Annotated in this window: 53 protein-coding genes, 1 tRNA gene and 2 pseudogenes (1 of these 56 running past the window's edge); 23 read left to right on the top strand and 33 right to left on the bottom strand. The window is 60.4% G+C overall.

Annotation, left to right across the window (positions count from 1 at the left end; translation table 11 throughout):
• Positions 1 to 112 precede the first annotated feature (112 nt).
• From H4P12_RS19080 to H4P12_RS16235, 8 genes and pseudogenes are all read right to left on the bottom strand, one after another.
• Positions 113 to 373, bottom strand: coding sequence for a DUF2484 family protein (locus H4P12_RS19080; protein WP_187794726.1), 261 nt, complete (start codon positions 371 to 373; stop codon positions 113 to 115).
• Positions 370 to 1,797 (bottom strand): UDP-N-acetylmuramate--L-alanine ligase, encoded by a 1,428-nt coding sequence (gene murC, locus H4P12_RS16265; RefSeq protein WP_187794725.1) that lies wholly within the window; start codon positions 1,795 to 1,797, stop codon positions 370 to 372. The genes H4P12_RS19080 and murC overlap by 4 nt, the downstream gene beginning before the upstream one ends.
• A complete protein-coding gene (gene murG, locus H4P12_RS16260; protein WP_187794724.1) occupies positions 1,794 to 2,879 on the bottom strand; it encodes an undecaprenyldiphospho-muramoylpentapeptide beta-N-acetylglucosaminyltransferase in 1,086 nt (361 codons plus the stop codon). Before murG ends, murC begins: the two co-directional genes overlap by 4 nt.
• A complete protein-coding gene (gene ftsW, locus H4P12_RS16255) occupies positions 2,879 to 4,042 on the bottom strand; it encodes a putative lipid II flippase FtsW (protein ID WP_187794723.1) in 1,164 nt (387 codons plus the stop codon). Before ftsW ends, murG begins: the two co-directional genes overlap by 1 nt.
• Positions 4,043 to 4,221: 179 nt before the next feature.
• A pseudogene (locus tag H4P12_RS16250) lies at positions 4,222 to 5,087 on the bottom strand (urea carboxylase-associated family protein).
• A gap of 45 nt (positions 5,088 to 5,132) precedes the next feature.
• Positions 5,133 to 6,032, bottom strand: coding sequence for a TolB-like translocation protein (locus H4P12_RS16245; protein ID WP_187794722.1), 900 nt, complete (start codon positions 6,030 to 6,032; stop codon positions 5,133 to 5,135).
• 119 nt (positions 6,033 to 6,151) lie between these two features.
• Entirely contained in the window at positions 6,152 to 6,895 is a 744-nt protein-coding gene (locus H4P12_RS16240) for a cytochrome c biogenesis CcdA family protein (RefSeq protein ID WP_187794721.1), read from the bottom strand.
• A 127-nt stretch (positions 6,896 to 7,022) separates the two neighbouring features.
• Complete coding sequence (locus H4P12_RS16235; protein WP_187794720.1) at positions 7,023 to 9,572, bottom strand: Rne/Rng family ribonuclease; 2,550 nt, start codon at positions 9,570 to 9,572, stop codon at positions 7,023 to 7,025.
• A 601-nt stretch (positions 9,573 to 10,173) separates the two neighbouring features.
• Between H4P12_RS16235 and H4P12_RS16230 the strand changes: the two genes are divergently transcribed.
• On the top strand, positions 10,174 to 11,070 hold the full coding sequence (locus H4P12_RS16230; RefSeq protein ID WP_187794719.1) for an alpha/beta hydrolase family protein: 897 nt from the start codon (positions 10,174 to 10,176) through the stop codon (positions 11,068 to 11,070).
• Positions 11,071 to 11,169: 99 nt separating this feature from the next.
• Here the strand turns inward: H4P12_RS16230 and H4P12_RS16225 are convergent, their stop codons facing one another.
• Positions 11,170 to 11,787 (bottom strand): inner membrane-spanning protein YciB, encoded by a 618-nt coding sequence (locus H4P12_RS16225; RefSeq protein ID WP_187794718.1) that lies wholly within the window; start codon positions 11,785 to 11,787, stop codon positions 11,170 to 11,172.
• Positions 11,788 to 12,066: 279 nt separating this feature from the next.
• A complete protein-coding gene (locus H4P12_RS16220; protein WP_187794717.1) occupies positions 12,067 to 13,116 on the bottom strand; it encodes a DUF1223 domain-containing protein in 1,050 nt (349 codons plus the stop codon).
• A 208-nt stretch (positions 13,117 to 13,324) separates the two neighbouring features.
• On the opposite strand from H4P12_RS16220, the gene acnA reads away from it, so the two are divergent.
• Entirely contained in the window at positions 13,325 to 16,093 is a 2,769-nt protein-coding gene (gene acnA / locus H4P12_RS16215) for an aconitate hydratase AcnA (RefSeq protein WP_187794716.1), read from the top strand.
• A gap of 357 nt (positions 16,094 to 16,450) precedes the next feature.
• On the opposite strand, the gene ggt is transcribed toward acnA, so the two are convergent.
• From ggt to H4P12_RS16160, 11 genes are all read right to left on the bottom strand, one after another.
• A complete protein-coding gene (gene ggt, locus H4P12_RS16210) occupies positions 16,451 to 18,262 on the bottom strand; it encodes a gamma-glutamyltransferase (protein ID WP_187794715.1) in 1,812 nt (603 codons plus the stop codon).
• Between the two features lie 69 nt (positions 18,263 to 18,331).
• A complete protein-coding gene (locus H4P12_RS16205; protein WP_187794714.1) occupies positions 18,332 to 18,874 on the bottom strand; it encodes a DsbE family thiol:disulfide interchange protein in 543 nt (180 codons plus the stop codon).
• Positions 18,867 to 19,016 carry a heme exporter protein CcmD gene (gene ccmD, locus H4P12_RS16200; protein ID WP_187794713.1) on the bottom strand — a complete coding sequence of 50 codons (150 nt, stop codon included), beginning with the start codon at positions 19,014 to 19,016 and terminating at the stop codon, positions 18,867 to 18,869. Before ccmD ends, H4P12_RS16205 begins: the two co-directional genes overlap by 8 nt.
• Positions 19,013 to 19,738 carry a heme ABC transporter permease CcmC gene (gene ccmC / locus H4P12_RS16195; RefSeq protein WP_187794712.1) on the bottom strand — a complete coding sequence of 242 codons (726 nt, stop codon included), beginning with the start codon at positions 19,736 to 19,738 and terminating at the stop codon, positions 19,013 to 19,015. Before ccmC ends, ccmD begins: the two co-directional genes overlap by 4 nt.
• A gap of 42 nt (positions 19,739 to 19,780) precedes the next feature.
• Complete coding sequence (gene ccmB, locus H4P12_RS16190) at positions 19,781 to 20,437, bottom strand: heme exporter protein CcmB (protein ID WP_187794711.1); 657 nt, start codon at positions 20,435 to 20,437, stop codon at positions 19,781 to 19,783.
• A complete protein-coding gene (gene ccmA, locus H4P12_RS16185; protein ID WP_187794710.1) occupies positions 20,434 to 21,063 on the bottom strand; it encodes a heme ABC exporter ATP-binding protein CcmA in 630 nt (209 codons plus the stop codon). Before ccmA ends, ccmB begins: the two co-directional genes overlap by 4 nt.
• On the bottom strand, positions 21,060 to 21,413 hold the full coding sequence (locus H4P12_RS16180; RefSeq protein WP_187794709.1) for an Mth938-like domain-containing protein: 354 nt from the start codon (positions 21,411 to 21,413) through the stop codon (positions 21,060 to 21,062). Before H4P12_RS16180 ends, ccmA begins: the two co-directional genes overlap by 4 nt.
• Positions 21,413 to 22,393: a protein translocase subunit SecF gene (gene secF, locus H4P12_RS16175; protein ID WP_187794708.1), complete on the bottom strand. Its 981-nt coding sequence runs from the start codon at positions 22,391 to 22,393 to the stop codon at positions 21,413 to 21,415. The genes H4P12_RS16180 and secF overlap by 1 nt, the downstream gene beginning before the upstream one ends.
• Before the next feature lie 14 nt (positions 22,394 to 22,407).
• Complete coding sequence (gene secD, locus H4P12_RS16170) at positions 22,408 to 24,072, bottom strand: protein translocase subunit SecD (RefSeq protein ID WP_187794707.1); 1,665 nt, start codon at positions 24,070 to 24,072, stop codon at positions 22,408 to 22,410.
• Between the two features lie 43 nt (positions 24,073 to 24,115).
• Positions 24,116 to 24,448: a preprotein translocase subunit YajC gene (gene yajC / locus H4P12_RS16165; protein ID WP_187794706.1), complete on the bottom strand. Its 333-nt coding sequence runs from the start codon at positions 24,446 to 24,448 to the stop codon at positions 24,116 to 24,118.
• A gap of 146 nt (positions 24,449 to 24,594) precedes the next feature.
• On the bottom strand, positions 24,595 to 25,776 hold the full coding sequence (locus H4P12_RS16160) for a M20 aminoacylase family protein (RefSeq protein WP_187794705.1): 1,182 nt from the start codon (positions 25,774 to 25,776) through the stop codon (positions 24,595 to 24,597).
• A 68-nt stretch (positions 25,777 to 25,844) separates the two neighbouring features.
• Between H4P12_RS16160 and mazG the strand changes: the two genes are divergently transcribed.
• The 3 genes from mazG (at position 25,845) to bioB (ending at position 28,407) form a co-directional block, all read left to right on the top strand.
• A complete protein-coding gene (gene mazG, locus H4P12_RS16155) occupies positions 25,845 to 26,672 on the top strand; it encodes a nucleoside triphosphate pyrophosphohydrolase (protein ID WP_187794704.1) in 828 nt (275 codons plus the stop codon).
• A 230-nt stretch (positions 26,673 to 26,902) separates the two neighbouring features.
• Positions 26,903 to 27,427: a biotin transporter BioY gene (locus tag H4P12_RS16150; RefSeq protein ID WP_187794862.1), complete on the top strand. Its 525-nt coding sequence runs from the start codon at positions 26,903 to 26,905 to the stop codon at positions 27,425 to 27,427.
• The gene (gene bioB / locus H4P12_RS16145; RefSeq protein WP_187794703.1) at positions 27,427 to 28,407 is read left to right on the top strand and encodes a biotin synthase BioB; all 981 of its coding nucleotides are present in this window, start codon (positions 27,427 to 27,429) and stop codon (positions 28,405 to 28,407) included. Before H4P12_RS16150 ends, bioB begins: the two co-directional genes overlap by 1 nt.
• On the opposite strand, the gene dusA is transcribed toward bioB, so the two are convergent.
• Together dusA and H4P12_RS16135 are read right to left on the bottom strand one after the other, a co-directional pair.
• Complete coding sequence (gene dusA / locus H4P12_RS16140) at positions 28,388 to 29,368, bottom strand: tRNA dihydrouridine(20/20a) synthase DusA (protein WP_187794702.1); 981 nt, start codon at positions 29,366 to 29,368, stop codon at positions 28,388 to 28,390. The genes bioB and dusA overlap by 20 nt on opposite strands.
• Positions 29,369 to 29,439: 71 nt before the next feature.
• Positions 29,440 to 29,515: transfer RNA gene (locus tag H4P12_RS16135), tRNA-Thr, on the bottom strand.
• Between the two features lie 153 nt (positions 29,516 to 29,668).
• On the opposite strand from H4P12_RS16135, the gene H4P12_RS16130 reads away from it, so the two are divergent.
• Complete coding sequence (locus tag H4P12_RS16130; RefSeq protein ID WP_187794701.1) at positions 29,669 to 30,562, top strand: hypothetical protein; 894 nt, start codon at positions 29,669 to 29,671, stop codon at positions 30,560 to 30,562.
• 80 nt (positions 30,563 to 30,642) lie between these two features.
• Here H4P12_RS16130 and H4P12_RS16125 read toward each other — a convergent pair whose 3' ends face one another.
• Positions 30,643 to 30,894, bottom strand: a complete 252-nt coding sequence (locus tag H4P12_RS16125; protein WP_187794861.1) for a DUF2312 domain-containing protein — start codon at positions 30,892 to 30,894, stop codon at positions 30,643 to 30,645.
• A 128-nt stretch (positions 30,895 to 31,022) separates the two neighbouring features.
• Between H4P12_RS16125 and H4P12_RS16120 the strand changes: the two genes are divergently transcribed.
• From H4P12_RS16120 to H4P12_RS16110, 3 genes are all read left to right on the top strand, one after another.
• Positions 31,023 to 31,250, top strand: a complete 228-nt coding sequence (locus tag H4P12_RS16120; protein WP_187794700.1) for a hypothetical protein — start codon at positions 31,023 to 31,025, stop codon at positions 31,248 to 31,250.
• A gap of 9 nt (positions 31,251 to 31,259) precedes the next feature.
• The gene (dtd, locus tag H4P12_RS16115; RefSeq protein WP_187794699.1) at positions 31,260 to 31,709 is read left to right on the top strand and encodes a D-aminoacyl-tRNA deacylase; all 450 of its coding nucleotides are present in this window, start codon (positions 31,260 to 31,262) and stop codon (positions 31,707 to 31,709) included.
• 360 nt (positions 31,710 to 32,069) lie between these two features.
• Complete coding sequence (locus tag H4P12_RS16110; protein ID WP_246449343.1) at positions 32,070 to 33,311, top strand: DEAD/DEAH box helicase; 1,242 nt, start codon at positions 32,070 to 32,072, stop codon at positions 33,309 to 33,311.
• Between the two features lie 39 nt (positions 33,312 to 33,350).
• On the opposite strand, the gene H4P12_RS16105 is transcribed toward H4P12_RS16110, so the two are convergent.
• Entirely contained in the window at positions 33,351 to 34,544 is a 1,194-nt protein-coding gene (locus H4P12_RS16105) for a multidrug effflux MFS transporter (RefSeq protein ID WP_187794697.1), read from the bottom strand.
• 175 nt (positions 34,545 to 34,719) lie between these two features.
• Between H4P12_RS16105 and H4P12_RS16100 the strand changes: the two genes are divergently transcribed.
• Entirely contained in the window at positions 34,720 to 35,292 is a 573-nt protein-coding gene (locus H4P12_RS16100) for a thymidine kinase (protein ID WP_187794696.1), read from the top strand.
• A 124-nt stretch (positions 35,293 to 35,416) separates the two neighbouring features.
• Positions 35,417 to 36,046, top strand: a complete 630-nt coding sequence (locus H4P12_RS16095; RefSeq protein ID WP_187794860.1) for a DUF2270 domain-containing protein — start codon at positions 35,417 to 35,419, stop codon at positions 36,044 to 36,046.
• On the opposite strand, the gene H4P12_RS16090 is transcribed toward H4P12_RS16095, so the two are convergent.
• Positions 36,043 to 36,501: an SRPBCC domain-containing protein gene (locus H4P12_RS16090; protein ID WP_187794695.1), complete on the bottom strand. Its 459-nt coding sequence runs from the start codon at positions 36,499 to 36,501 to the stop codon at positions 36,043 to 36,045. The two genes, H4P12_RS16095 and H4P12_RS16090, sit on opposite strands and share 4 nt — an antisense overlap.
• A gap of 103 nt (positions 36,502 to 36,604) precedes the next feature.
• Here H4P12_RS16090 and H4P12_RS16085 point away from each other — a divergent pair.
• From H4P12_RS16085 to H4P12_RS16060, 6 genes and pseudogenes are all read left to right on the top strand, one after another.
• Positions 36,605 to 37,752: pseudogene (locus H4P12_RS16085) on the top strand (D-alanyl-D-alanine carboxypeptidase family protein).
• Positions 37,752 to 38,348, top strand: coding sequence for a dTMP kinase (gene tmk / locus H4P12_RS16080; RefSeq protein WP_187794694.1), 597 nt, complete (start codon positions 37,752 to 37,754; stop codon positions 38,346 to 38,348). Before H4P12_RS16085 ends, tmk begins: the two are co-directional and overlap by 1 nt.
• Entirely contained in the window at positions 38,345 to 39,457 is a 1,113-nt protein-coding gene (locus tag H4P12_RS16075; RefSeq protein WP_187794693.1) for a DNA polymerase III subunit delta', read from the top strand. The genes tmk and H4P12_RS16075 overlap by 4 nt, the downstream gene beginning before the upstream one ends.
• A 3-nt stretch (positions 39,458 to 39,460) precedes the next feature.
• Entirely contained in the window at positions 39,461 to 40,270 is an 810-nt protein-coding gene (locus H4P12_RS16070; RefSeq protein WP_187794692.1) for a TatD family hydrolase, read from the top strand.
• Complete coding sequence (locus tag H4P12_RS16065) at positions 40,267 to 41,085, top strand: MBL fold metallo-hydrolase (protein ID WP_187794691.1); 819 nt, start codon at positions 40,267 to 40,269, stop codon at positions 41,083 to 41,085. The genes H4P12_RS16070 and H4P12_RS16065 overlap by 4 nt, the downstream gene beginning before the upstream one ends.
• Positions 41,082 to 42,026, top strand: coding sequence for an AEC family transporter (locus H4P12_RS16060; RefSeq protein WP_187794690.1), 945 nt, complete (start codon positions 41,082 to 41,084; stop codon positions 42,024 to 42,026). Before H4P12_RS16065 ends, H4P12_RS16060 begins: the two co-directional genes overlap by 4 nt.
• 51 nt (positions 42,027 to 42,077) lie before the next feature.
• Here H4P12_RS16060 and H4P12_RS16055 read toward each other — a convergent pair whose 3' ends face one another.
• The 7 genes from H4P12_RS16055 to H4P12_RS16025 form a co-directional block, all read right to left on the bottom strand.
• A complete protein-coding gene (locus H4P12_RS16055; RefSeq protein ID WP_187794689.1) occupies positions 42,078 to 43,031 on the bottom strand; it encodes an ABC transporter permease in 954 nt (317 codons plus the stop codon).
• A 4-nt stretch (positions 43,032 to 43,035) separates the two neighbouring features.
• On the bottom strand, positions 43,036 to 44,334 hold the full coding sequence (locus H4P12_RS16050; RefSeq protein ID WP_187794688.1) for an ABC transporter permease: 1,299 nt from the start codon (positions 44,332 to 44,334) through the stop codon (positions 43,036 to 43,038).
• Between the two features lie 58 nt (positions 44,335 to 44,392).
• The gene (locus tag H4P12_RS16045; RefSeq protein WP_187794687.1) at positions 44,393 to 45,469 is read right to left on the bottom strand and encodes an ABC transporter substrate-binding protein; all 1,077 of its coding nucleotides are present in this window, start codon (positions 45,467 to 45,469) and stop codon (positions 44,393 to 44,395) included.
• 102 nt (positions 45,470 to 45,571) lie between these two features.
• On the bottom strand, positions 45,572 to 46,642 hold the full coding sequence (locus H4P12_RS16040) for an ABC transporter substrate-binding protein (protein WP_187794686.1): 1,071 nt from the start codon (positions 46,640 to 46,642) through the stop codon (positions 45,572 to 45,574).
• A gap of 83 nt (positions 46,643 to 46,725) precedes the next feature.
• Positions 46,726 to 47,799, bottom strand: coding sequence for an ABC transporter substrate-binding protein (locus H4P12_RS16035; RefSeq protein WP_187794685.1), 1,074 nt, complete (start codon positions 47,797 to 47,799; stop codon positions 46,726 to 46,728).
• A gap of 19 nt (positions 47,800 to 47,818) precedes the next feature.
• Positions 47,819 to 48,922: an ABC transporter ATP-binding protein gene (locus H4P12_RS16030; protein WP_187794684.1), complete on the bottom strand. Its 1,104-nt coding sequence runs from the start codon at positions 48,920 to 48,922 to the stop codon at positions 47,819 to 47,821.
• Positions 48,923 to 49,300: 378 nt separating this feature from the next.
• Positions 49,301 to 50,092 (bottom strand): IclR family transcriptional regulator, encoded by a 792-nt coding sequence (locus tag H4P12_RS16025; RefSeq protein ID WP_187794683.1) that lies wholly within the window; start codon positions 50,090 to 50,092, stop codon positions 49,301 to 49,303.
• A 79-nt stretch (positions 50,093 to 50,171) separates the two neighbouring features.
• On the opposite strand from H4P12_RS16025, the gene H4P12_RS16020 reads away from it, so the two are divergent.
• The 6 genes from H4P12_RS16020 to H4P12_RS15995 form a co-directional block, all read left to right on the top strand.
• Complete coding sequence (locus H4P12_RS16020; RefSeq protein ID WP_343069847.1) at positions 50,172 to 51,716, top strand: M81 family metallopeptidase; 1,545 nt, start codon at positions 50,172 to 50,174, stop codon at positions 51,714 to 51,716.
• A gap of 44 nt (positions 51,717 to 51,760) precedes the next feature.
• Positions 51,761 to 53,326, top strand: coding sequence for an ABC transporter substrate-binding protein (locus H4P12_RS16015; protein WP_187794681.1), 1,566 nt, complete (start codon positions 51,761 to 51,763; stop codon positions 53,324 to 53,326).
• A 63-nt stretch (positions 53,327 to 53,389) separates the two neighbouring features.
• Positions 53,390 to 54,331 carry an ABC transporter permease gene (locus tag H4P12_RS16010; protein WP_187794680.1) on the top strand — a complete coding sequence of 314 codons (942 nt, stop codon included), beginning with the start codon at positions 53,390 to 53,392 and terminating at the stop codon, positions 54,329 to 54,331.
• The gene (locus H4P12_RS16005; RefSeq protein ID WP_187794679.1) at positions 54,331 to 55,206 is read left to right on the top strand and encodes an ABC transporter permease; all 876 of its coding nucleotides are present in this window, start codon (positions 54,331 to 54,333) and stop codon (positions 55,204 to 55,206) included. Before H4P12_RS16010 ends, H4P12_RS16005 begins: the two co-directional genes overlap by 1 nt.
• Positions 55,207 to 55,209: 3 nt before the next feature.
• Positions 55,210 to 56,883, top strand: coding sequence for an ABC transporter ATP-binding protein (locus H4P12_RS16000; protein WP_187794678.1), 1,674 nt, complete (start codon positions 55,210 to 55,212; stop codon positions 56,881 to 56,883).
• Positions 56,867 to 57,056, top strand: the beginning of a protein-coding gene (locus H4P12_RS15995) for a M20 aminoacylase family protein (protein ID WP_187794677.1). It continues 986 nt past the right edge of the window; only the first 190 of its 1,176 coding nucleotides appear in the window; it begins with the start codon at positions 56,867 to 56,869; the stop codon falls past the right edge of the window. Before H4P12_RS16000 ends, H4P12_RS15995 begins: the two co-directional genes overlap by 17 nt.

The raw sequence follows: 57,056 nt of genomic DNA, 5'->3' as shown, positions 1-57,056 counted from the left end.
CACGCCGGCATATACAGCCAAGGAGCAAGGCAGCTGAAAGATGGGTTTAGGCAGTTTCTGGCTGTAGCAAAAAGCCCGTCCTCCCTTCATGCCATCAGGGGTGGCTGCGTCCTTACCCCTGTTCGGTCGTCGGGCTGATCGGGTTGATCGCCCGCAGGGGCCGGGTGAACAAGGCGCAGACGCCAATTGCAAAGGCGCCGATGCCGACGCCGGGACCCCAATGCAACGTGATGAGGCCAAGGGTTGGAACGCCAAGGGCGATCAGCCCCCAGAAGGCTTGCTGGCGATATTTCACCGGCAGCCAATGGGCCAATACCACCAGCAAAAGCCAGCAGCCGATCGCCAGCAGCGAACAGATATGCGACGTGGTCACGCAGCAGCCTCTTGCAATTTGGCGGGCAGCGCATTGGCCCAGGTAGAGATCGTCCCGGCCCCAAGGCAAACGACCATATCGCCCGGTCGCGCCTGTTCGCGGACCAGCCGCGCCAGATCATCTTCGTTCAGGATGGCGCGCGCATGGCGGTGGCCGTGGGCGATCAAGCCTGCAACCAGATCATCACGCGACGCGCCCGGGATGGGGTCTTCGCCAGCGGCATAAACCTCGGCAATGGCCACGACATCGGCTTCGTTGAAACAGGTGCAGAAATCCTCGAACAGGTTCGACAGGCGCGAATAGCGATGCGGCTGATGCACCGCGATGACGCGGCCTTCGCTGGCCTGCCGCGCGGCTTTCAGGACGGCTGCAATTTCGACCGGGTGATGGCCGTAATCGTCGATGATGGTGACGCCGTTCACTTCACCCACGCGGGTGAAACGACGTCCGACGCCGCCGAATTTGGCCAGCGCGTCGCGGATCTCGGCTTTCTTCATGCCAAGGTGGCGGGCGACGGCAACGGCGGCCAGACAGTTGGACACGTTGTGATCACCCGGCATGGGCAGGGTGCAGCCTTCGATGATCTCAACCTCGCCGTTTTCATTCGGGCCTTCGCCTTGCAGGGCGATGTCGAAATGGGCGATACCGTTCTTGTAATGCAGGTTCAGGGCGCGAACGTCGGCCTGCGCGTTGAAGCCAAAGGTCACGACGCGGCGGTCGGTCAGCTTGCCGACCAGCGACTGAACCTCGGGGTGATCCGTGCAGCAGACGGCAAGACCGTAAAACGGGATGCCGGAAGCAAAGTTGTAAAATCCCTGACGCAAGGCGTCAAAGCTGCCCCAATGTTCCATATGCTCGGGGTCGATATTGGTGATGATGGCGATATCGGCGGGCAATCGGTTGAAGCTGCCATCGGATTCGTCAGCCTCGACCACCATCCATTCGCCGGCACCGGCGCGGGCGTTCGACCCATAGGCATGGATCACTCCGCCATTGATGACGGTCGGATCAATGCCGCCCGCATCCAGCAGCGTGGCAACCATGGTCGTGGTGGTTGTCTTGCCATGCGTTCCGGCGATGGCGATGTTGGATTTCATCCGCATCAGTTCGGCCAGCATTTCGGCCCGGCGAACCACGGGAAGGCCGCGCCGACGCGCCTCCTCAAGCTCGGGGTTGCCCTTCTTGATCGCGGTCGAGATGACAATGACCCCTGCCTGACCGATATTTTCGGCGCGCTGGCCTTCGAACACGGTGGCGCCAAGGGTTTCCAGCCGGTCGGTGATCTTGCTGCGCTTCAGGTCGCTGCCCTGCACCTGATAACCCAGTGTCAGCAAAACCTCGGCGATGCCCGACATCCCGATGCCGCCGATACCTACAAAATGAATCGGGCCCAGTTCACCGGGAAGTTTTGTCGCAGCGTTCATCGCGCAATCTCCGTGACGATTTCAAACAGCCTTCGCGCCGCATCGGGGCGGGCCAGGGTCAGCGCAGCATCGGCCATTGTCATGGCCTGCGCGGGATTATCGAGGATCTGGCGCATGTCGCGCGTCAGGCCGGCCGCGTCAAGCGTGGATTCCGGCAGAACCCGTGCCGCGCCGGATTGCGCCAAAGCCCGCGCGTTGGCCGTTTGATGATCGCCGGTGGCGGCGGCATAGGGAATCAGGATCGCCGGGCGGCCAATCACGGTGATATCCGCGAGGGACGACGCGCCCGACCGGCTGATGACCAATTGCGCCTGCGCAAGACGTTGGGGAACGTCTGAAAAGAAAGGCTGAACCTCGGCCTGGACCCCGGCGGCGGCATAGGCGGCCGTGACGCGTTCGGCATCTTCGGCGCGGGCCTGATGGCTGACGCGCAAGCGCGGGCGCATCATATCCGGCAGCCCGGCGATCGCGGCGGGAACCACGTCCGACAGCACGCGCGCACCCTGACTGCCGCCAATCACCAAGACGTGAAGTTCGCCCTGCCCCGGTGGAACGTAAGGCGCTGCGGAATATTCCAGCACGGCGGCGCGGACGGGGTTGCCGGTGTGGATGCCCTGCACACCTTTGGGCAGATCGGTCGGCCACGTGCCGCAGGCAACCCGGTTGACCCGATGCGAAAACAGCCGATTGACGCGCCCCATCACACCGTTCTGTTCGTGGATCATGCAAGGAATACCCAACGACACCGCCGCCGACATGGCAGGAATGGTCGGATAGCCACCAAAGCCGATCACGACCGAGGGGCGGTCGGCCTTGAAATCCTTTCGGGCGTCCATGACACCAGCGGCAATTTTCATCGGCGCCGTCAGTTTACCCATCAGCCCGCCGCGAGCGGTCGTTGCCGATTTCACCACGCTGCGCTGCACCGCATCGGGGAAGCCACCTGCATAACGCGCACCGCGATCATCGGTGGAAAGCTTCACCCGCCAGCCTTCGGCCAACAACAGCTCGGCCAACGCCTGAGCAGGAAACATATGGCCGCCGGTTCCCCCGGCGGCAATCAGGGCAAGCGGTGCGGGCATCAATGTCTCCGCCGCAGGATTTCGGCAAATTCACCTTGCGGACGTGTTCTGGTCAGGGCCAGCAACATGCCCATCGCAATGCCGGATGCGATCACGGACGAGCCGCCATAGCTGACAAAGGGCAGCGTCATCCCCTTGGCGGGCAGCAGACGCACGGCCACCCCCATATTGATCAGCGCCTGCACCCCGAATGCGCAGGCAAGGCCGGTTCCGGCGATGCGGGCAAAGGGGTCACGCTCTTTCAGCATCCGCAGCAGCGAACGCACGACGATGGTGCAGTAAAGCAGAATGATGGCCATCACCATGATGGTGCCATATTCCTCGGCCGCGACGGCGATGATAAAGTCGGTATGCGCATCCGGCAGCGACCATTTGACCGAGCCTTCGCCGACGCCGACACCAAAGAAGCCGCCGTCCTGAATGGCCTTTGTCGCGTAACCGATCTGCGTGCGCGGGTCGATTTCGGAGGACAGAAAGCCGTTGATCCGACGTGCAAAGTGTTCCGAGGCACCGTAGGCAAAAAAGCCGCCCATGACCGCGATCCCCGCCACGCCCATCAGCAGGATCATCGGTGCGCCAGCGACAAAATACATCACCAGCCATGAAAACAGCACCAGCGAGGCCTGACCAAAGTCGGGTTGCAGTGCCAGCAAGACCACGACCACCATGGCGGCCAGGAAAGAATACAGCTTGCCGGGTGGGCCGCCGACCTCTTGGCTGGCAGCCATGAACCATGCGCACAGGGCGACAAAGCCCGGCTTCAGAAACTCGGACGGCTGGATCGAGACGAAGCCAAGGCTGAGCCAGCGGGTTGCGCCCTTGCCGAAATCCGTGCCGATGACTGGCAGCACCAGAATAAGCACGAAAGAGACCAGAAACCCCATCACCCCGATGCGCCGGATCTGCTTGGGCGACATCATCGAAATGACCAGCATCACCACAAGGGCAAGGCCGCCGAACAAGGCCTGACGTTCAACATAATAGAATCGTGGAAGGTTGTTTTTTTCCGCCAGCGGCACCGAGGCCGCCAAACCAAGCAACAGACCAATTGCAAACAGGCCCAGCACGCATGCAAGGGACCATTTGTCCAAAGTCCGCCACCAGCGGGGTAGAATCGGGTCACCCGCCCGTAAGGGCGTGGCACCAAAGACCATCTCGGTCATGGGAATACCGCCGTCACTGCCTCTGTTTCGCCCAGTTTTCCCGGGTCTGAAGTTCAGCATAACGCGAAAAACCACGCCGCGCTACTACGGATTGCATGACCGCGCACAGAACCGACGCAGAGGAATTCAGCCCCTGATCGCGGTCCAGTCAGATCGTCAGGTCGATCAGCGTCCGGCCTTTACGCCGACCAACCGTGGCCGCGGTCATAGGCGTTGACGGGCGCAGCGGACCAGCCTTTCGGCGGCGCAACAGGGCGGAAAACCTCGACCATCAGGGGAAAACATGCGGCCAGATCCGAGGAATGGGCCGCACTGCAGTCACCGCCCGGGCAGGCTGACAATGCCGCCAGCAGGTCGATCTCGGAAAAGAACTCCAGATAGTCGCCGGGACGGACCGGGCTGGCTTTCATCATATATTGCCCGGTCTGACGGGAAAACCCGGTGCACTGAAGACATTCAGCACATCATGGACCAGCTTTTCGGCTTCGGGCAAGGGCAAGCCCCGCTTGCTGGCCAGCGCGCGGGTCAGGTTGGAATGGCAGCAATGGTGATACTGCCCGCCATCCGACAACAGGTTATGCGTATAAGGATCACAGCGCGTCCCGATGACATCGTGAACAGACAGCCCATAGTCATCGAACCCATACCAATCCAGCGTATCGTCGGTGATCGTGGCCATCGGGCGCATGGTCGGAAACGATGACCAAAGCTGGTCGCCAGTGGACAGATGCGTGCCATGCAGCGCCCGCGTTTTGCCCGAGTAGAAGCGCTCGGACAGATCGGCGGACCACAGGTTCAGATCGCCGACTTGCGGCCCTTCGACGCTGGTGATCCGAAAGAAGTGACCGGCGGGCACATCAAAACAACGCGCATCACGTGGCGGGATCAGGGTTTCGCTGACCTTGACCCAGCCAGCACGGGCAGCCTGCATTGCCGGCAGCTCAGGATGGGGCAAATCCTTGACAGGGTAGCAGGTCACGGGGGCAATCTGACGACGGGCGTCGGCATCTGCGGGTGCGGCATGGTCTGGCGTATCGGGTTTCATATCGGCTCCTGTTTTTGTCTCACCCTGTCGGATTTTCCACGGCGATCAATCGGTCGGATAGGCGACATAGGAAAATCGCCGGCTATCGGGCGCCCAGCTGTTCACATTGATCGTTCCTTGCCCACCAAACAATCGCACCGCATGAGCGGGGTTTGACCAATCTTCGTCGTGAACCAGCATCAGATCGACCCACAGATTTTCGGGATGCCCATTGGTTCCGTTTGGATAGGCCAGATAGACCGCCATACGGCCATCGGGGGACAGGTGTGGAAACCAGTCAACGGTTTCAGAATACGTCAATCGTGTCAGACCCGCGCCGTCCGGTCGCATCCGCGCAATCTGGGCGTGCCCGGAAAACACTTCGGTATTGAAATAAATCCATTCTGCGTTTGGGCTGTATTCCGGCCCGTCAGCCGGAACACCCGCGCGGGTGATCTGGCGAAAACCCTGCCCGTCCCACCCTATCGTGCAAATTTCAGCCGAGGTCATCCGCAACCGACCAGCCGTCAGGTCAGCCTGAACACCGACAAAGGCCAGTTGCCGACCATCCGGCGATACGCCATGCAGAAAATGGAGCAGCCCGTCCGGCCCGTCCTTGCCAGTGACTCGCCGTGCGCGGCCCCCCGCAAGAGGTGCCCGATAGATTTGCCAGTCGTCATAGGTCGAGACATAGATATGCTGCCCATCGGGGTCCAGGACGTGGTCGTTGTTGATTGCAGGTAGCCCGGTCAGGGCGATCGATCGCAGACCGGGATCAGCAAGATCGAGCCGCCAAAGCCCGCCGTCGCCATTCACGATCAGCGCCTGTCCGTCAAGCGTCCAGTTCGGCGCTTCCAACAGAAGTCCGCGCGTTTCAAGGATCAGAAAACTATCGCCGGTTTTCGTGTCATGGACCCAGATCTGGCAGCGCTGACCGGAAGCAAGGGTTCTGGGTTGGGCACACATACATCATGACCTTGATCAATTATTGCCTGCCCAGAAGAAGGCGCGACATGTCTGTCAAGCCGGCGGTCAAACACATTGCGATGCAGCATCGCAGCGCGCGCATCCGTAAAACCTTACCCTTATCCCAAAGTTGCCAATGCAGGAAATGTTTCCAGCAACCAAAAACTGAAGGCGGAAAACGCACCGGTGATCAGCATGATCCCGACAACCAGAAGCAAGCCGCCCATGACCCGCTCTATCGTGCTCAGCCAGGGCTTGATGCGGTTCATCAGCGTGATCGAGCGGTTGATGAAGATCGCCGCCAGCAGGAACGGGATGCCAAGACCGATGGCGTAGATGGCCAAAAGCGCCGTGCCGCGCGACAGCTCGCCCCCCGTTGCGGCAAGGGTCAGGATCATGCCCAGTTGCGGGCCGATGCAGGGGGTCCAGCCAAAGGCAAAGGCCAGACCCAGGATATAGGCCCCAAAGGCGCCGCCGTCCTGTTTGCCCGCAGTCAACCGGGCCTCCTGATCCAGAATCGGAATACGGATAATATGCAGGAAATGCAGACCCATGACGATGACCATGACGCCCGCGACTTTGGCCAGAATATCCTGATACTGCAGAAAGGCGCGGCCAAATGCCGAGGCCGCAAAGCCCATCACCAGAAAGACCGTCGAAAGCCCCAGAACAAAGAAAAGCGCAGGCAGAACCGCGCTGCGCTCTCTCTCCTTCAGGCCGTTCACGCCCACACCCGTCATATAGGCCAGATAGGGTGGCACGATTGGCAGGACACAGGGCGACAAAAACGAAAGTATCCCCGCAAACAGCGCAACAGCGGCGGCGGGGATAAAGGCGGCGGCGGCAAGATCGATTCCCAACATGGACGGCACTTTAGCGTCAATATCTGAACTTGGCAGGTGCCATGATGTCACGCCTTCGTGGGCGTGATCCGACAAACGAAAAGGGCGCGGTTTTCACCGCGCCCCGTTTTGTCTTGATCAACCCGGATCAGCGTCCGGCGGACCACCATCCACGCCGCTTGGAACGCGGCGACGCGTGTTCCGGCAAGCTTTCGGGTTCTGCATCCGTTTCCGGCGCGTTGGCAGCCTCATCCACCGAAAACTGCTGGCTTTCTTCTTCGGTCGTTTCGACGATTGCCAGTTCAGCCGGTGCCGCCACGGTTTCGGCGATCTGCTTTGGTTCTGCCGGGGTTTCGATCACGGTCGGCTCTGGGCGCATGTTGACGCCCGGCAATTCCTCGGCCCGGCTTTCCTCGCCGATATTGTCGCGCAGGTCGACAACATCGGGCAAGCCGCCAGCCTCGACCGGTGCAGCTGCATCATCGTTTTTCTTGCGCCCACGCGAACGGGACCGACGTTTGCGAGCAGAATTATTATCTTCGCCCGCGGTGACCGTTTCAGCCGCCTCTTCCGTCATGTCGGGCTGAGCATCATTCGTATCATTCGCGCTGTCGTCTGCGGCGTCCAGTGCATCACCTTCGGCCCGATCGCCGTTTTTCCGGCGACGGCGGCGGCGGCGGCGACGCGAACGGCTGCCATCGCCGTTTTCCTCGTCGGAATTATCGGCATTCGCGACCGACTTGTCATCCTCATCACGATCTTCGTCTTGATCCTCTGCGGCCAGCGCGACATCATCTTCGTCCTCATCGTCGATCTGGGCCATCAGGTCGGCGTCGACACCAAGGACAGGGGCCGCGATTTCCGGCACATTGCGGGTGGCCGTCTTGAACTTCTCGATCGCGAAATCGGGAGAAATCAGGCTGGGATCAGCCTCTACCCGGACGGACATGCCATAACGCGCTTCGATTGTCGCGATATGCTCACGCTTCTGGTTCATCAGGAAGTTGCTGACCGCGACGGGTGCCTTGACCAGCACTTCGCGCGAACGCTTGCGCGTGCCCTCTTCCTCGATGGCGCGCAGAATCGTCAGTGCAAGGCTGTCATCGCTGCGGATCAGACCGGTGCCGTGGCAATGGGCGCAAGGCTGCGTGGTGCTTTCCAACATCCCGGGGCGCAGACGTTGACGCGACATTTCCATCAGGCCAAAGCCCGAGATGCGGCCGACCTGAATCCGTGCGCGATCCGATTTCAACTTGTCTTTCAATCGCTTCTCGACGGCGGCGTTGTTCCGACGCTCTTCCATGTCGATGAAGTCGATGACGATCAGGCCGGCAAGGTCGCGCAAACGGACCTGACGCGCGACCTCATCCGCTGCTTCAAGGTTGGTTTTCAGCGCCGTATCTTCGATACTGCCTTCCTTGGTGGCACGGCCCGAGTTCACGTCGATGGCGACAAGCGCCTCGGTAATACCGATGACGATATAACCGCCCGACTTCAACTGCACGACCGGGTTGAACATGCCCGACAGATAGCTTTCGACCTGATAACGGGCAAAAAGCGGCATCGGATCGCCGTAATGTTTCACGTTCTTGGCGTGGGACGGCATGATCATTTTCATGAAATCCTTGGCCACGCGATAACCGCGCTCACCCTCGACCAGAACCTCGTCGATCTCTTTGCTGTAAAGATCGCGGATGGTGCGTTTGATCAGGTCGCCCTCTTCGTAGATCGGCGCAGGTGCGACCGACCGGAAGGTCAGATCGCGGATCTGTTCCCACAAACGCAGCAGATATTCGTAGTCGCGCCGGATTTCGGTCCGGGTGCGTTGGCTGCCCGCAGTGCGAATGATCAGGCCAGCGCCCTTGGGCACGTCCAACTCGCCTGCGATATCCTTCAACTTCTTGCGGTCGACAGCATTGGTAATCTTGCGGCTGATCCCGCCGCCGCGTGCGGTATTGGGCATCAGAACGCAGTAACGCCCCGGCAGCGACAGATACGTGGTCAGCGCCGCGCCCTTGTTGCCGCGCTCTTCCTTGACCACCTGCACCAGCATGATCTGGCGAACCTTGATCACTTCCTGAATCTTGTAGCGGCGCGGGCGCGACTTTTTCGAAACACGAATTTCTTCGGTCACGTCTTCTTCAGCGACCGACTCGATCGTGTCGTCCTTGTCTTTGGACCGATCATCGCTGTTTTCGTCAGCATCTGCCGTGCTGGTCACGTCAATCGGCTCATCAACCGCATCGGTTGCCGTTTCGCTTTCCAGCAAGGCGTCAGCCGCATCGATATCCGTCACTAGAACGTCGTCCGAAGTGACGACCTCATCTCCGCTGGTGCTGGCTTCGGCCCGAGGACGGCGAGATTTGCGGCGCGCTGACTGTTTGGCTTCTTCTGCCTCCTGCGCTTCGGCGTAGGCGCGTTCTTCGGCGATCAGCGCGTCACGGTCTGCCGCAGGGATCTGATAGTAATCCGGATGGATTTCGGCGAAAGCCAGAAAGCCGTGGCGGTTTCCGCCATAATCCACAAAAGCCGCCTGTAACGACGGCTCAACCCGCGTCACTTTGGCCAGATAGATATTTCCCGAGATTTGCCGTTTATTTATAGTCTCGAAATCAAATTCTTCGACCTTGGTTCCGTCGACCACAACCACCCGAGTTTCCTCGGCATGTGTGGCGTCGATCAGCATTTTTTTTGCCATTTTTATGTCTTTCGCACATCCTGATGCCCGGCGGGGCCAATGGCTCTGCCAGGGTAGGGATGCGATTTGATGGGGACGTCGGCACGGCTGCAAGAAAGGGATCGCGGACGGCAAGGCGATCGCCATGCCCTGTCCGATATAATCCGTTCTGTGCGCGCGCCATCGCGTCTGTTCCTTGTAAGACCCGTGGGCGGATGCCGGCCGGGCCGCTGACTTATCATCGCCCCTCCGCGGAAGATCGCGTTCTGGGCGGGCTTTCCCGTGGGGTATGTGCTGTCCGCCAATCAGGCCAGAGTTCAGCAAATCCCACTACGAAACTTTTGGCGTCATGCAACCCTGAGTTGAGAGGCGTAACGCATAGACCCAACATAGAGGCTGCCACTAGGAAAATTCAATGCCCAAAAGATGTTCCGGTGTTATGGGCGATATCTGGCCAGCAAATTAGCTATACAATTCATTTCCCAATTCCCGCCAGCACCCGGAATTTTTCATGCTTGCGCAGCCTAACGGCCTTGTCACGCAGGCTTAACGCTTCATTCACCCGGCTGTCGCATGATCCATCTATTCAACAGCCCAAACGGCTTGAAGCAGGGGCGGTATCATGCCGATCATCAAGGTCAATCCGGATCAGACTTCGCCTGGCGATGCCTACCGTCTGGCGAAATCATTGCCAGACAGCGCGCCGATCATCGCCATGATCCACGGCTATCGCTACTCGCCCCACATACCGCACCATGACCCCCACCGGCATATTTTGGCGCTTGATCCTTTACAGGATGTGCCACGCGTCTTGTCATGGCCACGTGCCTTGGGCTTTGGCGGCGAAGATATGAGCGAGGGGCTGGCGATCGCATTTGGCTGGGAAGCACGGGGACGTCTGGGCACGGCTTTTGCACGCGCGGCGGGGGCCGGAAACTGGTTGGGCGGCTATCTGTCTGACATTGCGGATGCCGCCGGGCGCCCCGTTTCCATCATCGGACATTCGATGGGTGCGCGGGTCGCCCTGAAATCGCTGCATCATACCACGCCTGGCAGCATTGGACGGATCATTTTGCTGGCAGGGGCCGAATTTGAGGATGAAGCGGCGCAAGCACTGCACACCCCCGCAGGCAAGCTGGCCGAGGTTATCAATGTGACATCTCGTGAAAACGATCTGTTCGATTTCGGGATCGAGCTTTGGCTGGGCCGTGGGCGCAAGCGGGCCTTGGGCTTTGGCCTGAAACAGCCTGCGCTGAACTGGGTCGATTTGCAGATCGACTGCCCCGAAAACCTGAAAGAGCTTGGCCGGATGGGATTCGATATTGATCGCGCCCCGCTGCGCCTGTCACATTCATCGCCATATCTGCGGCGTGGTATGTTTGATTTCTATCGCACCGCGTTACGTCAGCCTTGGGCCTTGCCGCTGCCGATGCTGCGGCACCGCCTGTCAGGGCAGATCACGCCCCGCTGGTCCCGCCTGTTGGCCCCTCCTGCCCAGATCGGCGGCCTGCGCGCCTGACCCCGGCCTTGCTGCATCATGGACAGTCGCTGATCCGCACCCTCCATATTGGTAAGATAAACCACCAGTCGTTGCTTGCTTAGAGGCAGAATGACAATGTTATCGGGTTGATTCATCCGGTGCGTCCGTTGGCTTGTCCAGCGCATGATCGCGGTAAAGCCGCGCATTTGCCATCAAGAAAACGAACAAAATCAACGGAAGGCCAAAGGTTTTGAAATAAACCCAGCTCGTTTCGGACATCGTGCGCCAGACCACCTCATTTGCGACAGCCAGCGCCAGAAACAGCAACGCCATTCGCAAGGTCAGCTTGCGCCAGCCAGCGACATCCATCGGCAAGGCTTCCGACAGCACCGCCTGCAGCCAGTCTTTGCCGGCAAGATAGCTATATCCCAAAATTCCCGCAAACAGCAGATAGATGATCGTGGGTTTGATTTTGAAGAAGCGAGGATCGTTCAACCAGACCGACAAGCCGCCGAAGACGACGACCAGCACCAGCGTCGCGACCTGCATCGGGGCCAGCTTGCCCGTCAGACGCCATTGAAGCAGCGTCGCCAGTGCAAGAACAGGAATGAAAATCAGCGTTGCAAAGACCAGCGCGGTATATTCCTGACCCCACAAATTGACCGTATCGCCGCGCTTCAGCATGAAAATAGCAAAAAACAGCAGCAACGGACCGTATTCCAGCACTGGTTTGACCCAGGGTTTTGTTGCTTTCATCGCGTCTTTTCCAGTCATGAGATCGCCAAATTGGCCGGTTTGCGTTCGGCGCTGTATTTGATGCCTGCAGACGTCTTATGCAAGGAAACTTATTGCACAAGTGCGTTTTATATGTGCGCACTTATTCGCCGTGCATAGGATTTGCGATATCCTGCCGCTGCGGGTTGGCGGTTGGGCGATGCCGACAAGCAGCTTGGAAAACTGCGCGCTTCCGGGTCGACACGAGTGCACACAAGCGCGGACAGCCACGAGCGTGCGATTTGATTGTAATGTTTTACTTCAATCCAGGCGAATCGCTGCCAAAATCGGGCCGGGCTGGTCAGCGCCGCCATCCTCTCTTTGCACCAGCAGGACGTGCTTGGTATCGGCAGGCATAGATTCGTCAGCGGCACCATCAGGGCGGATGGTCATCCGCAACGGACCATTGCCGTCCCACTCGGCAAGCTGGTCCATCCCGACCACGACATTTGTGTAGGTCACGACCTTGCCGCGATTTTCGCCCGCCTTCACTTCGATCTGACGTTCGGGAACATAACGGACCAGCAGAATATCGACCTGCCCACCAATATCAGACAGGGGCATCAGTTCGATCGCCTCACCGTTGCCGGTGCTTTCGCGACGCACACTGACCAGTGTGGGCGCGACACGGCTGGCATCGATCAACCCCATCAGCTGAGCCGGTCCCGGAGCAAGCGCCGTATCCTGCCCATCAACGATCAGCTGCGGCGTATAAAGCGACCGCTCGCCCGCAGCGCGGGCATAAAGCTCTTGTCGTTCGGTAAATTCGGGGCGGGCAAAGCTGTCGGCCCAACCAAGATAATCCCAGTAATCCACATGAAATGACAGCGGCAATACATTGGGATCATTCGCAAGTGCGGCAAGCATCGCATCGGCAGGCGGACAGGATGAACACCCCTGCGAGGTGAACAATTCCACCACCACCGGCAAGGAAGGGACAGTCAGTCCGTATTCTTCCATCGGTGGCGTAACGGCGTCTGTCGCCGCGAAACTGTTATAGGTCGCCGTTTCCGGCGGCGCAAAGGCAGCACCGGGTGCGGGTTGCAAGCGGCTGGAATCGTCAGGGGCCGATATCACGGGCGCTCCGCCCATATCTGACGCGCCCGCTTGCCCACCGGGCCCGTTGCGCCCGCCAGCGCCACCCGACCCACCAGGGCCTTGCGCGAATGCCGCCCCGAAAGGCTGCAACGCCATCAGCGCCAGCATCGTTCCCTGCAACGCGACACGCCGCAAGTTCAGGGAATGATGTTCAAGGGTGCCAGTCGCCAAAGCCATCAGGATCGGATCTTCTGCATTAATGAAACTTCTCATTCCAATAACGGCCCAATGCCGATTGCTACAAATCACCGCTTTGTTAGCTGGTCCGCGAGGTCGCAAAGCGTGTTTCTTCAGCAACATCTGGATTTTTGGTATGCAATCGCATACATTAGGCCAGTAACTCCTTGCGTAGCCCCGTCACATGGGGCAAATCAAGGATACGCATGCCCGACCCATCCAATTCGCAGACAGGGAGGCCTTGATGCCAATTCAGACCGGAACCGATACCGCCAAGACACGTCGCACTTTGAAAGTCGGGGGGCAGTCGGTTGATTATTACTCTATCGCGGCTGCCACGGAAGCAGGCCTTGGCGATTTTTCAAAGCTGCCAGCCTCGTTGAAAGTGGTGCTGGAAAATATGCTTCGCTTCGAGGATGATGGCCGCACCGTCAGCACCGAGGACATTAAAGCCTTTGCCGAATGGGCTGAAAAAGAAGGTAAAAACCCGCGCGAGATTGCCTATCGCCCTGCCCGCGTGCTGATGCAGGACTTCACTGGCGTTCCTGCCGTGGTCGATCTTGCTGCGATGCGCGACGGAATTGTGGCACTTGGTGGCGACGCACAAAAGATCAACCCGTTGAACCCGGTTGATCTGGTCATCGACCATTCGGTCATGGTGGATGAGTTCGGCACGCCGCGCGCCTTTCAGTTCAACGTCGAACGTGAATATGAGCGTAACATCGAACGCTACCAATTCCTGAAATGGGGTCAGAAGGCGTTCCAGAACTTCCGCGTGGTGCCGCCGGGCACGGGCATCTGTCACCAGGTCAATCTTGAATATCTGGCCCAGACCGTCTGGACGGATACCGATCAAGACGGCGCGACCGTCGCCTATCCCGACACTTTGGTCGGCACCGATTCGCACACCACCATGGTCAACGGCCTTGCCGTTCTGGGGTGGGGTGTCGGCGGGATCGAGGCCGAAGCTGCGATGCTGGGCCAGCCGATCTCGATGCTGATCCCCGAAGTCGTCGGCTTCAAGATCACCGGCGCGCTGAAAGAAGGCGTGACCGCCACCGATCTGGTGCTGAAGGTCGTCCAGATGCTGCGCAAGCATGGCGTGGTCAACAAGTTCGTCGAATTCTACGGCGACGGGCTGGATCACATGCCGCTGGCCGACCGTGCGACCATCGCCAACATGGCCCCCGAATATGGCGCGACCTGCGGCTTTTTCCCGGTTGACGGCGAAACCCTGCGTTACCTGCGTCAGACCGGCCGCGACGAAGACCGTATCGCGCTGGTCGAAGCCTACGCGAAGGAAAACGGCTTCTGGCGCGGTGCCGATTACGCGCCGGTCTATACCTCGACGCTGGAGCTGGATCAGGGCGATGTCGTGCCGGCGATTTCGGGCCCCTCGCGCCCGCAAGACCATGTTGCGCTGTCCGATGCCGCGTTCGAGTTCAACAGATACATCTGCGGCAACCGCAAGCTGAAAGAACCGACCCGGACCGAGGCGAAGACCTGGAATGAAGAAGGTGGCGCCCCGGCCCCCGATCACCTGCCGGGTCACCGCCCCGGCTTCCATGAAGGCGCCGTCGAGGGCGAAAATTACAAACTTCACGACGGTTCGGTCGTGATCGCGGCCATCACCTCCTGCACCAACACCTCGAACCCCTATGTGCTGGTGGCTGCTGGTCTGGTCGCCCGCAAGGCACGTGCGCTTGGGCTGAATCGCAAGCCTTGGGTCAAGACATCGCTGGCACCGGGATCACAGGTGGTCGAGGCTTATCTGAAGGCCGCAAACCTGCAGGAAGATCTGGATGCACTGGGCTTTGATCTGGTCGGCTTCGGCTGCACCACCTGCATCGGCAACTCTGGCCCGCTGGAGCCGGCGATTTCGAAATCGATCAACGATAACGATCTGATCGCCACGGCAGTCCTGTCGGGCAACCGCAATTTCGAAGGTCGCATCTCGCCTGATGTCCGCGCGAACTATCTGGCCAGTCCACCGCTCGTGGTGGCCTATGCCATCGCTGGCGACATGAACATCGACCTGACCAGCGAACCGCTGGGCATCTCGAAGGACGGCAAGCCGGTTTACCTGAAAGACATCTGGCCAAGCTCGAAAGAAGTGGCCGAGATGGTCGAAAGCGTCGTCACGCGCGAAATGTTTCAGGAAAAATACGCCGACGTCTTCAAGGGTGACGAACGGTGGCGCGCCGTCGAAACCACGGATAGCGAAGTCTATGACTGGCCGCCGACCTCGACCTATATCCAGAACCCGCCCTATTTCCAGGGCATGTCCAAGGATGCGGGCCAGATTCATGACATCAAGGGCGCACGTGTTCTGGCGCTGCTGGGCGACATGATCACCACCGACCACATCAGTCCGGCCGGTTCGTTCAAGCCGACAACCCCGGCCGGTCAGTACCTGACCGAGCGTCAGGTGGCCCCGCGTGACTTCAACAGCTATGGCTCGCGCCGCGGCAACCACGAGGTCATGATGCGCGGCACCTTTGCCAATATCCGCATCAAGAACGAGATGCTGGACGGCGTCGAGGGCGGCTACACCAAGGGACCGGACGGTCAGCAGACCTCGATCTACGATGCGGCGATGGCCTATGAGGCACAGGGCACGCCGCTGGTCATCATCGGCGGGGTGGAATATGGCGCCGGCTCGTCACGCGACTGGGCGGCCAAGGGCACCAACCTGCTGGGCGTCAAAGCCGTGATCGCCGAAAGTTTTGAGCGTATTCACCGCTCAAACCTGATCGGCATGGGCGTCATCCCCTTCGAGTTCACCGGCGACGACAACCGCAAGACGCTGAAGCTGACCGGAGATGAACAGATCACCATCGAAAATCTGGGCGACGTGAAGCCGCTGCAGATTGTCGATGCCACGATCAAATACGCCGATGGCACCGAAAAGGTGATCAAACTCAAGGCCCGCATCGATACCGAGGTAGAGATCGAATACCTAAAGAATGGCGGCGTGCTGCACTATGTTCTGCGGAATCTGGCTGCAAGCTGATCGACCAACCGATTGATGCGAAAAGCCCCCGGGGATTTCCTGGGGGCTTTTTCATGTTCGACATCAGGGCATTGCGACGCCTTTGTTATCCTGCTGAAACCGCTTTGACCTGCCGTGCCCCTTTCTGGTCGTTTCGGTCAAAGCGGAAGCGGCGGCTGAAGCGGGTTTTGGCGCGGGGCTGCGAATACCGGCAGCCAATGTACCGGTGCGCTGACGGGGCATCCGTCTCTCAGCCGTGCGCACAGGGTCGCACGGTCACATCGGGCATGACCATGGACTTCCAATGGTCTGCCATGGCCGAACACCAAAGCGCCCCCGGTTGCCAGCCGGGGGCGCTTGTCGTTGTTGTGGTGACGGTCAGCCGCCGATGGCGATCCCCTCGCGGCGCGGATCCGCGCCACCCAGCAACCCTTCGGGTGTTATCGCGATCCCTTGCAGTCCTGAATTCAACTCGGTCTCATTCACCTCGAACCCCAGATCGGTCAGGGCCTGAGCTATATCGGTGGCCGCCGTGCCCGCCTCGACATCCAGCGGGCCGAAGCGGTTCACGATATTGGGCAATGCGATGGCTTGCTGCACGTCCAGCCCCCAATCCAGATGGCCGATGATCGCTTTGGCGACATAGCCGATGATCCGGCTGCCACCCGGCGAGCCGATCACCAGAACCGGCTTGTCATCCTTCATCACGATCATCGGTGCCATCGACGAACGCGGGCGTTTTCCGGGCGCGACCGCATTGGCAATCGGATAGCCCGCCTCGTCATGCGTCTCGAACGAAAAATCGGTCAACTCGTTGTTCAGCAGAAAGCCCCCCGCCATGATACGTGCGCCAAAGCCGTTTTCGATGGTCGTCGTCATCGACAGCGCATTGCCGTCACTGTCCACGATGGAGATATGCGTGGTCGAGGGCAGTTCCAACGCGCTGTCCTGTCCCCACAGCATCGCGTGGTCCCAGGTGGGCGTGCCGGCGCTCACCTCGGGCAGGCTGTCGTCGCCCGCCAGCAGTTTGCCCCGTTCGGCCAGATAGGCCGGATCAATCAGCCCTTTCGTCGGCATCGGCACGAAATCCGCATCGGCCATATATCGGCCACGATCGGCAAATGCCAAACGCGACGCATCGCCGATCAACCGCCAGCTTTCGGGGTTTTCCGCGCCCAGCGAGGCAAGGTCATAGCCACCTAGCATCCCCAGAATTTGCCCGACCGTCAGCCCGCCCGAAGATGGCGGGCCCATGCCGCAGACGTCATGCTCACGATAGTCCACGCAGACCGCAGGACGCTCGATCACGCGATAGGCGGCCAGATCGGCCATCGACAGCACGCCCGGATTGCCATCGACACCTTGGACGGCGTTGATGATCTCTGCGGCGACCGGGCCTGTGTAAAAGCCGTCAGCCCCTTCGCTGGCCAGTCGGTGCAAGGTTTCGGCATAGGCCGGGTTGGTCAGCACCGCACCCGCTGCAACCGCGGTCCCGCCCGGAAAGAAATACCCGGTCGTCGCCGGATCGGCTTGCAGCGCCTCGCCCTCACCCGCGACCAGTTCGGCAAGGCGGGGCGAGACGGTAAACCCGTTTTCAGCCAGATTGATGCCATCGGTGAACAGGCTGGCCCAATTGGCCTTGCCCCATTTGCGATGCGCAGCCTCTAACAAGGCGGGCGTGCCGGGTGTGCCGACAGAACGTCCGCCAACCACAGCTTCCATGAACTCCAGCGGCTGGCCCTGATCGTTCAGAAACAGGCCGGGCGTCACCAGTTTGGGCGCTGTTTCGCGCGCGTCCAACGTGGTCAGTTCGCCCGTTTCCGCGTCATACCAGACAAGGAATGAACCGCCCCCCAAGCCAGAGCTTTGCGGCTCGACCAGACCCAGAACCACCTGCACGGCAACCATCGCATCGGCGGCACTGCCGCCCGCTTCCAGCACACGGGCGCCTGCCTGAACGGCCAGCGGATGCGCGGCGGCGACCATCCAGTTCTGACCTTCGACCGGCTGACCTTCGGCCTTCGCGGCCAAGGCAGCACGCGCCGCATCGGTCAGATCGCCGAACGCATCCTGCGCCGATGTCTCAGTCGCCGCTTCGGGCGCGACGGCATCCGCCGCCTCTTGCGCGGCGGCGGGCATGGCGGCGACGCCCCCCAGCAACAGCGCCATGACCAAGGATTTACGTGTCATCCGTCCCCCCAACTCTCATCTTGAATTGGGTTAGTGTGACCCGCTCAACCAGCGGGTGCAAGCGGGGCTTCAGCGTTCGGCGGAAAGCGCCTTTTCCAGTTCCGGCAGGAAGCGGTTGGTGAAATCTTCGCGCACCAGCGGACCTGCAAAGCGATACAAGACCTTGCCATCACCATCGACGATAAAGGTTTCAGGCGGCGCGGTGACGCCCCAGTCAATCGCCCCCCTGCCCTGCGGATCGGTCGCCAGCGCGTGGAACGGATCGCCGTCCTGCTGCAGAAACGCCAGCGCGTTCGCCTCGGGGTCTTTCAGATCAATGCCGTAAACCGGCAGTTTCTTGGAAAGCTCGGTCAGCGTCGGATGCTCGGCCCGACAGGGCGGGCACCAACTGGCCCAGAAATTCACCAGCTTCACACCCGGTTGGCGCAGCATCGCGTCGGTCAGTTGGGTTTTGCCGGGCAAGGTCGTCTGCGGCACCGCAGGCGCTTCACGGCCAATCATGGTCGAGGGCAGATCATTCGGGTTGTCGCGCCCCATGCCCCACAGAAACATGGCGGCTAGGCCCGCGAATATGACAGGCGGCAGGGCGACAAGCGGTGAAATCTTAGCCATTTCTGCGATTTTCCTGTTTTTCCAGATCGCGACGGGCGCGGGCGTTCGCGGTCCATGTCTGCCAGATCAGGGCCGCCAGCAAAGCCAGCGATACGCCATAAGCCGCCAGCACCGTGGTGGAATATTTGCCAAGTTCGATCATGCGCGGGCCTCTTTCGCTTGCAGGGCTGCCAGACGGCGGCGGCGGATTTCCGTGCGTGTGCGGATCAGCAGCAGCGCCAGAAACAGCAGGAAAAAGCCCAGCATCGACAGGTAAAGCGGATAGCGATAGATCGCGCTCATCCTTTCGCCGGGGGCGACCGACAGGCTGGCCCCCTGATGCAGGCCCTGGTTCCAGAACAGCACCGCATAGCGCGACAGCAGCGCAAAGACCGATCCGACAAGGCACAACACCCCGGTCAGGTCGGCCGCGCTGTCGGCATCCTCGACCGCAGACCAAAGCGCGATATAGCCGATATAGAATAGCAGCAGGATCAGAAAGCTGGTCAGGCGCGGATCCCATTCCCACCATGTGCCCCACATCGGCTGGCCCCAGATGGCCCCGGTCGCCAATGCGATCAGCGTCATCACCGCACCGATCGGGGCGGCAGCCTTGGCGGCCAAGGCGCTGACATGATGACGGCGAATCAGCCAGATCAGGCTGGCGACCAGCATCATCACCCAGATATTGATCGCCATCATGGCTGCGGGGACATGCAGGAAGACGATCTTGACGGTCGATCCCTGGCGATAATCTTCGGGCGTCAGAAAGCCCCAGGCGACGCCACCCACCGTGCAGATCACGGCCGCGCCCACGATCCACGGCAATGCCGCGCCCGAGCTGCGCATGAACTTGACAGGATTGGCGTATTCCCAGATCGACATGGTTCCTCCCTAGCCTTGGCTTGGTCCGCGCTCAAGCCACGATCAACGCAGATTGATCCGCAACGCGGCGGCAGCGGCAAACGGGATCAGCGCAATCACGCCCGTCGTGATCCCCGCCAGAAACAGCAGCGGCGTCGCAGGGTCGCCGCCCTCTTGCCCGCGACGGATCACCTCGGTCCCGAAGATCAGTGTCGGTATATACAGCGGCAGCACCAGCAGCGACAGCAGCAGGCCGCCGCGACGCAGGCCAACCGTCACAGCCGCCCCGAACGCGCCCAGCATCGACATGGCCGGCGTTCCGATCAGAAGTGAGATGATCAGCCACGGCACCGCTTGCGCGGGCAGATGCAGCAACAGACCGAACAGCGGGGCGGCGACGACCAGCGGCAGCATCGTGGTGATCCAATGCGCCAGCGCCTTGACCGCGACGACACCTTCCAACGGCAAAGGCGCGGTGGCCAGCAGATCCAGACTGCCATCCTCGTAATCCAGCGCGAAGATGCGATCCAGTGACAACAAGCAGGCCAACAATGCGCCCAGCCACAGGATGCCCGGCGCAATGGGCCGCAAGGCACTGGTGTCCGGGCCGACGCCAAAGGGCACCAGCGCGCACAGGATCAGGAAAAAGGCCACCGCCAGACCAAAACCACCGCCCGCCCGTGTCGCAAGGCGCAGATCGCGGATCAGCAGCGCGATCACGCGAAAGCCTCGTTGAAGCCGGCAGGTCTGTGGGTTGCCCCCGGCCGGGCGCGACAGGCGGTCAGATCCAGCACGGCGGCCTCGGTCAGGCCAAGGTCGATATGGGTGGCAATCAGCGCAGCGCCTCCATGCGCCAGCTGGTCACGGATGACCGCCGCAAAACGCGTCACCGATTCCGCATCCAGCGAAACCGTCGGTTCGTCCAGCACCCATATTGGCCGCCCACTGACCAGCACCCGCGCCAGCCCAAGGCGGCGCTTTTGCCCGGCTGACAGGCTGCCGGCAGGGCGATCTTCCAGCGCGGTCAGGTCCATCGCCTGGAGTGCGGGCAGAATATCGCGACGCCCAAAAACCGCGGCCCAGAAGCGCAGGTTTTCCGCCACTGTCAGCGTGGTTTTCAAGCCGTCGGCATGGGCCGCATAGGCCACTGCATCCTCGGCCATGTCCATGCGCCCCTGAACTGCGGGCTGCAGCCCCGCAATGGTGCGCAACAGGGTTGTCTTGCCCACGCCATTGGGGCCACGCAGGATCAGCGCCTGCCCCGCATCAAGGGAAAAGGAAACACCTTCCACCGCCCGCAGACCGCCGCGCGACACGGCAAGATCGTGGACGGTCAGCAGGCTCACAGGGGCAGCAGCGCGCAGGCGACGCGACGCCCCTCGGACAGGGTGACGTTATAGATGCGCGCAGCGGTGGGCGATGCCATCACCTCGACCATGACGCCGACCTGTTGCAGGTCCGCGACCAGACCGGCGGGCGGGTGGGCGATATTCGCGCCCATCCCCAGAAACAGAACGTCCACCTTGCCGCCAAGCGCCAGCAGCGCATCGCGATCTTCCAGACCGCCCCAAGGCTGGCCACCGCTTTCCTGCACGATGACCGCCCCCTGAATGACCTTGCCATCGACCCGGAAAAAGCCGGGGCCATAGCCATCTACCGGCACCGCCCCATTAAATTCCGTCGGGTTCATCGCCATCAGGGCATCTCGGCGTTCGAGAAGGGTGACGGGTCTTTCTTCGGACCGTTCTTGGACCAGTCACGTTTTACGCCCAGCCACAGCACGATGTTCTTGGCGACGTAGATGGTTGAGTAACACCCCACGATAACGCCCCACAGCATCGCAATGATGAAGTCGCGAATCACATCGCCGCCAAAGATCAGCATGGCGGTCAGCGCCAGCGCGGTCGTGACAGCGGTCATGATTGTACGCGACAAGGTTTCGTTGACCGTCAGGTTCATCACGTCGATCAACGGCATGGATTTGTATTTGATCAGGTTCTCTCGCAACCTGTCGAACACGACCACGGTGTCGTTGACGGAATAGCCCAGCGTTGTCAGCAGCGCGACAATCGTCAGCAGATCAAAGCGCAGTTGCAGCAGCGCGAAAAGCCCGATCGTCAGCAGGATATCATGAATCAGCGAAACCACCGCGCCGATGGCGAACTGCCATTCGAAACGCAGCCAGATATAGGCCATGATGCCCAGGGTTGCCGCACCGACCGCATAAAGCGCGGTCTTGATCAGTTCCGACGACACTTTCGGCCCAACGGAATCCACCGCGGCAAAGCGAACCTGCGGGTCCACCTGTTGCAGCGCGGCCTCGACCTGGTTCAGCTGCTCTTGCGAGACGGAACCGGTTTCATTCGTCGTGCCGATACGGATCATCGCGACATGGCGGTCTTCGCCAAAGGTCGGGTCAAACACCTCGGTGATGGACACATCGCCCAGATCCAGCGCGTTGATCGCGTTGCGATATTCGCCCACTTCGAACGCGGTAGAGCTTTCGGTGCGGATGGTTGTGCCACCCTTGAAGTCGATACCGAAGTTCAGCCCCATCGTCATGATCAGCACGACCGAAACCACCATCGCCAGCGCCGACAGGCCAAAGGTCAGCCATTGCACGCGAAAGAAGTTGATCTTCGTATTGTCGGGGACGAGTTTAAGACGGAATGCCATTGTTCGTTCCCTTCCTAAAGGACCAGTTCCTGCGGCTTGCGCCGCTCGATCCACCAGACAATCATCAGGCGGGTCAGGAAGATTGCAGTAAAGACCGATGTGACAAGGCCAATGGTCATGGTGACGGCGAACCCTTTGACCGGACCCGAGCCCATGAAGAACATGACCGCAGCGGCGATAAATGTCGTCACGTTGGCGTCGATGATTGCACTCATCGCTTCGCTGAAGCCGTCACCGATGGCCCGAACGACCTTTTTGCCGGCACGTAACTCCTCTCGGATACGCTCAAAGATAATGACGTTCGCATCGACCGCTGTGCCAACGGTCAGAACGATCCCGGCGATCCCCGGCAGGGTCATGGTCGCCCCCAGAACCGACATCACCGCCAAGATCAGGATGACGTTGATAATGACCGAGACCGAAGCAAAGACACCAAACAGCCCATAGCTGGCGATCATATAGGCCACGACAGCAACCGTGGCGACGATGGCCGACAGACGCCCGGCATCAATACTGTCCTGTCCCAATTCGGGGCCGATCGTGCGTTCTTCCAGAAAGTCCATCTGCGCAGGCAACGCGCCCGCACGCAGCAGAACTGCCAGACGATTGGCTTCATCGTAATCCATCGCACCCGAGATCTGGCCCGAACCGCCACGGATGGCCTGACGGATATTCGGGGCCGAGACGACCTCATTATCCAGAACGATCGCGAAAGGCTGGCCGACATTGGCTGCGGTATAGTCACCGAATTTTCGCGCGCCCGAGGGGTTGAAACGGAAATCAACCGCAGGCTGGCCGTTCTGATCTGTCGCGGGCATCGCATCGACAAGCTCATCCCCGGTCACGACAGGACTTTCCTCAAGGGTGTAAAACAGCCCCTCCTGTTCCAGATCCGGCACGATGATCTGCCCAACCTGCGCCCGGGCATTGGGATCACTTCCCACGCCGATCACAGAATGGAAGGTCAGTTTCGCGGTCGTTCCGATCAGTTCCTTCAATTCCTCGGCCGAGCCGATACCCGGCACCTGAATCAGAATGCGGTCCTTGCCCTGCTGCATGATGGTCGGTTCACGGGTGCCGACTTCATCAACGCGACGGCGGATGATTTCCAGGCTTTGCAGAACGGTGCGCTGGTCGGTCGCCTCTTTTTCGGCATCGGACAATTGCACGGTGATCGTGCTGCCATCAGCCAAAATCGACAGCGATTGCTGACCCGCGCCCGTCAGCGTGGTGATCGGGTCGGAAAAACCGCGCACGATTTCAACGGCACGCTGCATCTGGTCGGCATTGCCGATTTCCAGCTTCAGCACGCCATCTTCAGCCGGTAACCGACGGATCGAGCCGATGGTCTGGCGTTCCGCCGCAAGCGCGTTTCGGATTTCGGGCCACAGACTGTCCATGCGGCTTTTGTAAACCTCGGCCACGCGAACTTCGCCCAACAGATGGGCACCGCCACGAAGATCAAGCCCCAGATTGACCAGTCCGCTGGGCAGCCAGCTTGGCCAGCCATCACGCTGCGCAATCAATTCCGGCGTTTCGACACCGGTTTTTTCGATGGTCGCGACGGCATCGTTGTGCTGTTCGACACGCTGGTAGAAAAGATTGGGCGCAGCCAAGGCCAGGCCCAGCAGGGCCAGGCCGACAATCAGGATGCGTTTCCATCGGTCAATCTGAAGCATCTTGGCTTACGCCCTTTGTCTTGATCTTAACGTTCTTGGCAGATCAGCTGTTGGCTGCGACCGGCTCGGTCTTGGAAATCACCTGCGATACGGTGCCGCGAATGATGCGGACGCGCACGCCCTGACTGATTTCCACTTCCAGCTGGTCGTCATGGACCGCAACAACCTTGCCCAGAATGCCGCCCTGCGTGACGACCTGATCGCCTTTTTTCAGCGCGGCAACCATTTCGCGGTGCTGTTTCGCACGCTTCTGCTGCGGGCGGATCATCAGAAAATACATGATCGCGAAGATCAGGATCAGCGGGATGAACTGCGCAAAGGCAGCACCAGAACCGGCTGAACCGGCGGCCTGAGCGTAGGCGGGGGTCGCAAACATGCAATATCCTTTCGGCTGTCGGAACGGGCTGACAGGTCGCCAGCCCCGTTTGAATTGGCGCGCAACCTATCCGCGGCATCGGCCCTTGGCAAGAAAAGGCCGGTCTAATGTGGACCCATTCGGTCAAACAGGATCGTGAACGGACGTCACCCTGCAGCTTTCGCCGCGACGACCGGCTGTGCGCGTTCAACCAGACGGGCAAAGAAACTGGCCCCGACGGGCGAGATTTCGTCATTGAAATCATAGGTCGGATTATGAACGCCCGGCCCATCGCCCTGCCCAATGAACAGATAACAGCCGGGCCGCGCTTCCAGCATATAGCTGAAATCCTCGGCCCCCATTTCCCGGCCAGAATCGGCGATGACACGATTTTCGCCCGCGATTTCCTTGGCCACCTGCACGGCAAAGTCGGTTTCGTCGGCATCGTTCACGGTCGCCGGATAGCCTTCCTGATAATCCAGCCGGACGGAAACATCATAGGCGGTCCCCTCGCCATCGCAGATCTGCGTCATCCGCCTGCGCACCATGTCCCGCACCTGTGGGGCAAAGGTGCGGACCGTGCCGCAAATATAGGCGGTATCCGGCACGATATTATCCGCGCTGCCGGTATGAATCTGCGTCACCGATACGACCAGATCATCCATCGCATAGTGATTGCGGCTGGAAATCGTCTGGATCGCGCTGACGATTCCGACGGCGGCCACGACCGGATCGGCGGTCATATGCGGCATCGCGCCATGGCCGCCGCGCCCCTGCACATAGATTTCAAACTTGTCGACAGCCGCCATGATCGGCCCCGGCCCCGTCTGAAACACACCTTCGTCCTGACCGGGACTGTTGTGCATCGCAAAAACCCGGCCGATATCAAAGCGGTCCATGATCCCGTCGCGGACCATGGCATCGCCGCCGCCGCCATCTTCTTCAGCGGGCTGAAAGATCAGCGCGACACGACCCCTGAAATTCCGCGTCTCGGCCAGATATTTTGCAGCCCCCAGCAACATCGTGGTGTGCCCATCATGCCCGCAGGCATGCATCCGGCCCGGCACCTTGGATGCATAATCCAGCCCGGTTGTTTCCTGCATCGGCAGCGCATCCATATCCGCACGCAGGCCAAGCGTCGGGCCAGCGCCCTGCCCATTGATGATCGCCACCACGCCCGTCTTGCCGATTCCTTCGTGGATTTCGTCGACCCCGAATTCCTGCAGGCGCTGCACGACAAAAGCAGCCGTTTCCTGGCACTCAAACCCAAGTTCCGGGTTTTCGTGCAGATGACGGCGCCATGCGGTCATTTCGTCGGCGTAATCGGCAATTCGGTTCAGGATCGGCATGTGGACTTGGCTTTCCGGCTGTGGCACTCGAAGGCATCAGACCCGAGTTTGGGAAAAAAGCAATGCCAATGACCGCGCCAAAATCCGAACGCCGCGACCCAAAAGCCGAAATTGCACGCCTGATCGACATCATGGCACAACTTCGTGATCCAAAAACCGGATGCCCCTGGGATATCGAACAGGACTTTGCCTCGATCGCGCCCTATACGATCGAGGAAGCGCATGAGGTTGCCGATGCGATCGACCGCAAGGCGTGGGACGAACTGCCGGGCGAACTGGGCGACCTGCTGTTGCAGGTGGTGTTTCACGCGCAGATGGCGGATGAGGGGGGGATGTTCGATTTCGCCGATTGCGCCGCTGCAATCTCGGACAAGCTGATCTTTCGCCATCCGCATGTCTTTGGCGACGAAAGCCGCGACAAATCTGCCGAACAACAGGTCAAGGACTGGGAGGCGATCAAGGCTGTTGAGCGGGCGGGCAAGGCCGAACGCGGCACTTTGGACGGCGTGGCCATGGGACTGCCTGCCCTGACCCGCGCCATCAAGCTGCAAAATCGGGCTGCACGCGTTGGTTTTGACTGGCCCGATGCCGCCAATGTGCTGGACAAGATATCCGAGGAAACCGCTGAACTGGTCGAGGCACGCGATACCCTTGGCCCCGACGCGCTGGAGGAAGAATTCGGCGACCTGCTGTTCGTCATGGCCAATCTGGCCCGGCATCTGGAGATCGACCCGGAACTGGCCCTGCGCCGCGCCAATGCGAAATTCACGCGGCGCTTTCAGTCGATCGAAAAGGCCTTGGCCACAGACGGACGCCGCCCCGAAGACAGCGACCTGCCCGAAATGGACCGCCTTTGGGATGAGGCGAAAGCCGTCGAAAAGGCGCAAAAAACCTAAGGAGCGCACCCTTTTCACAGCCACACCGACAAAGGCGCAGCACCATCTGCGCCTTTTTTTTCGCATATTCAAAATTATCTATAATTTTTAATTATTCCTTGCCGACAAGCGATAGGCCTGGCCAGATACCAAAATGGAATCGCCATATTATCTATAATTCAGGAAATCTCATGAAAACCGGCTCGCTGACCCGCAGCATTTCTGCAATCCACAGCAAATCCACCCCGCACATGCGGCTTTTCGCGGGCATTGTGACGGGTGTCGCGCTAATGACGCTTGCGGCCCATACACAAATCCCGTTCTGGCCGGTTCCCATGACCCTGCACACGATGGCGGTCATGGCTTTTGCTGTCCTGCTTGGCCCACGCATCGCGACGGCGATCTTTGTCGCCTATCTGGGCGCGGGCGCGGCAGGGCTGCCCGTCTTTTCCGGCACGCCCGAACGTGGACTGGGCCTTGCCTACATGGTCGGGCCGACCGGGGGTTATCTGCTTGGGTTCCTGCTCGCCTCGGCGCTGACCGGATGGCTGGCCCTTGGTCGCGGTATCGTCGGCCGCACGCTTGCCATGCTGGCCGGGCTGGTCGTCATATATATCTGCGGACTGTTCTGGCTGGCGCAATTCGTGCCTGCTAACAAAGTTTTCGCCCTTGGTTTTGCACCCTTCGTGCTGGGCGATCTGGCCAAGATCGGCATCGTCGCATTTGGCGCCAGTGCCATTCCGCCCCTCCTTCAGCGCTTGCGGGGCGACGCCTGATGCTGGACACGAAAAAATATGACTGGACCGTGGATCAGATTGCAGAGATCCACAACCTGCCTCTGCTGGAACTGATTGGGCGCGCCAATACCGTCCACCGTCTGCACCACGATCCCAATCATGTGCAAAGGGCCAGCCTGCTGTCGATCAAGACTGGCGGCTGCCCGGAAAACTGCGCCTATTGCCCGCAATCGGCCCATCACAAAGAGGTTGAGCTGACCCGCGACAGGCTGATGGACCCGGAGAAGGTGGTCGGCATGGCTGCCCGCGCCAGGAATGCCGGGGCAGATCGTTTTTGCATGGGCGCCGCATGGCGGCAGGTGCGCGACGGCGCCGAATTTGACGCTGTGCTGCAAATGGTCCGGGGCGTGCGCGAACTGGGCATGGAAGCCTGCGTCACGCTGGGCATGCTGAAACCGCATCAGGCGCAACGGTTGGCCGAAGCCGGGCTGACCGCCTATAACCACAATCTTGACACAAGCCCCGAATTTTACGGCAAAATCATCACCACCCGGACCTATGCCGACCGGCTTGATACGCTGGCCACGGTCCGTGCCTATGGAATCGAGCTTTGCTGTGGCGGCATCATCGGCATGGGCGAAACGGTGCGTGATCGCGCGTCGATGTTGCAGGTTCTGGCGCAGATGCAGCCCCATCCCGAAAGCGTGCCAATCAACGCGCTGGTTCCCGTCGCGGGAACCCCGCTACAGGATCGACCCCGGATCGACCCGCTGGAGCTGGTGCGCATGGTTGCGACAACGCGCATTGTCATGCCGGGAACTACCGTTCGCCTGTCCGCAGGTCGCGCCAGCCTGAACCGCGAGGCGCAGATTCTGTGTCTGGTCGCCGGTGCGAATTCAATCTTTTACGGAGACACGCTGTTGACGACCCCCAATGCAGGGATCGGCGATGATGCCGAGCTTCTGAATGCCCTGACCGCCCATGAATCGGAAAAATCATCTAGGCCGCAAGTTGCGTGACCTGCCGAAGGGCGGCGTCATAAACCTCGATCCCGCCCTTTGACGCGCCCTCGGACAGGGTGCGTTTCCAGCCACGCGCACCGGGCATACCGTGAAACAGGCCCAGCATGTGCCGCGTGAATTGATGCAAGCGCCCACCGCCGCACAAATGCGCCTGAATCAGCGGCCGCATCGCCAGCGCGATATCCGAAGGATTGTCGAATGGGGGCTTTTCCCCCCACAGGCCGTCGGCCCGCCCCAGCATATCCCAAGGCTGGTGATAGGCCGCGCGCCCGATCATCACCCCATCCATGACCTGCAAATGATCCCTCACCGCATCAAAACTGGCAATGCCGCCATTGATCGACAGATGCAAATCGGGAAAGCGCGTCTTCATGTCATGGACAAGCGGGTAATCAAGTGGTGGAACTTCGCGGTTTTCACGCGGGCTTAACCCTTGCAGCCACGCCTTGCGTGCATGGATCGTCAGCCGGCGCACGCCAGCTGCCTGCATGGTTTCGATGAACGCCGGCAACACGTCGACCGGTTCTTGATCATCGACGCCGATGCGACATTTCACCGTCACCTCGACCGGGCTGACCTGTTGCATGGCCTGCACGCATTCAGCCACCAGATGGGGGGATTTCATCAGCACTGCCCCGAAACAACCCGACTGCACCCGGTCACTGGGGCAACCGACATTCAGGTTGATCTCATCATAGCCCCAATCGGTTGCAATCCGGGTCGCCTCTTGCAGTTCAACCGGATCGGACCCACCGACCTGCAGCGCGACCGGATGTTCGGTCGCGTCATAATCCAGCAACCGCCCCCGGTCCCCATGAACAATCGCCGCAGCGGTGACCATCTCTGTATACAACAGCGCACGACGCGATATCAGCCGGTGAAATACCCGGCAGTTGCGGTCGGTCCAGTCCATCATGGGGGCAACGCTAAGCCGCGCCGCTTCGTTGAGTGTCGTCATGGGGCCAAAAATATGTCGTCCGCCGCGCTATGCAACAAAAGCGCGACAAAAACCAGTAGCGGATTGAAAACTGGTGCCGCCACGAGGACTTGAACCCCGGACCCCCTGATTACAAATCAGACGCTCTACCAACTGAGCTATGACGGCATTGGCGGTCTATTATCACGGTGAACCGCCCGCGCGCAAGCCATGCAAATGCGATATAAAACGTCGCCGAAAGCAATTTGACTGCGCCTGTTCCACCGCTAATCTGCGCACTGTCGCCAAACAGGTCGCAACAAGACGAAACGAGGGTCGCAGATGCAGATGGTCTTTCACGTTGGGGTGCATGGCACAGATGGCGACAGGCTGTTGAAAACGCTGGTGAACAATCGCGCCTGGCTGATGAAGCACCAGACCGAAGTGGTCACGCCCAACCGTCATCGCGGCCTGTTCGAAGATGCGCTGATGTCGCTGAACGGCGGCCGGGCCACGCCAGAGATGGTTCAGATCATGCTGGACGCTGTGCTTGAGACCGAAGATCCTCAACGGGTCTTGTTCTCATCGCCCACCTTCATGGGGGCTGTCGGTCGTGCGGTCAGCAAAGAGGGGCTTTATACACAAATCGGCTCTCGTTGCGCGGCGTTGGCAAATCTGTTTCCTCAGGCGGAAACGGAATTTTTTGTCGGCCTCCGCAATCCGGCCACGCTGATTCCGGATATCCTGCCGCTATTTGCGGGGGGTGGGTATCACAATCTGATGCAGGGTCAGCACCCGCTGGACCTGCGATGGCGCGATGCAATCCGACGCCTGGTTGCCGCAGCGCAGGGCCGCCGGATTGTGGTCTGGTGCCACGAAGATGTTCCGCTGGTCTGGCCAGAGGTTGTTCGATTGATGGCCGACATTCCGCTGGATGCACCATTGGCTGGCGGCTTGACCTATTTGCAGGAACTGCTGAGCGACGAAGGCAACGCACAGCTGAAAAGCGAAATCGGCGACCGCGACAACCTGTCGATCATGCAGCGCCGTGCGATCAGTTCGCAGATCCTGGCACGCCATGCCCGCCCGGATGAACTGGACATGCAGATAGACCTGCCGGCATGGACACAGGAACTGGTCGATCAGATGACGCAGAATTACCGCAACGATGTGGGTGAAATCGCGGTCCTGCCGGGCGTCGAGTTTATCTTGCCCGCGGCATCGGCGCAGCATTAGGCCTGCGATGCAGTCGTATCATGATGCGGCCGTATCATCAGGCATGAAAACAAAAAGGGCGGGGTTCCCCGCCCCTTCGGTCAGCCCATCCCCAAGGCGGTCTTGTACATTTCAAGGATGGCTTCTTCCTCGGCCACATCATCACGGTCGCGTTTGCGCAGGGCGACGATCTTTTTCATCACCTTGGTGTCGTAACCGCGGGCCTTGGCTTCGGCCATGACCTCTTTCTGGCGTTCGGCGATGTCTTTCTTTTCGGCTTCAAGCTGTTCGAATTGCTCGATGAACTGACGCAGTTCGTCGGCGGCGACGCTATAGGCGTGATCGTCCTGCATGGCGTTTTTTCCCTTGTTCGGCTGTTCGGCCTGCCTCATTTCTGCGGCAGACTGTTAGGCGGTCTTGTTCCGGGGTGCAATCGCCGCTAGGCCGGTTTCAGCAATGCCGATCGGCGAAGGAAACCGCTATGACAATCTTTGACGGCCTTATCTGGGGCGGCGCAATACTGACGCTGGTTGGTCTGGCCGCGCTGATCTGGTGCATCATCACCGTGTCGCGCGCCCGTAATGCTGGTCTGGATGATGTCCAGCTACGCGCCCGGATGCAGCGAGCCGTGGCCGTGAACATGGCCGCGCTGGCCGCCTCGAGCATCGGCCTCATGCTGGTGGTCGTCGGCATCTTCCTGGCCCCGTAAGGTGTTCTGATGCGTGCCTTGATCCAACGCGTCACCGAAGCCTCGGTCGAGGTAGAAGGTCAGATCATTGGCCAGACTGGCCCCGGACTGCTGGTTCTGGTCTGCGCGATGCAGGGTGATGATGAAAGTGCTGCCGACAAACTCGCCGCCCGCGTCGCCAAGCTGCGGATTTTTCGCGACGATCAGGAGCGGATGAACCGGTCGGTGCTTGATACGGGCCGCAGCGCATTGGTCATCAGCCAGTTCACACTCGCCGCCGACACGCGCACCGGCAACCGCCCCGGCTTTTCCAGCGCCGCCGCTCCCGAGATAGGCCAGCAGCTGTATCAGCATTTTGCCGAAAGCCTGCGCAAACAGGGTATTCCCGTCGAAACCGGCGAATTCGGCGCGGATATGAAGGTGCGGCTTCTGAATGACGGGCCGGTGACGATCTGGCTGGACACGGCTGACCGGGCTTGACTTTACGGGCGATTGACCCCATCTGGCACAAGTCGCCGCCCGCTGCCGCGTGAGCAGCCGCGATTTTTTTTCGCCAACGGCGCGACACAATCCCAGTTTCCCATTCACGCGGGGAGGCTTGCGGGCACCCTCGTATCGCGCCCGCATCCCTGCTGATTGCCACGCCATTGCCGCGTGGCCCCTGCCCTGCATCCGATACGGGGGATGCGGGGATGAGTTATTGATATGGAAGAAAGACAATCCCGCGGGAATTTTCGCCGCGAAAAACCAAAGGGCCGTCCCGGCCCGCAACGCGCCCGCGTCAATCCGGGGCGTCAGGCCCCGTCGCGCGATCCGCTGCCGACCGGTCCCTTTTTCGACATGGGTATTGATGAACGCATCAATGCCAATATCGCGGCAATGGGTCTGACCGATCCGACGCCGATCCAGAAACAGGCTATCCCGTCCGTCGTGGATGGCCGCGATGTGCTGGGCCTTGCCCAGACCGGCACTGGCAAGACAGCAGCCTTTGGCCTGCCGATGCTGACCCGGTTGATCAAGTTCGGCAAGAAGCCCGATCCCAAGACCTGCCGTGCGCTGATCCTTGCGCCGACGCGGGAACTGGCGACGCAGATCGCGCAGAATATCGACGCCTATGCCGAAGGCACGCCGATCCGCAGCTATCGGGTCGTTGGCGGCGCCTCGATCAACGTCCAGACCGAGCGTTTGTCGCGCGGTGTTGACGTGCTGATCGCCACGCCGGGCCGTCTGATGGACCTGATCGATCGCCGTGCGATCAGCCTTGAAGCCGCCACCTATCTGGTGCTGGACGAGGCCGATCAGATGTTGGACATCGGCTTCATCCACACGCTGCGCAAGATCGCCAAGATGCTGCCGAAACAGCGCCAGACCTTGCTGTTTTCGGCCACCATGCCAAAGCTGATGGAAGAACTGGCCGACACCTATCTGAAAGATCCGATCCGCGTTCAGGTGAACCCTCCGGGACAGGCCGCGAAAAAGATCGACCAGGGCGTTCATTTCGTCAATCAAGGCGACAAGGCCGCACTGTTGGCGGAATATCTGGCCAAGCACCGGGGCGAGTTGGCCATGGTCTTTGGTCGCACCAAACATGGCAGCGAAAAGCTGGCCAAGCTGCTGGACAAATGGGGCTTTGCTGTCGCCGCAATCCACGGCAACAAAAGTCAGGGTCAGCGCGAACGTGCGCTGGATGCGTTCCGCAAGGGCGAAACCCAGATTCTGGTGGCAACCGACGTTGCCGCACGCGGTCTGGACATCCCAGAGGTCGCGCATGTCTATAACTATGACCTGCCGAACGTGCCGGAAAACTATGTCCATCGGATTGGCCGCACCGCACGCGCCGGTCGTGATGGCCGCGCCGTCGCCTTCTGTTCGCCTGCCGAGATTGGCGAATTGCGGGCAATCGAAAAGGCGATGAAGGCGCAGATTCCCGTGATTGGCGGCGAAGCGCCCCCGATGCCGCAACAGCCGTCCCGTGGCGGTCTGCGTGGTCGCGGTGGCAAACCGCCGATGCAGGATGGCGGCAACAAACGCCCGGCGCGCCGCCCCTCGCGTCGTCCGAAAAGCCAGAAGGCTCAGGGTTAAGACACAAAAGGCCGCAGATCTCTCTGCGGCCTTTTTTGTTTATGCCGCACGCAGCTTCAGCCGTGGCAAGGACAGCAGTGCCGCCAGCCAGCCCAGCAGTGCGCAAAGCGCAATCGCCGGAACCATGGTTGACGAGGTGTTGTCCAGAAACGGTCCCGTCGCGGCAATCATCACGCCACCGGTCAGCATCTGGACCGTGCCGCCAAGGGACGAGGCCAGCCCGGCGATATCCGGGTGCGGATCCAGCGACATGACCATGGCCGTGGGCATCACCAGCCCAAGAAAGGCGTTCCCGACAAACAATCCCACCATGACCACCGGCAGGGAATCAAAGCCTGCGACGACAATCATGGCAAGCGTCGTTGCGACCGCCGCAAACATTGTGATCGCAACCGAAATCACCCGCTCCATGCCGAATTTCTGCGTCATCCAGCCCGCGAATTGCGATGCGGCAAAGAACCCTATCGCATTGACTGCAAAGGCGATCGAGAATTGCTTCGGGCTAAGGCCATATTGCTTGGTATAGACAAAGCTGGCCGCCGACAGGAACACGAAAAAGCTGGCCATGCCAAACCCGCCGATCATGGTCAGCCCCATGAAGCGACGATCTGTCAGCAGACGCCCCGCGCCCGACAACATCAGATCCAGCCGCACCGGCTGACGATTTTCCGGTGCCAGCGTTTCCGGCAACACAAAGATGATCAGCACCAGACTGATGATGGTGACTGCGGCAAGCACCCAGAAAATCTCGCGCCAGCCGCCCCATTGCATGATGAACGCACCGCTTAGCGGGGCCAGCATGGGCGACACGGCAATGACCATCATGATGGTCGCCATGATCTTGGCCGCCGCCGGGCCGGTCGCCATGTCGCGGATCACCGCGCGCGGCACAGCCATCAATGTGGCCGCGCCCAACCCCTGCATCGCGCGCGCCGCAATCAATGCGGTCATCGTCGGCGCAATGGCAGCCAATATGGTCGCCACCAGAAAGATGCCAACGCCGATCATCAATGGCTTTTTGCGCCCAATGGCGTCCGCCATGGGACCATAGATCATCTGAGCGAAGCCAAAGACGATGAAATAGGATGTCAACGTCAGTGCGGCCGTCGCCTCATCCGTGTGCAGATCACGCGCAACTTCGGGCAGCGCGGGCAGATACATGTCGATCGCAAATGGACCAACGGCTGAAAGAAGACCCAAGATCAGGGCCATGCGGAACATCGGGTCACGCATCGGATTGAACCTGTATTTTGATAGATAAAGACGGGGCGCAAAATCGCACCCAAGAGGATCATGCCCGCCGCCGTGCAAAGCCTATCGCATAATTTCGCCATTCTGACAAGCCGGATAGCCCTGGAAGGCGGCTGATGGCGCTTGATAGCGGATACCCGCCCGGCTATCTGATCGCATGGCCAAGCTGTATTTCCACTATTCCACCATGAACGCCGGCAAAAGCACCCTGCTTTTGCAGGCGTCCTACAACTATCGCGAACGCGGCATGGCGACGCTGCTGCTGACGGCCGCGCTGGACAGCCGCGCCGGTCGGGGCCGCATCGCCAGCCGCATCGGTATTGCCGCCGACGCGCTGACCTTTGACGCCGGGACCGATCTGTTCGCATTGATCGAAACGCACGGGGCAGATTGCGCCTGCGTCTTTATTGATGAAGCGCAGTTTCTGACCAAAGAGCAGGTCTGGCAGCTGGCCCGCGTGGCCGACGACCTGAATATCCCCGTCATGTGCTACGGCCTGCGCGTCGATTTCCGGGGAGAGCTGTTCCCCGGCTCTGCCGCCCTGCTGGCTTTGGCCGACGACATGCGAGAGGTCCGCACCATCTGCTTTTGCGGCAAGAAGGCCACGATGGTCATTCGTCGCGACGAAAACGGCAATGCCATCACCCAAGGCGCACAGGTGCAGGTCGGCGGGAACGAGACTTACGTCTCGCTGTGCCGCCGCCATTGGCGGGAAGCCGTCGGCATCTGACGCGCATCCGCCCGTTTGGGCATCAAATGCTTGCCGAAATTGCCTCCCCCTGCCAATCTGTTAGGCAGGGAGAGAGCGATTGGACGGGAACAAACAACCCCGCAAGAAGCTGGACGCCGCAGAAATGGGTGTGATCGCGCATTTGTATCGGGGCGAGGTCTACCGTTCGACGATCTGGCGGACCCGGCTGGACACGACGACCAACTGGTCGGTGGTCACGCTTGGGGTCGCATTGTCGATCACCTATTCCTCGCCACAGGCATCGCCGTTGCCGCTGGTTCTGGTTGGCATCCTGATCATCTTCTTTCTGATGCTAGAGGCGCGGCGCTATCGTTACTTCAACGTCTGGCGCGCGCGCTGCCGCTGGCTGGAACTGCATTTCATCGCCCCCATCCTGCAAGAAGGCGATCTGCATCTGGAAGAACATTGGCAGGACCGATTGGCCGACGATTATCTGCACCCACATTATCACGTCAGCATGTGGACCGCGATCGGGCGCCGCATCCGGCGCAATTATTTCTGGATCCTGCTGATCCAGTCGGTCGCCTATCTGGGCAAGCTGATCGTCCACCCCGGCCCGCTGACATCGGCGGGCGAATTGATGGAACGGGCTGCAATCGGGCCCATTCCCGGCTGGCTGATCCTGACGATTGGGGGATTTTACTGCGTCAGTTGGGGATCAATCGCGGTTCTAAGCGAACGGGCGGATCAGGCACGCGCCAAGCGCCGCCGCGACCCGCTTGCCATGGGTTAACGGAACATCCCCGGCCGCAGCTGGATGCCGTGGTCCAGCCACGCCTTCATCGACGCCAGCATATGCGTCCATCCCATGCAATTGCCATAGGCGGCCTGCAGCCCCATCTTGTCGGCGGTCCAGCCGGTCTCGGTCACGCTGACCTTGCACCGGTCCTGATCTACGGGCTCAAAGCGAAAGGTGACACGATTGGTCCCCTTGCCCGAAGGATGCCCCCAGTCAAAGACCAGCAGACGGGGCGGATCGGCCTGAACCACCTCGACCTCGAAGGGACCGGGAAAATCGGCGAATTCCCAGGTCACGGTCGCGCCGGTCTGCATGACGCCCTGCGCACCGGCCATGGTAAAATGCTGACCAAGCTGCGCCGGATCGGCCACCGCATCGAACGCCTTTTGCGGCGATACATCCATGATGGCCCAGACCGTGAAATCCAGATCGCTGTCTGTTAACGTCATGCTCGCCTCGGGTCGTTCAAATTCGCGCATATCACGGGCAGCCGCGTTGCGGCAGCTTCGCGCTTATAGTAACCATCAACTATAAACAGGCAAAGGAATTCCCATGCGCGCCCTACTGCTGAAGCTTGTCACCGTTCTTGGCATCTCTGCCGGGTCCGCACAGGCGTTTGACACCAACGCGACCTCGGCATGGGTCTATGACGTCAACACCGGCACGGTGCTGCTGGAAAAGAATGCCGAAACACCGATCCCGCCTGCATCCATGTCCAAGCTGATGACGCTGAACATGGTGTTCGAGGCGTTGGAAAGCGGACGACTGAAGCTGGACGACACGTTGCCGGTTTCGACGAAAGCGTGGCAGATGGGCGGCTCGAAGATGTTCGTGGAACCGCGCGACACGCCGACCGTCGACCAGCTGATCAAGGGTATTATCGTGCTGTCCGGCAACGATGCCTGCGTGGTCGTTGCCGAAGGTCTGGGCGGCACGGAAGAGGCGTTTGCCCGCCAGATGACCGAACGCGGCCGCCAAATTGGGCTGGAACATTCGACGTTCCGCAATTCGACCGGCTGGCCCGATCCCGAACACCGCATGTCGGCCGAGGATCTGGGTATTCTGGCCGCGCATCTGATTGAGGAATTTCCCCAGTATTACGCGAATTTCGGCCTGACCGAGTTTCGGTATATGGACCGCGTCCCCTCGAATCGCTTCAACCGCAACCCGCTGCTGCGGCTTGGCATCGGCGCTGAGGCCTGAAAACCGGCCACACGCAAGAGGCTGGATACGGTCTTGTCGGTTCAGCAGTGCAGAATGGCCGCCGCGTGATCTTTGTCATCAGCGGCCTGCAAAGCGATACCGCCCGCGCCGAAGAGGCAGAGCGGATCGTGAACTGGGCCTTCCGCCAATTCACGATGGAAACATTGGTCCCTGCAAATGAAACGGTGGTCGAAGCTCCCGTTTGGCTGGGCACGCGATCGCGTATCGGCCTGACCACCAAAGACGGCGTTAACGTGCTGATCCCCGCCGGCGCCCGCGATCAGGTCAAGGTCGAGGCGGTGTTCCAATCGCCCATTCCGGCGCCCATCGCACGGGGTGATCAGATCGGCCAGCTGGTCGTTACCATGCCGGGCGCACAGGATGCCGTTACCCCCTTGCTGGCATCCGATGACATCCCCGAGGCTGGCTTTGCCGGTCGCATGAAAGGGGCCGTCGTCCGACTGGGCAACAAAGCCTATGAGGCAACGGGCCTTTGATGTTTCTCAGCTTCGAGGGAATCGACGGCAGTGGCAAATCCACGCAGGCCCGCCTGTTGGCAGATGCCTTGCGCGCCGAGGGCCGCGATGTCGTCCTGACACGAGAGCCGGGCGGCTCTGCCGGAGCCGAGGAAATCCGCCGCTTGCTGGTCGAAGGCGCGGGTGAACGCTGGTCGGCTGAAACCGAATGCCTGCTGTTCACGGCCGCCCGCCGCGATCATCTGGAACGCACGATCCGTCCCGCCTTGGATGCGGGCAGGATTGTCATTACGGATCGGTTCGCCGATTCTACGCGCGTCTATCAGGGCGCCGCACGCGGGGATCTCAGAACGATGGTGGACCAGCTGCATGAGCTGTCCATCGGGGTCGAGCCGGACCGGACCTTCGTCATTGACATCGATCCCGCTGTCGGGCTGGCGCGTGGTCAGGCACGCGGCGGAAATGAGGATCGCTTTGAAAGCCTTGGTCTTGGCTTCCAGGAAAAGCTGGCGGCGGGCTTTCGCGCCCTTTCCCGCGAATATCCCGGCCGCGTGCGCCTGATCGACGGCAGCGGCACGCCGGAACAGGTCGCAGAACGCGTCCGGGCGGCCCTGTGAAAACCGACCCCCAAGACATTCCCGAACCCGACCGCGTTCCCGGTGCGCCGCATCCGCGCCATACCGCGCGGGTGATCGGCCAGGATCACGCCATTTCCGAATTCGTCGATGCCGCGCGCGGCGGACGCCTGCATCATGCATGGATGCTGACCGGCCCGCGTGGCGTGGGCAAGGCCACGCTCGCATGGGCCATCGCCCGTTGGATGCTGTCGGGCGGGAACAGCGACGACCTGTCTGTCCCATCAGAGGCCCCCGAAGTTCGGCGCATCGCGGCATTGTCGGAACCACAGCTGCAACTGATCCGCCGTCCCTGGGATGACAAGGCGGGACGCCTGAGCGCCCAGATCACGGTCGATGAAATTCGCCGCCTGCTGTCATTCTTTCATATGTCCTCGGCCGAAGGCGGCCGCCGCATCGCCATCATCGACGCCGCGGACGACATGAACACCGCTGCGGCCAATGCGCTGCTGAAAATTCTGGAAGAGCCCCCCAAAGACGCACTGATCCTGTTGGTGACGCATCAACCCGCCCGCCTGTTGCCCACCATCCGCTCACGCTGCCGGACCTTGCGCCTGTCTCCGCTTAACCCGGCACAAATGGCCAGCGTTCTGGCGGATCTGGGCATCAACGAAGATGCCGATCCGCTTGCCGCATTGTCCGACGGTTCGGTGGGCGAGGCGCTGCGGCTGGCGGGACAGGATGGGCTGGACCGCTTTCAGCGACTGGTCGATCTGTTCGGCACCCTGCCGCGCATGGATCGTCTGGCTGCTTCCAGATTTGCCGATGGCGCGGCGGGACGCGCCGGTGCGGATGGCGATCCGTTTGATCTGACCATTACTCTGCTGGACCGCTTTCTGACCCGTGCCGCCCGCGCGGGCCTGATGGGGCCGCCCTTGCCGCAAGCCGCAAATGGCGAAGGCGCCTTGTTGACTCGGCTGTCGCCCGACGATCAGGCAGCCCGGATTTGGGCCGACGCGCAGGCGCGCCTGTCGGCGCGGGCGCGCACAGGCCGGGCGGTCAACCTTGACCCTGCTGCTTTGGTGATGGATATGCTGACAGAGCTGGCGCATTTGCCGCCCGCCCAATCCGTATCGCCTGACAAGAGTTGATCCATGTCTGAAACGGCTATCCCGCCGATTGTCGACAGCCATTGCCATCTGGATTTTCCGGATTTCGATGGCGAACACGACGCCATCATTGCCCGTGCGCGGAACGCTGGCGTTGGCCGGATGGTGTCGATCTGCACCAAGCTGTCGCAGGAACCAACGGTGCGCAGACTGGCCGAAACCTATGACGGCGTTTTCTATTCCTTCGGTTTGCACCCGATGAGTGTGGGCAAGGAAGCACCGCTGACAGTCGAACAGATCGTTCAGGTGGCCCGGCATCCGAAGATGGTCGGCATCGGCGAAACCGGGCTTGATTATCACTACACAGCTGACACCGCTGCCGATCAGCAGGCCAGCCTGCGCCTGCATATCGAAGCCGCACGTCAGACCAGACTGCCGCTGATTATCCACGCCCGTGACGCGGACGAAGATATGGCCCGCATCCTGACCGAGGAATTCAGGGCGGGCGAATATAGCTGCGTGATGCATTGCTTCAGCTCTGGTCCGGATCTGGCCCGTGCGGCGCTGGAACTGGGCTTTTATCTGTCGATGTCAGGGATCGCCGCCTTTCCGCGCTCGACAGAACTGCGAGAAATTTTTGCCGCCGCGCCGGTGGACCGCATATTGGTCGAAACCGACAGCCCCTACCTTGCGCCGCCGCCCTATCGTGGCAAGCGCAATGAGCCGGCCTATGTGGCGAAAACGGCTGCAGTCGGCGCCGAAGTTTACGGCATGAGCTACGCCGACTTCGCCAGACAAACTTCGGAAAACTTCGACCGCCTGTTCTGGAAGGTGGCTTTGGGCGCAACCGCATGATCCGGGCAACGATCCTTGGCTGCGGCTCCTCGGGCGGGGTGCCACGGCTTGGGGGTCGTTGGGGGGCGTGTGACCCGAACAACCCCAGGAATCGCCGCCGCCGCTGTTCACTGCTGGTCGAACGTCCCGGCCCGGACGGTGTGACGCAAGTGTTGATCGACACCGGCCCGGACATGGTGCCGCAATTGCTGGATGCGAATGTCGGCACATTGGACGCAGTGATCTATACCCACGCCCATGCCGATCACGTTCACGGCGTGGATGATCTGCGGCAGCTTGTCTATAATGCGCAGCGCAAGATGCCGATCTGGGCGGACAAACCAACGGCACAGGCGTTGCAGGATCGGTTCGGCTATATCTTCGAGACGCCCGAAGGCAGCCATTATCCCGCCATCTGTGAATTGAACCCGATCAAGGGGGCGATCACCATTGATGGTCCCGGCGGCCCTGTCACCTTTATTCCCTTCCGCGTCCAGCATGGCGAAATCACCGCGCTTGGCTATCGCTTTGGCGGTTTCGTCTATCTTCCCGACGTGTCCGAAATTCCCGATGCGGCCTGGCCAGTCATCGAAGGGGCCGAGATTTTTGTCTGCGATGCCCTGCGCTACGAGCCCCATCCCAGCCATGCCCATCTGGCCCGGACGCTGGAGTGGATGGAACGTATCGACCCGCCTTTGGGTATCCTGACCAATATGCATATCGACATCGACCACGATCAGGTCATGGACGTGATCCCGGCCAATATTCTGCCCGCTTACGACGGCATGATATTGGAGGCGAACGATGACACGCCCGATATCGGGGCCGCGATATGAGCGCATTGTTCACCATCATCCTGCCAGTCTTCCTTGTGATCGGGTTTGGCTATGTGGTGGCGTGGCGCGGATTGTTCAGCCCGTCAGGCGTCGACAGCCTGATGAAATTCGCGCAATCCTTTGCCGTCCCGACGCTGCTGTTTTCGTCCATGGCCAAACTGGACCTTGGCGCGGATTTTCGGCTTGGCCTGTTACTTCCCTTCTATGCCGGGGCATTCGCCAGCTATTTTCTGGGCTGGGCCGGCGCGAAATACTGGTTCAAACGCCCGCCAGCGGATTGTGTCGCCATCGGCTTTGTCTGCCTGTTTTCCAACAGTCTGCTGCTGGGCATTCCCATCACCGAACGCGCCTATGGCCCTGATGCGCTTGACGGGAACTGGACCATCATCGCCATCCATTCGCCCTTGCTATATACGTTCGGCATTACCGTGATGGAATTCACCCGCGCCCGTGGTAGCGGATTATCGGTGGGCCGCGTTGCATTGCAAGCCGTATCGGGCGTTCTGAAAACGCCCATGGTGATCGGCATTCTATGCGGCATCGTGATGAACATCCTGATGCAGGCAGGGCTGGTCATGCCCGAAGGATTCTGGGGCGCCGTCGACATGATCGCACGCGCGGCGCTGCCTGCGGCGCTTTTCGGCCTTGGGGGTATTCTGGTCCGCTATCGCCCTGAAGGGGACATGATGGCCATCGCGATGTGTTGCGTTTGCGGGCTGATCATCCATCCGATCATTACCTTTGGTCTGGCGACAGCTGGTGGCCTGGATACGGCTGGCCTACGCTCGGCCGTGCTGACCGCCGCGATGGCGCCGGGCGTGAATGCCTATCTGTTCGCGGATCTTTATGGCGCTGCCCGGCGCGTGGCTGCATCCACCGTGTTATTGGCGACCGCGCTGTCGATACTGACAATCTGGATGTGGCTGGCAATCCTGCCATGAAAGAGGCCGGGCGTGCTGTGCCCGGCCTTTTCGTGTTCACCGCCCCGTTGTTCAGTGTGGTGTCACACCCCTGATACGTTCGGACCGGCGGCGCAGCAGCTCGACCGTTGTCAGCAAGGCGATCGAAAACACCACAAGCAGGGTTGCGACGGCCAGAATGGCGGGGCTGATCTGTTCGCGGATACCGTTCCACATCTGGCGAGGGATCGTCTGCTGATCGGGGCCTGCGATAAACAGGACGGCGACGACCTCATCAAAGCTGGTGACAAAGGCGAACAGTGCGCCCGAAATCACCCCCGGCAGGATCAGCGGCATGGTGATCCGGAAGAATGTCGTCCGTGGATTTGCGCCCAAAGATGCAGCCGCACGGTTCAGCGATTGGTCAAAACCCACCAGCGTGGCTGTCACCGTGATGATGACAAAGGGAATGCCCAGGGTCGCATGGGCAAGGATCACACCGACATAGGTGCCCGCCAAGCGCCCGCAATTCGACGGCAACCCGACCCATCCCAACACCGAACAGGGGTTCGAGTAGAAAAAGAACATCCCCGTCGCGGTGATGATCAACGGCACGATCATGGGCGAAATCAGGATCGCCATGATGGCACGGCGGAAGGGCATCTCGGGTCGCGACAGACCAAGCGCCGCCAGCGTGCCAAGCGCGGTTGCCAAAATGGTCGAAAAGAAGCCGATGATGATCGAATTCTTGGCCGCGTTGACCCATTTCGCATTCGCCCAGGCATCTGCCCACCAGCCAAGATCACGGGGCGCATCTGGCCGCTGCATGCCGAATGTCAGCAGGCTGTCATACCAGCGCATGCTGTAACCGTCTGGATCAAACTCCAACATCCTGTCGGTAAAGGTGAAATACGGCTCGGCATTGAAGCTGAGCGGGATGATCACCACGATCGGCGCGATCAGAAAGAAAAAGATCAGCCCGCAGATCACCAGATAGGCATAGTGCCAGGCACGTTCTAGCGGGGAAGCATATGTTGGAACTGCCATCGGATTACCCCAGCTTCAGATTGTCGATGCCGACCAGGCGGTCGTAGAGCCAGTAAAGGATCAGAACCGCCGCCAGCAGCAGCGACGCCAATGCCGCCGCCATGGACCAGTTCAGTGTATCGGTCATGTGCATGGCGATCATGTTGGAAATCAGTTGGCCCGACGACCCGCCGACCAAGGCCGGCGTGATGTAATAGCCGACCGCCAGAATGAACACCAACAACGCCCCTGCCCCAAGGCCGGGCAGCGTTTGCGGGAAATAGACCCTGCGGAATGCCGTCCAGCTTGTCGCGCCAAGGCTGCGGGCCGCCCGGACATAGGACGGGTTGATCGTGCGCATCACGGAATACAGCGGCAGGATCATGAACGGCAGCAGGATATGCGTCATCGCGATGATTGTGCCGGTCTGGTTATAGATCATCTGCAATCGCTGCCCGTTTCCGATCAAACCCAGCCAGACAAGGATATCGTTGATGACCCCCTGCTGCTGCAACAGCACCATCCAGCTTGTCGTTCTGACCAGAAGCGAGGTCCAGAAGGGCAGCAGGACAAGGATCATCAGCAGATTGGATCTCCGCATCGGCAGCGTGGCCAAAAGATGCGCAATCGGAAAGCCAAGGATGAATGTCAGCGCAGTTATCAACAGCGATAGCCAGAAGGTCCGCATGAATAGCATCACATAGACACGCTGGCGTTCCTGAACCTGCACGATCTCACCTGCATCATTCCGGGTGCGATCCAGCGAGGCCAGGTAGAAATTCGTCGTCAGCGGGGTCGAGGCTTCGCGCATCGCGCTCCACAATCGTGGACTGGCCCAGTCGTCGTTCATCTCCAGCAACGCCTCGCGATAGGGAGGCTCGATCCCGCCGCGGGCTTTGCGCCCGGTCGAGGTGAACAGCGAACGTGTGCCGGGAACATCGTAGTTTATCCGGGTGCCAACGATGCCGATTGTCCGCGCCTCGGCGGCGGCAGACAGGTCGGCGGCCAGCGCGGCCCAGGCAGCATCATCGGGATCGGTCCCGCGCGGATGATCCGCGAACCACTGCGACAGCTGCGGCATGTGGGCCGAAAAGCCGTCATTATAGAACGACCGCTGCAACATCTGCCCGATCGGCACGACGAAGGTCAGCATGATGAAGGCCAGCAGCGGCAGGACCAGCAGAAACGCTCTACGCCTTGCCCGCGTCTGCGACCGGGCCAGCGCGCGGGCCAGCGGTTTGCCATCGGCGGTTCGTAACGTGCCGTCCGTTTCGCCCGTCGCGACCGTCGCAATGGCGGCGTGCGGATCTAATGCGTTCGCCATGATATTCCCAAACTTTTTCAGACCGCCGCCCCAAACAGGGGCGGCGGCAGATGTCAGATCAGTTCCCGGCCAGCCAGCTGTTGAAACGCTCGGACAACTCGGCGTCGCGGTCGGCCCAGAATTCCGGATCGTCGATGACGGCGGTTTTCATCGCGTCTTCGCTGGTTGGCATATGCGGGGCCATTTCGGTTTTGCCGTCCTGATACAGACCGACAAGCCCCGCCGACGATACCCGTGCCGGGCCATAGGCAATGTATTTCGCCTGATCCGCCAGCCGCTGCGTATCGGTGGCGAAATTCACGTATTTCAGCGCCTCTTCTGGATGCGGCGCATCCTTTGGAATGACGAATGCGTTGATTTCCAGATATTGCGCGTCCCAGATCACACCAAAGGGTTTGCCTTCGCCGACCATCGCGTCGAAAAGACGCCCGTTATAGGCGGTGGTCATGCTGACCTCGCCATCGGCCAGCAACTGCATCGGCTGGGCACCCGCTTCCCACCAGACAACATCATTCTTGATCGTGTCCAGTTTGGCGAACGCACGATCCACGCCTTCGGGTGTGGACAGAACGTCATAGACATCGGCTGCGGGAACGCCGTCGGCAATCAACGCCAGATACAACGTCCGCTTGGGCGACTTGGGCAGGCCGCGTTTGCCGGGGAATTTCTGAACATCGAAGAAATCGGCGGCGGTGGCAGGCGCCCCATCAGGAAATTTTGTCGTGTCAAAGCCGATGGCGGTGCCCCAGACAATGTTGCCCACAGCACAATCGGTCACCGAACCGTCAACAAAATCTTCCTCGGCAGGCGAGCCGTCGGCACCGGGATTAAGCGTGGCGGGATCAAATTCCATCAACGCACCTTCGTCGCACAGACGGATTGCGTCGGCCATCGCCAGATCGAAAACATCGCCGGTCACATTTCCGGCCTCGACCTGGGCTTTCAACGGGGTGGCGGGATCATCGGCGGCGATCATGTTGACGGTGATGCCCGTTTCTTCGGTAAAGGGCTTATTATAGGCTTCGACCTGCGATTTCTCGTAAGCGCCCCCCCAGGATACCACGTTCACTTCTTGTGCCGAGGCGGCGACGGCAAAGCAGGTCAGCGCGGTCGACAGGACCAATAAGCGTTTCATTCTTTATATCTCCCTGATGATACCGGGTATCGTTGACCCGCGTATTCTTGTGACCCCAAAGGGAAGTCGGCGGGCAAACCTGCTGCCCGCCGCATGCTGCAATCAGCCAGCCAGCCAGCTGTTGAAGCGTTCATTCAGCTCGGCATCGTGATCGACCCAGAAATCCAGGTTCGAGCCCAATGCGTTCTTCATATTTTCCTCATAGGTCGGCAGGTTCGGTCCCATCGGAACATCGGTGCCCTCGATATTGCCGACCGCAGCCGAGGCCGAACGACGCGGCGGGCCATAGCTGATGAATTCGGCGGCGCGCGCCTGATTTGGCGTCGCGGTCGAGAAGGTGATGAAAGCCTTGGCATCTTCAAGGTTCGGTGCGCCTTTCGGGATCACCCAGCCTTCCATTTCATAGATCTGCCCGTCCCAGACGATCTTGAACGGCTTGCCCTCGCCCTGCGCGGCGTCGAAGATACGACCGTTGAAGGCATAGGCCATGGTCACTTCGCCATCAGCCAGCAATTGCGGCGGCTGTGCACCGGCTTCCCACCAGATCACGTCGTTCTTGATCGTGTCCAGCTTGGCAAAGGCGCGATCAACACCCTCTGGCGTCGCCAGCGTGTCATAGACTTCGCCCGCAGGCACGCCATCCGCCATCAGCGCGAATTCCAGATTGAACTTGGCGCCCTTGCGCATGGTCCGCTTGCCCGGGAAGGCTTCGGTGTCGAAGAAATCGGCGGGCGAGGCAGGCTTGGCATCAGGGAACTTGCTGTCATCGAATGCGACGACCATCGAATAGACATCCGTGCCGACAAAGCAGTCGGTAATCGCGCCTTCAATGAAATCTTCCGTCGCGGCAGTGCCATCGGGCGCGGGCGAAAGGATCGCGGGGTCCAGAGTTTCCAGCAACCCTTCATCACACAGACGAACTGCGTCGGCATATTCAACCGATGCCACATCGGCGGACACGTTCCCGGCCTCGACCATGGCCTTGATCGGCGTGGCGGGGTTGTCGGCGTCGGCGATGTGCACTTTCTTGCCGCTCTCGGCCTCGAACGGTTTGGCATAGGCTTGCAGATGACTGTTGCCATATGCGCCGCCCCAGGACAGCAGATTCACATCGGCCAGGGCGGGCGAAGCCAGCAGCCCAAGTGCGGTGGAAATCGTCAGCAGTTTCCTCATTTATTCATAGCTCCCGAGTTGAAAAGATACTGGCATTAGCCATTGTTATTGTTGGGTGCCCCGCAGGCAGGACACCACAAGCGTCAGGATGCCAGCCAAGCTGCAAAACGCTCGTTCAGCTGGGCCAGGTTATCGACCCAGAAATCATTGTCGAAGGCAAGGGCATTGGCCATATTCTGTGCCGTGGTCGGCAGGTTAGGCGTCATCGGAATGTCGGTATCCTTGTAGTTCCCCACCAGCGATGCTGCGCTTTTGCGCGGCGGACCATAGCTGATCTGCATGGCAAAATCGGCCAAAGCCTGGGCATCGGTGGAAAAGGTCACATAAGCGAGGGCATCGTCCGGGTTGGGCGCGTCTTTCGGAATCACCCACCCATCCATCTCGTAAATCTGGCCGTCCCAGATGACCTTCAGCGGCTTGCCGTCATCCACGGCGGCGTTGAAGATGCGGCCGTTATAGGCCTGCGTCATCACCACCTCGCCATCCACCAGAAGTTGCGGTGGCTGTGCCCCAGCCTCCCAGAAGATGGCGTCGTCCTTGATCGTGTCCAGCTTGGCGAATGCACGATCCAGCCCCTCGGGCGTCGACAGAATCTCATAGACCTGTGCCGCCGGAACGCCGTCTGCCATCAACGCCATTTCCAGCGTGAAGCGCGGCTCTTTCAGCACGCCACGCCTGCCGGGATAGCCTTCGGTATCGAAAAAATCCGCCAGACTATCGGGCGGATTTTCGGGAAACTTGCTTTCGTCATAGGCGATGATGGTCGAATAAACATCAGTCGCAACAAAGCAGTCGGACAATCCGCCCGGCAGAAAGTCATCGACCGCCGCCGTCCCGTCGGGCGCAGGTCGCAGGGTCGCCGGATCAATCAACATCAGCATGTTTTCATCGCACAGTCGGGTTGCGTCGGAATATCCCAGGCTGGCAACATCCGTGGTCACATTGCCTGCCAGAATTTGCGCCTGCAACGGAACCGCGGGATCATCGGCATCCACCATGTTCACGCTGATGCCGGTCTGCGCTTCAAACGCCGTATTAAAGGCATCGTCCTGCGCCTGCGAATAGGCGCCGCCCCATGACACCACATTAACCGCGTTATCCGCCAAAGAGACGGATGGCGTGGTCAGCATCGTGAAAAGCAGAAATGTTCGTTTCATTGCGGCGTGCCAATTCCCATCACGTCAAATCCAGGGCGCGGGCGTCGGCGGGATGCCAGCCAACCTTGATCTGCTGCCCCGGCTCCAGCTTTGTCTGGCCCAGCGTGTTGCGGATCTTCATGACAAAATCATCCGATCCCGCCACATGCAGGCGCACCCGCAGAATATCCCCCATATAGATCACGTCGCGCACCGTCGCGTCGATCATATGGGCGCCCGCGGGCATCAGTTCGGGCTTGAACTCGACCCGTTCGGGGCGAATGGATACCAGCGTCTGCTGGCCAACTTGCGTAATGTTGACGGGTGTGGCGTCGATCACTTCGCCGGTCGCCAGCTTGACCAGCGCATGATCCCCGTTCAACTGTTCAATCGTGCCGGGCAGTTTGTTGTTTTCACCAATGAACTGCGCGACAAAGCTGTTCTCGGGCCGCTCATACAGGGCGGCGGGCGGGGCAAGCTGCTGGATGCGCCCGTCGTTAAAGACAGCCACGCGGTCGGACATGGTCAGCGCCTCGCCCTGATCATGGGTGACGTAAACGACCGTGATTCCCAATTCTTCATGCAACTGCTTGATTTCAAACTGCATATGTTCGCGCAACTGTTTGTCCAACGCGCCCAGGGGTTCGTCCATCAAAACCAGCTTGGGATCAAAAACCAGCGCGCGGGCCAGTGCGATCCGCTGCTGCTGGCCGCCCGAAAGCTGCGCCGGGCGACGGTTCGCGAACTGACCCATCTGCACCATATCCAGCGCACGTTTGATGCGAGTTTCGCGTTCGGCTTTCCCCATGCCCCGCACTTCCAGCGGAAAGGACAGATTTTCGCCAACGGTCATATGCGGAAACAGGGCATAGTTTTGAAACACCATGCCGATGCCGCGCTTGTGCGGAGGAACCTGATTGATCGGCTTGCCGTCCAGCCGGATATCACCATGGGTCGCAGTTTCGAATCCCGCCAGCATCATCAGACAGGTCGTCTTGCCCGAACCCGACGGTCCCAGCATGGTTAGAAATTCGCCCTTGCCGATGTTCAGGTTCAAATCCTTTACGACCAGCGTCTTGCCGTCGTAGCTTTTCTGCACATGCTCGAAGACGACGAATGAATCGTCTTGTCCTTGGTCCAGCAAAGCGCTCTCCCTGTTGTAGTTGGTTATTTAGCGCAGATGCAGCTTAAGCAGCGCCCGATTGGGCTGGCAACACCATTTGCGACATTTCCTGACAACCTTATACGAAATGCTAGGTATTTCGGCAGAAAAGATGGCCTGCCCAAACCTGATGGTATTTATATTAATTTATATAAATCAGTAATTTACTGAAATTTCAGTCGCTGCGCCACGTCGCTATCGGACATTCTGGATCATGCAACCTTGCACATAAATTATACAATCACAGCGTTAAATTTATGCGATCATTAGAAGCACTTAGCCAAGCTGGCTGATCCGCAAAAGCGCATTTGCGACATCGCTTTCCGACATGACCACGCCCGGGCAGCCAAGGCGCTCCCCCTAAAGCGACTCGATGGATCGAACGGTTTCCGCGACCAGCGGCGCCACGCGACGGCGAAACTCCTCTGGCTCCCATTCCGACAGCGATCCTGCAACGTGGATCGCCGCAACAGGGCGCCCTTCAGCGCCAAGGATGGCGCCGCCCAATGCCACTTCGCCCATCAGAATCTGTTCCAGCGCGAGAGCGTGGCCATTTTCCCGCGCCATCGCGATCTGTTCGCGGATCGCGGCCGGATCGGTCAGTGTGCGCGGCGTCAATGCTTTCATGTCGGCATTGGCCAGCAGCGCATCCACCTGATGATCGGGCAGATGTGCCATCACAGCCCAACCACCTGAGGTGCAAAAGGTCGGAACCGTGTTTCCCACCAATGTGGCAAAAAACATCTCGCGCTTGCTTTGCATCCGCGCCGCGTAAACCATGCGCTGCCCATCAAAAAGCGACAGATCGACCCGTTCGCGGACATTGCGCCGCAACTCTAGCAATGCGGGGCTGGCGCGGCGCAGCAACGGGTTCAGCCGCAGGTAATCATAGGTCAGATCGAGGACACCCAGATCGGGCAAAAAGCCCCGGCCATCCTCTGTCAGCCGCAGATACCCCATCTTGCGCAAGGTGTGGACCAGCCGCTGGGCCGCGCTGCGCGTGATTGACGTGCGTGCCGCAATTTCGGCCAATGAAAGGGCACGCTCGACCCCCTGAAACGCTGCCATGACCTGCATTCCGCGCGCCAGCGACTGCACAAATAACGGGTCGCCTGCTTTTTCTGCAGCAAAATCAAGATCGGGCGACGCCATGTTGCCTCCGCTGTTGACAGATTAAAAATCAAATCTCTAAACTCACAATGCAATGCAAGTGCATCGGATTGCAATACAAGTGGAATCACCTTTACCAAACGTCACATCCCGAACCAGATCACCGCGCGTTGCCGTGGCGGGGTTTGTGCATGAAAGCAATTCATTCGCCCCAAGCCCTGCGGATATGCAGTCATTTCAGCAGGGCGGCGGCTATCTGCCACTATCGCGCGGTGGTGACATCCTGCGCCGGGCAGTCGACGTGAACCTGCCGATCGCCGGTGCGCTGAACCACGCCAAGGAGGCAAATTGGCAGATCGTGCCGATCCTGTGGGCCGGAGCGGTCCCATCGGCGCCGGTGACGGCTGGATGCTATCAGGCCATCACGCAGGAAATCATCCGGGGGCTGTATGACGAGGGACCGTTTGACGGCGTCTTTCTTGACCTGCATGGCGCAATGGTTGCTGACGGCGCATCCGATGGCGAGGGCAAATTTCTGGCGCAGGTGCGTGAGGCAGTAGGCCCGGATGTGCCGATCGTCGCAGCGCTGGATCTGCATGGAAATATCACGCAACTCATGGTGGACAGCGCCGATTGCATGGTCGGGTTTCGCACCTATCCGCATGTGGATATGGCGGAAACGGGACGTCGCGCGGCAGTCGAACTGGACCGTCTGATGGCGGACATCCCGAACGCCAAGGCTTTCCGGCAACTGGATTTCCTGATCCCGATTGCGTGGCAATCCACCTTGGGCGAACCCGGCGGGCGGCTGTATCAGCTGGCCGCTGAACCCGCCGAAGGTCTGTATTCCGCATCGCTGTTCATGGGATTTCCAGCCGCTGACTTTGCCGATTGCGGCCCGTCGGTTATTGCCTATGCGGCCACGCAGCAGCAGGCGGATGCCTGCGCTGACCGCATCGCGCAGGCCGTGGCGGATGCTGAAATGCAGTTTTCGGGCAAGGCATATCAGCCCGTAGATGGCGTGAAACATGCCATGCTTCTGGCCCAAAGCGCGAAACGCCCGATCGTGATCGCCGACACGCAGGACAATCCGGGTGCGGGCGGCAATTCCGATACGACGGGTATCTTGCGCGCGCTGGTATCATGCGACGCGCAACGGGCTGCCATCGGCCTGATCACCGACCCGTGTGCGGCACAGACGGCGCAGGATGCAGGTGTGGGCGAGGTCATCGAAATCGCGCTTGGCGGCCGTTCGGGCATCGCCGGTGACGCGCCCTTCAAGGCCCGCTTTACGGTTGAAATGCTGTCCGATGGCAAATGCCATGCGACCGGCGGCTATTACGGCGGCGCGCATCTGCAGCTTGGACCGTCGGCCTGTTTACGCATCGGCGGCGTTCGCATTGCCGTGTCATCTGAGAAGGCACAGATGGCGGATCGCGAAATGTTCCGTTTTTTGGGCATCCATCCCGAAGATATGGATATCGTGGTCGTCAAAAGCTCGGTCCATTTCCGGGCGGATTTCAACGATATCGCGGAAACCATTCTGACGGTTACGGCCCCCGGCCCGATGCCGCTTAGCCCGGCCGGTCTTCCCTGGCGACACCTGCGTCCCGGTATCCGGCTGGAACCGGGCGGCGCATCCTTTGATCCATCGGCGCAAGGCTGACACCAAGATCAGTCCCGCCCCCTTCGACCAACAGAGAGGAAACCATGTTTCAACGATTGACTGCGACCCTGCTGGCGTCGACCATCCTTGCCGGTGCGGCATGGGCGGAAACCACCGTGACGGCGGTGATGCATTCCGGCCTGCGCGTGCTGGACCCGGTGATGACCACCGCCCATATCACCCGCGACCATGCCTATATGATCTATGACGTGCTGATCGCGCAGGATTCCCAATTCCAGCCACAACCACAAATGGCGGACTGGACGATTTCGGACGATCAGAAGGTTTATACCTTCACCTTGCGCGATGGGCTGAAATTCCATGATGGCGCGGCGGTCACGGCTGCGGATGCCGTCGCGTCGCTGAAACGCTGGGCGCAGAAGGATGCAGGCGGTCAGGTGATCATGGACCGCACCGAAAGTCTGGAGGCGGCCGACGACAAGACCATCGTCTGGACCCTGAAAGAGCCGTTCGTGCCGATGCTGGAAGTGCTTTCCAAGCAATCGGCCCTGCCTCCGTTCATCATGCCGGCCCGCGTGGCGGAAACCCCCGCGGATGAGTCGATCACGGATTACACCGGCTCTGGTCCCTTCATCTTCGTGACCGATGAATTCCAGCCGGGCATCAGCGTCACCTATGCCAAGAACCCGGACTATGTGCCCCGCGACGAGCCTGCCGACTGGATGGCCGGCGGCAAGGTGGTCAACGTGGATGAGGTGAAATGGGTCAACATGCCCGACATCCAGACCGCTGTGAACGCGCTGACCAGTGGCGAAATCGACTATATCGAACAGATGCAGGTCGATCTGCTGCCCTTGCTGGAAGGCGACCCCAATCTGGTCGTCGAGGTGCGCGAGCCGACCGGCATGATGACCATGGCCCGGATGAACTTCCTCCACCCTCCCTTCGACAATGAAAAGGTGCGGCAGGCGGCGTTAAAGGCGATCTCGCAGGAAACCGTTCTGGCGGCGATGATCGGCGACCCGCAATATTATCAGATTTGCGGTGCCTTGCTGGGCTGCGGCACGCCGCTGGAAAATGAAACCGGCACGGACACGCTGACCAAGGGTGGCGGAGCCGAAGAGGCCAAGGCCCTGCTGGCGGAATCCGGGTATGACGGCACGCCCGTCGTCCTGATGGCCCCGACGGATATGGTGGCACTGGCAACACAGCCGGTTGTCGTATCGCAGATGCTGCGTGACGCGGGCTTCAACGTCGACATGCAACCGATGGATTGGCAGACGTTGGTGACACGCCGCGCCAGCCAATCGGCCCCGGCGGATGGTGGCTGGAACCTGTTCATCACCAACTGGATGGTGCCGGAAATTTCCAACCCGATCTCTAACCCGATGCTGAACGGGCGCGGCAACGACGCGTGGTTCGGCTGGCCGACCGATGACACGATCGAAAAGCTTAAAAACGACTATATTGCCGCCGCCGATCTGGACGCGCAAAAAGCCGTGTCCGAGGAAATCCAGTCACATTCCATCAACACCGTGCTGGAAGTTCCGCTGGGCCAATACAGCCTGCCACAGGCGCGACGGGCCAATCTGACCGATATGATCCCCTCGCCGGTTCCGGTGTTCTGGAACATCAAAAAGGGCGAATGACGCCAATCGCGGGGCGCGGCCTGATGCGCCGCTCCCCACTTCCGTCCGATCAAAGGTTTTCCGATGCTAGGATATATCCTGCGCCGTATTCTGGCCGTAATCCCGGTCATGTTGCTGGTCGCCGTCTTCGTCTTTCTGCTGCTGCGCCTGACGCCGGGTGATCCCGCGGCGATCATCGCGGGCGACATGGCCACCCCCGCCCAACTGGAACGGATCCGCGAAGCGATGGGCCTGAATCAACCGCTGCATATCCAGTTCATCACTTGGATTGGACAGCTGTTGCGGGGTGATCTGGGCACCTCGCTGATCTCTAACACGCCGGTATCATCCATGATTGCAAGCCGCATGGGCCCGACGCTGGCCATCGCACTGCTGACGATCATCATGTCGGTGCTGCTGGCCGTGCCGATGGGTGTTCTGGCGGCGTGGAAGCATCGCAGCGCGGCGGATTATGCGGTGATGGCGTTTTCGGTGCTTGGCTTTTCCATCCCGGTCTTTGTCATCGGCTATATCTTCATCCTGATCTTCTCGCTGAAACTGGGCTGGTTTCCGGTTCAGGGCTACACGCCGATCTCTGCTGGCCTGCTGCCCTTCCTGAAAAACGCCTTTTTGCCCGCCCTGACGCTGACCACGATCTATGTCGCGCTGATTGCGCGAATGACCCGCGCCAATATGCTGGAGGTGCTGGGCGAGGATTATATCCGCACCGCCCGCGCCAAGGGTGCGCCCGAACGGACAGTGCTGTTTCGCCACGCGCTGAAAAACGCCGCTGTTCCGATCCTGACGGTGATCGGCACCGGCTTTGCCCTGCTGATCGGCGGTGTCGTGGTCACCGAAACCGTGTTCAACATCCCCGGCATTGGTCGCCTGACCGTCGACGCCATTCTGGCCCGCGACTATCCGGTCATCCAGGCCATGATCCTGCTGACCAGCTTTCTTTACGTGCTGGTCAATTTGTTGATCGACATCAGTTATTCCCTCTTTGACCCAAGGATCCGCTACTGATGGCACAGACGCCCCCTCCTGCCTCGGCGATGCAGCCGGTGCTGCGGCTGATCCGCATGCCGAATGCGGGCCTTGCGCCCAAAATAGCGGCGGTTGTGCTGCTCGTCATCGTGCTTGCCACCATCCTTGCCCCGTGGATCGCCCCCCATGATCCGTTGGCCATGGACCCGCTGAACCGGCTGAAAGGTCCGATGCCGGGGCACCCGCTGGGCACTGACAACTATGGCCGCGACATCCTGTCACGCGTGCTGATCGGTGGCCGACTGTCCCTGATGATCGGTATCGCCACCGCCATCGTGTCGGTCCTGCTGGGACTGATCATCGGCATGATTGCGGGCTTCTTTCGCACGGCGGATGCGATCATCATGCGAATGATGGATGCGCTGATGGCGATTCCATCGATCCTGCTGGCGATTGCGCTGGTTGCGCTGAACGGCCCCTCGGTCGGGTCGGTGATCGCGGCGATCACCATTCCCGAAATTCCGCGCGTGGTCCGGCTGGTCCGCGCCGTTGTGTTGACCGCCCGCGAGGAACCCTATGTCGAGGCGGCCATCGCCCTTGGCTCCTCCATGCCGAAAATCCTGATCCAGCATCTGGTGCCCAACACCTTGGCACCGCTGATCGTGCAGGGGACATATATCCTGGCCTCGGCCATCCTGACCGAAGCGATCCTGTCCTTCCTGGGCGCGGGCGTCAGCACCGAAACTCCGACCTGGGGCAATATCATGGCCGAGGGGCGCATGTTCTTTCGCATCAAGCCCGAACTGATCCTGTATCCCGGCTTGATGCTGTCCCTGTGCATCCTGTCGATCAATCTGCTGGGTGATACGGCGCGCGACATGCTGGACCCAAGACTTAAAAAGCGTGCGGGGTAAGCCATGCAGTTCAAATCACGCAATTTCGACGATGCCGCAATCGCCATTGAAACTGACAACCTGACCGTCGCGCTGCCCGACACCGCGGGCCAACCGCAGGTGCTGAAAGGGATCGACGTGACCATCCGGCAGGGGGAAACTGTCTGCCTCGTGGGCGAATCCGGTTCGGGAAAATCGGTCACATCGCTGGCGATCATGGGATTGCTGCCCGATGCGCTGAAAGTGACCGATGGCAAGATCAACCTTCAGGGCGAAAACCTGTTGCCCCTGTCGCAGGCGCAGATGCGCGAATTGCGCGCCGCCCGCGTCGCCATGATCTTTCAGGAGCCGATGACCGCGTTGAACCCGGTTCTGCGTGTCGGCGACCAGATCACAGAGGTGATGGAGCTTCACACCAAGCTGCCCCCGTCCGAGCGTCGCAAGCGGGCCATCGCCATCATGGAACAGGTGCACCTGCCCGATGTCGAACGCATCTTTCGCAGCTATCCCCACCAGCTGTCCGGTGGCCAGCGTCAGCGCATCATGATCGCCATGGCACTGGTGCTGGAACCGGTTCTGCTGATCGCGGATGAACCGACGACCGCGCTGGATGTGACGACGCAAAAGCAGATCCTGTCGCTGATCGGCGAACTGCAGGCCAATCACGGCACGGCGGTCCTGTTCATCACGCATGACATGGGCGTGGTCGCGGAAATCGCCGATACGGTCTATGTCATGAAGCATGGCGAAATCGTCGAAAGCGGCCCGGTCGAACAGATCCTGCGTCACCCGCAAAAAGACTATACCCGCGCCTTGCTGGCATCCGTTCCCAGCCTGTCGCCGCGCCCGGCACGACCGGATGTTTCAGACATCGTGTTGCAGGTCGACAGGCTGAACAAGATCTATGGCGGCGGCGGGATTCTGAAAAAACTGCCACGGGCGCATGCCGCCAAGGATGTCAGCTTTACCCTGACACGCGGTCGGACGCTGGGCATTGTTGGCGAATCCGGGTCCGGGAAATCGACCGTCGCCCGCTGTATCATGCGGTTGATTGATCCCACATCGGGTCAGATCAGGCTGGATGGCAGCGATATCGCCAGCCTGTCGCGCAACCAGTTGCGCCCGCACCGCAAGAAGTTGCAGGTGGTATTTCAGGATCCGATGCGATCGCTGAACCCACGCTGGACCATCGCCCGCAGCCTGACCGAGGGGCCGTTGAATTATGGCACTTCGAAGTCGGAAGCGATGGCCGAGGCCGCGCGTCTGCTGAACGTCGTGGGCCTGCCCGAAGATGCGCTGCATCGCTATCCGCACATGTTTTCCGGCGGCCAGCGGCAGCGGATCGCAATTGCCCGCGCGGTCATGATGCGCCCGGATGTGCTGGTCGCCGATGAGGCGGTATCAGCGCTGGATGTCTCGGTGCAGGCGCAGGTGCTGGACCTGCTGGACCAATTGCAGCAGGAACTTGGCATCGCCATCGTCTTTATCACCCATGATCTGCGCGTCGCCGCCCAGATCTGCGACGACGTGATCGTCATGCAGCGCGGCGCGGTCGTGGAACATGGCCCTGCGGGCGATGTTTTGGGCAGCCCCGTCCACCCCTATACCCGCGCCCTGATCGACGCCGCCCCCGGCCGTGACTGGGATTTCCAGAACTTCCGTAAAATGAGTGAGGCCCCGAATGCCCGTCCTGCCTGAAATTGACGCCGCCAAGTCTGATCTGACAGCGATCTTCCGCGATCTGCACGCCAATCCCGAAATCGGGTTCGAAGAGGTCCGCACCTCGGGGATCGTTGCGGAAAAGCTGCGGGATTTTGGCTTTGACGAGGTGCATGAAAATATCGCCAGGACCGGCGTGGTGGGCATCCTGC

Source organism: Paracoccus amoyensis, assembly GCF_014490725.1.
In the GTDB taxonomy this organism is placed as follows: Bacteria; Pseudomonadota; Alphaproteobacteria; order Rhodobacterales; family Rhodobacteraceae; genus Paracoccus; species Paracoccus amoyensis.
The sequence above is the reverse complement of the archived record's forward strand: the minus strand, read 5'-3'. Positions and strand labels throughout refer to the sequence as shown.

What these genes read in the sequence shown, in the direction of transcription:
- murC (WP_187794725.1), bottom strand. Translation starts at nt 1,797, where the DNA reads ATGAACGCTGCGACAAAACTTCCCGGTGAACTGGGCCCGATTCATTTT.
- murG (WP_187794724.1), bottom strand. Translation starts at nt 2,879, where the DNA reads ATGCCCGCACCGCTTGCCCTGATTGCCGCCGGGGGAACCGGCGGCCAT.
- ftsW (WP_187794723.1), bottom strand. Translation starts at nt 4,042, where the DNA reads ATGACCGAGATGGTCTTTGGTGCCACGCCCTTACGGGCGGGTGACCCG.
- H4P12_RS16245 (WP_187794722.1), bottom strand. Translation starts at nt 6,032, where the DNA reads ATGTGTGCCCAACCCAGAACCCTTGCTTCCGGTCAGCGCTGCCAGATC.
- H4P12_RS16240 (WP_187794721.1), bottom strand. Translation starts at nt 6,895, where the DNA reads ATGTTGGGAATCGATCTTGCCGCCGCCGCCTTTATCCCCGCCGCCGCT.
- H4P12_RS16235 (WP_187794720.1), bottom strand. Translation starts at nt 9,572, where the DNA reads ATGGCAAAAAAAATGCTGATCGACGCCACACATGCCGAGGAAACTCGG.
- H4P12_RS16230 (WP_187794719.1), top strand. Translation starts at nt 10,174, where the DNA reads ATGCCGATCATCAAGGTCAATCCGGATCAGACTTCGCCTGGCGATGCC.
- H4P12_RS16225 (WP_187794718.1), bottom strand. Translation starts at nt 11,787, where the DNA reads ATGAAAGCAACAAAACCCTGGGTCAAACCAGTGCTGGAATACGGTCCG.
- H4P12_RS16220 (WP_187794717.1), bottom strand. Translation starts at nt 13,116, where the DNA reads ATGAGAAGTTTCATTAATGCAGAAGATCCGATCCTGATGGCTTTGGCG.
- acnA (WP_187794716.1), top strand. Translation starts at nt 13,325, where the DNA reads ATGCCAATTCAGACCGGAACCGATACCGCCAAGACACGTCGCACTTTG.
- ggt (WP_187794715.1), bottom strand. Translation starts at nt 18,262, where the DNA reads ATGACACGTAAATCCTTGGTCATGGCGCTGTTGCTGGGGGGCGTCGCC.
- H4P12_RS16205 (WP_187794714.1), bottom strand. Translation starts at nt 18,874, where the DNA reads ATGGCTAAGATTTCACCGCTTGTCGCCCTGCCGCCTGTCATATTCGCG.
- ccmD (WP_187794713.1), bottom strand. Translation starts at nt 19,016, where the DNA reads ATGATCGAACTTGGCAAATATTCCACCACGGTGCTGGCGGCTTATGGC.
- ccmC (WP_187794712.1), bottom strand. Translation starts at nt 19,738, where the DNA reads ATGTCGATCTGGGAATACGCCAATCCTGTCAAGTTCATGCGCAGCTCG.
- H4P12_RS16180 (WP_187794709.1), bottom strand. Translation starts at nt 21,413, where the DNA reads ATGGCGATGAACCCGACGGAATTTAATGGGGCGGTGCCGGTAGATGGC.
- secF (WP_187794708.1), bottom strand. Translation starts at nt 22,393, where the DNA reads ATGGCATTCCGTCTTAAACTCGTCCCCGACAATACGAAGATCAACTTC.
- secD (WP_187794707.1), bottom strand. Translation starts at nt 24,072, where the DNA reads ATGCTTCAGATTGACCGATGGAAACGCATCCTGATTGTCGGCCTGGCC.
- yajC (WP_187794706.1), bottom strand. Translation starts at nt 24,448, where the DNA reads ATGTTTGCGACCCCCGCCTACGCTCAGGCCGCCGGTTCAGCCGGTTCT.
- H4P12_RS16160 (WP_187794705.1), bottom strand. Translation starts at nt 25,776, where the DNA reads ATGCCGATCCTGAACCGAATTGCCGATTACGCCGACGAAATGACCGCA.
- mazG (WP_187794704.1), top strand. Translation starts at nt 25,845, where the DNA reads ATGACCGCGCCAAAATCCGAACGCCGCGACCCAAAAGCCGAAATTGCA.
- H4P12_RS16150 (WP_187794862.1), top strand. Translation starts at nt 26,903, where the DNA reads ATGCGGCTTTTCGCGGGCATTGTGACGGGTGTCGCGCTAATGACGCTT.
- bioB (WP_187794703.1), top strand. Translation starts at nt 27,427, where the DNA reads ATGCTGGACACGAAAAAATATGACTGGACCGTGGATCAGATTGCAGAG.
- dusA (WP_187794702.1), bottom strand. Translation starts at nt 29,368, where the DNA reads ATGACGACACTCAACGAAGCGGCGCGGCTTAGCGTTGCCCCCATGATG.
- H4P12_RS16130 (WP_187794701.1), top strand. Translation starts at nt 29,669, where the DNA reads ATGCAGATGGTCTTTCACGTTGGGGTGCATGGCACAGATGGCGACAGG.
- H4P12_RS16125 (WP_187794861.1), bottom strand. Translation starts at nt 30,894, where the DNA reads ATGCAGGACGATCACGCCTATAGCGTCGCCGCCGACGAACTGCGTCAG.
- H4P12_RS16120 (WP_187794700.1), top strand. Translation starts at nt 31,023, where the DNA reads ATGACAATCTTTGACGGCCTTATCTGGGGCGGCGCAATACTGACGCTG.
- dtd (WP_187794699.1), top strand. Translation starts at nt 31,260, where the DNA reads ATGCGTGCCTTGATCCAACGCGTCACCGAAGCCTCGGTCGAGGTAGAA.
- H4P12_RS16110 (WP_246449343.1), top strand. Translation starts at nt 32,070, where the DNA reads ATGGGTATTGATGAACGCATCAATGCCAATATCGCGGCAATGGGTCTG.
- H4P12_RS16105 (WP_187794697.1), bottom strand. Translation starts at nt 34,544, where the DNA reads ATGCGTGACCCGATGTTCCGCATGGCCCTGATCTTGGGTCTTCTTTCA.
- H4P12_RS16100 (WP_187794696.1), top strand. Translation starts at nt 34,720, where the DNA reads ATGGCCAAGCTGTATTTCCACTATTCCACCATGAACGCCGGCAAAAGC.
- H4P12_RS16095 (WP_187794860.1), top strand. Translation starts at nt 35,417, where the DNA reads ATGGGTGTGATCGCGCATTTGTATCGGGGCGAGGTCTACCGTTCGACG.
- H4P12_RS16090 (WP_187794695.1), bottom strand. Translation starts at nt 36,501, where the DNA reads ATGACGTTAACAGACAGCGATCTGGATTTCACGGTCTGGGCCATCATG.
- tmk (WP_187794694.1), top strand. Translation starts at nt 37,752, where the DNA reads ATGTTTCTCAGCTTCGAGGGAATCGACGGCAGTGGCAAATCCACGCAG.
- H4P12_RS16070 (WP_187794692.1), top strand. Translation starts at nt 39,461, where the DNA reads ATGTCTGAAACGGCTATCCCGCCGATTGTCGACAGCCATTGCCATCTG.
- H4P12_RS16065 (WP_187794691.1), top strand. Translation starts at nt 40,267, where the DNA reads ATGATCCGGGCAACGATCCTTGGCTGCGGCTCCTCGGGCGGGGTGCCA.
- H4P12_RS16060 (WP_187794690.1), top strand. Translation starts at nt 41,082, where the DNA reads ATGAGCGCATTGTTCACCATCATCCTGCCAGTCTTCCTTGTGATCGGG.
- H4P12_RS16055 (WP_187794689.1), bottom strand. Translation starts at nt 43,031, where the DNA reads ATGGCAGTTCCAACATATGCTTCCCCGCTAGAACGTGCCTGGCACTAT.
- H4P12_RS16050 (WP_187794688.1), bottom strand. Translation starts at nt 44,334, where the DNA reads ATGGCGAACGCATTAGATCCGCACGCCGCCATTGCGACGGTCGCGACG.
- H4P12_RS16045 (WP_187794687.1), bottom strand. Translation starts at nt 45,469, where the DNA reads ATGAAACGCTTATTGGTCCTGTCGACCGCGCTGACCTGCTTTGCCGTC.
- H4P12_RS16040 (WP_187794686.1), bottom strand. Translation starts at nt 46,642, where the DNA reads ATGAGGAAACTGCTGACGATTTCCACCGCACTTGGGCTGCTGGCTTCG.
- H4P12_RS16035 (WP_187794685.1), bottom strand. Translation starts at nt 47,799, where the DNA reads ATGAAACGAACATTTCTGCTTTTCACGATGCTGACCACGCCATCCGTC.
- H4P12_RS16025 (WP_187794683.1), bottom strand. Translation starts at nt 50,092, where the DNA reads ATGGCGTCGCCCGATCTTGATTTTGCTGCAGAAAAAGCAGGCGACCCG.
- H4P12_RS16015 (WP_187794681.1), top strand. Translation starts at nt 51,761, where the DNA reads ATGTTTCAACGATTGACTGCGACCCTGCTGGCGTCGACCATCCTTGCC.
- H4P12_RS16010 (WP_187794680.1), top strand. Translation starts at nt 53,390, where the DNA reads ATGCTAGGATATATCCTGCGCCGTATTCTGGCCGTAATCCCGGTCATG.
- H4P12_RS16005 (WP_187794679.1), top strand. Translation starts at nt 54,331, where the DNA reads ATGGCACAGACGCCCCCTCCTGCCTCGGCGATGCAGCCGGTGCTGCGG.
- H4P12_RS16000 (WP_187794678.1), top strand. Translation starts at nt 55,210, where the DNA reads ATGCAGTTCAAATCACGCAATTTCGACGATGCCGCAATCGCCATTGAA.